This window comes from Corynebacterium sp. HMSC072A02 (genome assembly GCF_001810085.1).
In the GTDB taxonomy this organism is placed as follows: Bacteria; Actinomycetota; Actinomycetes; order Mycobacteriales; family Mycobacteriaceae; genus Corynebacterium; species Corynebacterium hesseae.
Window position 1 is genome coordinate 55,498 of record NZ_KV799832.1, and the last position, 57,671, is coordinate 113,168.

Annotated in this window: 41 protein-coding genes, 1 tRNA gene and 2 pseudogenes (2 of these 44 only partly in view); 28 read left to right on the forward strand and 16 right to left on the reverse strand. The window is 63.6% G+C overall.

Annotated features, from left to right (window positions below; genetic code table 11):
- Window positions 1-1,236 carry the 3' portion of an ABC transporter ATP-binding protein gene (locus tag HMPREF2698_RS03940; protein ID WP_070517736.1) on the forward strand. The gene continues 498 nt to the left of window position 1, outside the view, so the window shows 1,236 of its 1,734 coding nt (coding positions 499-1,734); the start codon falls outside the window, past its left edge; its stop codon occupies window positions 1,234-1,236.
- Window positions 1,237-1,253: 17 nt separating this feature from the next.
- On the opposite strand, the gene HMPREF2698_RS13415 is transcribed toward HMPREF2698_RS03940, so the two are convergent.
- A complete protein-coding gene (locus HMPREF2698_RS13415; protein ID WP_154762579.1) occupies window positions 1,254-1,421 on the reverse strand; it encodes a hypothetical protein in 168 nt (55 codons plus the stop codon).
- A 12-nt stretch (window positions 1,422-1,433) separates the two neighbouring features.
- Between HMPREF2698_RS13415 and HMPREF2698_RS13180 the strand changes: the two genes are divergently transcribed.
- The 13 genes and pseudogenes from HMPREF2698_RS13180 to HMPREF2698_RS04000 all read left to right on the forward strand — a co-directional run bounded on the left by HMPREF2698_RS13180 (window position 1,434) and on the right by HMPREF2698_RS04000 (window position 21,304).
- Complete coding sequence (locus HMPREF2698_RS13180; RefSeq protein ID WP_141748922.1) at window positions 1,434-1,808, forward strand: hypothetical protein; 375 nt, start codon at window positions 1,434-1,436, stop codon at window positions 1,806-1,808.
- A gap of 541 nt (window positions 1,809-2,349) precedes the next feature.
- Window positions 2,350-2,508: pseudogene (locus tag HMPREF2698_RS03945) on the forward strand (protein tyrosine phosphatase); the annotation flags it as partial.
- 94 nt (window positions 2,509-2,602) lie between these two features.
- The gene (locus HMPREF2698_RS03950) at window positions 2,603-4,555 is read left to right on the forward strand and encodes a glycosyltransferase (protein ID WP_070523817.1); all 1,953 of its coding nucleotides are present in this window, start codon (window positions 2,603-2,605) and stop codon (window positions 4,553-4,555) included.
- Window positions 4,545-5,072 carry a phosphatase PAP2 family protein gene (locus HMPREF2698_RS03955; protein WP_070517733.1) on the forward strand — a complete coding sequence of 176 codons (528 nt, stop codon included), beginning with the start codon at window positions 4,545-4,547 and terminating at the stop codon, window positions 5,070-5,072. Before HMPREF2698_RS03950 ends, HMPREF2698_RS03955 begins: the two co-directional genes overlap by 11 nt.
- Window positions 5,069-6,076, forward strand: a complete 1,008-nt coding sequence (locus tag HMPREF2698_RS03960) for a decaprenyl-phosphate phosphoribosyltransferase (protein WP_070517732.1) — start codon at window positions 5,069-5,071, stop codon at window positions 6,074-6,076. The genes HMPREF2698_RS03955 and HMPREF2698_RS03960 overlap by 4 nt, the downstream gene beginning before the upstream one ends.
- A 48-nt stretch (window positions 6,077-6,124) precedes the next feature.
- On the forward strand, window positions 6,125-7,870 hold the full coding sequence (locus HMPREF2698_RS03965; protein ID WP_070562241.1) for an arabinofuranosyltransferase AftB family protein: 1,746 nt from the start codon (window positions 6,125-6,127) through the stop codon (window positions 7,868-7,870).
- A 144-nt stretch (window positions 7,871-8,014) separates the two neighbouring features.
- Entirely contained in the window at window positions 8,015-9,046 is a 1,032-nt protein-coding gene (locus HMPREF2698_RS03970; RefSeq protein ID WP_070562243.1) for an alpha/beta hydrolase, read from the forward strand.
- Window positions 9,047-9,348: 302 nt separating this feature from the next.
- Window positions 9,349-11,262, forward strand: coding sequence for an alpha/beta hydrolase-fold protein (locus tag HMPREF2698_RS03975; RefSeq protein WP_371325929.1), 1,914 nt, complete (start codon window positions 9,349-9,351; stop codon window positions 11,260-11,262).
- A gap of 10 nt (window positions 11,263-11,272) precedes the next feature.
- The gene (locus HMPREF2698_RS03980; protein WP_070562248.1) at window positions 11,273-11,797 is read left to right on the forward strand and encodes a DUF732 domain-containing protein; all 525 of its coding nucleotides are present in this window, start codon (window positions 11,273-11,275) and stop codon (window positions 11,795-11,797) included.
- Window positions 11,798-11,851: 54 nt separating this feature from the next.
- The gene (locus tag HMPREF2698_RS03985) at window positions 11,852-12,790 is read left to right on the forward strand and encodes a cutinase family protein (protein ID WP_070562251.1); all 939 of its coding nucleotides are present in this window, start codon (window positions 11,852-11,854) and stop codon (window positions 12,788-12,790) included.
- A gap of 125 nt (window positions 12,791-12,915) precedes the next feature.
- Window positions 12,916-14,775: a FadD32-like long-chain-fatty-acid--AMP ligase gene (locus tag HMPREF2698_RS03990; protein WP_070562253.1), complete on the forward strand. Its 1,860-nt coding sequence runs from the start codon at window positions 12,916-12,918 to the stop codon at window positions 14,773-14,775.
- Window positions 14,776-14,984: 209 nt separating this feature from the next.
- Window positions 14,985-19,760, forward strand: a complete 4,776-nt coding sequence (locus HMPREF2698_RS03995) for a type I polyketide synthase (protein WP_070562256.1) — start codon at window positions 14,985-14,987, stop codon at window positions 19,758-19,760.
- Window positions 19,733-21,304 carry an acyl-CoA carboxylase subunit beta gene (locus HMPREF2698_RS04000; protein WP_049156936.1) on the forward strand — a complete coding sequence of 524 codons (1,572 nt, stop codon included), beginning with the start codon at window positions 19,733-19,735 and terminating at the stop codon, window positions 21,302-21,304. Before HMPREF2698_RS03995 ends, HMPREF2698_RS04000 begins: the two co-directional genes overlap by 28 nt.
- Before the next feature lie 269 nt (window positions 21,305-21,573).
- Here the strand turns inward: HMPREF2698_RS04000 and HMPREF2698_RS04005 are convergent, their stop codons facing one another.
- The 6 genes from HMPREF2698_RS04005 to trmB form a co-directional block, all read right to left on the reverse strand.
- On the reverse strand, window positions 21,574-22,587 hold the full coding sequence (locus HMPREF2698_RS04005) for an HNH endonuclease signature motif containing protein (RefSeq protein WP_070562258.1): 1,014 nt from the start codon (window positions 22,585-22,587) through the stop codon (window positions 21,574-21,576).
- Between the two features lie 127 nt (window positions 22,588-22,714).
- The gene (locus HMPREF2698_RS04010; RefSeq protein WP_070562261.1) at window positions 22,715-23,062 is read right to left on the reverse strand and encodes a DUF3054 domain-containing protein; all 348 of its coding nucleotides are present in this window, start codon (window positions 23,060-23,062) and stop codon (window positions 22,715-22,717) included.
- Window positions 23,063-24,073 carry a lysylphosphatidylglycerol synthase transmembrane domain-containing protein gene (locus HMPREF2698_RS04015; RefSeq protein ID WP_070562264.1) on the reverse strand — a complete coding sequence of 337 codons (1,011 nt, stop codon included), beginning with the start codon at window positions 24,071-24,073 and terminating at the stop codon, window positions 23,063-23,065.
- The gene (locus HMPREF2698_RS04020) at window positions 24,070-26,418 is read right to left on the reverse strand and encodes an MMPL family transporter (protein WP_070562267.1); all 2,349 of its coding nucleotides are present in this window, start codon (window positions 26,416-26,418) and stop codon (window positions 24,070-24,072) included. The genes HMPREF2698_RS04015 and HMPREF2698_RS04020 overlap by 4 nt, the downstream gene beginning before the upstream one ends.
- Before the next feature lie 7 nt (window positions 26,419-26,425).
- Entirely contained in the window at window positions 26,426-27,037 is a 612-nt protein-coding gene (locus tag HMPREF2698_RS04025) for an NYN domain-containing protein (protein WP_070523775.1), read from the reverse strand.
- On the reverse strand, window positions 27,037-27,810 hold the full coding sequence (trmB, locus tag HMPREF2698_RS04030; protein ID WP_070545160.1) for a tRNA (guanosine(46)-N7)-methyltransferase TrmB: 774 nt from the start codon (window positions 27,808-27,810) through the stop codon (window positions 27,037-27,039). The genes HMPREF2698_RS04025 and trmB overlap by 1 nt, the downstream gene beginning before the upstream one ends.
- A gap of 357 nt (window positions 27,811-28,167) precedes the next feature.
- Here trmB and HMPREF2698_RS04035 point away from each other — a divergent pair, with 357 nt between their 5' ends.
- Window positions 28,168-29,988: a phosphoenolpyruvate carboxykinase (GTP) gene (locus HMPREF2698_RS04035; RefSeq protein ID WP_070562269.1), complete on the forward strand. Its 1,821-nt coding sequence runs from the start codon at window positions 28,168-28,170 to the stop codon at window positions 29,986-29,988.
- Window positions 29,989-30,042: 54 nt separating this feature from the next.
- Here the strand turns inward: HMPREF2698_RS04035 and HMPREF2698_RS04040 are convergent, their stop codons facing one another.
- A complete protein-coding gene (locus tag HMPREF2698_RS04040) occupies window positions 30,043-30,807 on the reverse strand; it encodes a class I SAM-dependent methyltransferase (RefSeq protein WP_070562272.1) in 765 nt (254 codons plus the stop codon).
- 24 nt (window positions 30,808-30,831) lie between these two features.
- Between HMPREF2698_RS04040 and HMPREF2698_RS04045 the strand changes: the two genes are divergently transcribed.
- Entirely contained in the window at window positions 30,832-31,914 is a 1,083-nt protein-coding gene (locus tag HMPREF2698_RS04045; protein WP_070562274.1) for a glycosyltransferase family 4 protein, read from the forward strand.
- On the opposite strand, the gene HMPREF2698_RS04050 is transcribed toward HMPREF2698_RS04045, so the two are convergent.
- On the reverse strand, window positions 31,838-33,316 hold the full coding sequence (locus HMPREF2698_RS04050) for an MmpA family trehalose lipid delivery protein (RefSeq protein WP_083303783.1): 1,479 nt from the start codon (window positions 33,314-33,316) through the stop codon (window positions 31,838-31,840). The genes HMPREF2698_RS04045 and HMPREF2698_RS04050 overlap by 77 nt on opposite strands.
- 12 nt (window positions 33,317-33,328) lie before the next feature.
- Complete coding sequence (locus tag HMPREF2698_RS04055) at window positions 33,329-34,303, reverse strand: PorA family protein (RefSeq protein ID WP_070562281.1); 975 nt, start codon at window positions 34,301-34,303, stop codon at window positions 33,329-33,331.
- A 53-nt stretch (window positions 34,304-34,356) separates the two neighbouring features.
- On the opposite strand from HMPREF2698_RS04055, the gene HMPREF2698_RS04060 reads away from it, so the two are divergent.
- On the forward strand, window positions 34,357-35,523 hold the full coding sequence (locus tag HMPREF2698_RS04060) for an acyltransferase family protein (protein WP_070562284.1): 1,167 nt from the start codon (window positions 34,357-34,359) through the stop codon (window positions 35,521-35,523).
- A 159-nt stretch (window positions 35,524-35,682) separates the two neighbouring features.
- On the opposite strand, the gene HMPREF2698_RS04065 is transcribed toward HMPREF2698_RS04060, so the two are convergent.
- The 3 genes from HMPREF2698_RS04065 to HMPREF2698_RS04075 are packed head-to-tail and all read right to left on the reverse strand — an operon-like array spanning window position 35,683 to window position 39,661.
- Entirely contained in the window at window positions 35,683-38,922 is a 3,240-nt protein-coding gene (locus HMPREF2698_RS04065) for an alpha-(1->3)-arabinofuranosyltransferase domain-containing protein (protein ID WP_070562287.1), read from the reverse strand.
- Window positions 38,923-38,924: 2 nt separating this feature from the next.
- A complete protein-coding gene (locus tag HMPREF2698_RS04070) occupies window positions 38,925-39,122 on the reverse strand; it encodes a DUF2613 domain-containing protein (protein ID WP_010188604.1) in 198 nt (65 codons plus the stop codon).
- A 32-nt stretch (window positions 39,123-39,154) separates the two neighbouring features.
- A complete protein-coding gene (locus tag HMPREF2698_RS04075) occupies window positions 39,155-39,661 on the reverse strand; it encodes a universal stress protein (RefSeq protein WP_070562290.1) in 507 nt (168 codons plus the stop codon).
- 58 nt (window positions 39,662-39,719) lie between these two features.
- Here HMPREF2698_RS04075 and HMPREF2698_RS04080 point away from each other — a divergent pair, with 58 nt between their 5' ends.
- Genes HMPREF2698_RS04080 through HMPREF2698_RS04090 form a run of 3 tightly spaced genes read left to right on the forward strand, consistent with a single transcriptional unit; the run spans window position 39,720 to window position 44,283 of the window.
- On the forward strand, window positions 39,720-40,781 hold the full coding sequence (locus tag HMPREF2698_RS04080; RefSeq protein ID WP_070562293.1) for a glycoside hydrolase family 3 N-terminal domain-containing protein: 1,062 nt from the start codon (window positions 39,720-39,722) through the stop codon (window positions 40,779-40,781).
- A gap of 34 nt (window positions 40,782-40,815) precedes the next feature.
- On the forward strand, window positions 40,816-42,507 hold the full coding sequence (locus HMPREF2698_RS04085) for a VanW family protein (RefSeq protein ID WP_070562296.1): 1,692 nt from the start codon (window positions 40,816-40,818) through the stop codon (window positions 42,505-42,507).
- A 3-nt stretch (window positions 42,508-42,510) separates the two neighbouring features.
- Window positions 42,511-44,283 (forward strand): ABC transporter ATP-binding protein, encoded by a 1,773-nt coding sequence (locus HMPREF2698_RS04090; RefSeq protein WP_070562300.1) that lies wholly within the window; start codon window positions 42,511-42,513, stop codon window positions 44,281-44,283.
- 31 nt (window positions 44,284-44,314) lie between these two features.
- Here the strand turns inward: HMPREF2698_RS04090 and HMPREF2698_RS04095 are convergent.
- Window positions 44,315-44,388 (reverse strand) — tRNA-Gly (locus HMPREF2698_RS04095).
- Between the two features lie 87 nt (window positions 44,389-44,475).
- Here HMPREF2698_RS04095 and dcd point away from each other — a divergent pair.
- From dcd to HMPREF2698_RS04130, 7 genes and pseudogenes are all read left to right on the forward strand, one after another.
- Window positions 44,476-45,048: a dCTP deaminase gene (gene dcd, locus HMPREF2698_RS04100; protein ID WP_070523734.1), complete on the forward strand. Its 573-nt coding sequence runs from the start codon at window positions 44,476-44,478 to the stop codon at window positions 45,046-45,048.
- A 53-nt stretch (window positions 45,049-45,101) separates the two neighbouring features.
- Window positions 45,102-46,433, forward strand: a complete 1,332-nt coding sequence (locus tag HMPREF2698_RS04105) for a UDP-glucose dehydrogenase family protein (protein ID WP_198530969.1) — start codon at window positions 45,102-45,104, stop codon at window positions 46,431-46,433.
- 644 nt (window positions 46,434-47,077) lie between these two features.
- Window positions 47,078-48,604: a SpaH/EbpB family LPXTG-anchored major pilin gene (locus HMPREF2698_RS04110; RefSeq protein ID WP_070523729.1), complete on the forward strand. Its 1,527-nt coding sequence runs from the start codon at window positions 47,078-47,080 to the stop codon at window positions 48,602-48,604.
- Between the two features lie 120 nt (window positions 48,605-48,724).
- Window positions 48,725-49,642: a class C sortase gene (locus HMPREF2698_RS04115; RefSeq protein ID WP_070523726.1), complete on the forward strand. Its 918-nt coding sequence runs from the start codon at window positions 48,725-48,727 to the stop codon at window positions 49,640-49,642.
- Window positions 49,635-50,462: a pilin N-terminal domain-containing protein gene (locus tag HMPREF2698_RS13185; protein ID WP_141746423.1), complete on the forward strand. Its 828-nt coding sequence runs from the start codon at window positions 49,635-49,637 to the stop codon at window positions 50,460-50,462. Before HMPREF2698_RS04115 ends, HMPREF2698_RS13185 begins: the two co-directional genes overlap by 8 nt.
- Window positions 50,463-50,563: 101 nt before the next feature.
- On the forward strand, window positions 50,564-54,145 hold the full coding sequence (locus HMPREF2698_RS04125) for a DUF6923 family protein (protein ID WP_070562303.1): 3,582 nt from the start codon (window positions 50,564-50,566) through the stop codon (window positions 54,143-54,145).
- Between the two features lie 94 nt (window positions 54,146-54,239).
- Window positions 54,240-54,485, forward strand: a pseudogene (locus HMPREF2698_RS04130) (UDP binding domain-containing protein); the annotation flags it as partial.
- On the opposite strand, the gene HMPREF2698_RS04135 reads toward HMPREF2698_RS04130, so the two are convergent.
- Entirely contained in the window at window positions 54,415-55,641 is a 1,227-nt protein-coding gene (locus HMPREF2698_RS04135) for a YibE/F family protein (protein WP_070562306.1), read from the reverse strand. The pseudogene HMPREF2698_RS04130 and the gene HMPREF2698_RS04135 sit on opposite strands and share 71 nt — an antisense overlap.
- Before the next feature lie 121 nt (window positions 55,642-55,762).
- Here HMPREF2698_RS04135 and HMPREF2698_RS04140 point away from each other — a divergent pair, with 121 nt between their 5' ends.
- Window positions 55,763-57,016 carry an HNH endonuclease signature motif containing protein gene (locus HMPREF2698_RS04140; RefSeq protein WP_070562309.1) on the forward strand — a complete coding sequence of 418 codons (1,254 nt, stop codon included), beginning with the start codon at window positions 55,763-55,765 and terminating at the stop codon, window positions 57,014-57,016.
- Window positions 57,017-57,111: 95 nt separating this feature from the next.
- Here the strand turns inward: HMPREF2698_RS04140 and HMPREF2698_RS04145 are convergent, their stop codons facing one another.
- Window positions 57,112-57,671, reverse strand: partial view of a pyridoxal phosphate-dependent aminotransferase gene (locus tag HMPREF2698_RS04145; protein WP_070562312.1) — the 3' end only. The gene runs 664 nt beyond the window's last position; the window shows 560 of its 1,224 coding nt (coding positions 665-1,224); the start codon falls outside the window, past its right edge; it ends in the stop codon at window positions 57,112-57,114.

Genomic DNA, 57,671 nt, shown 5'->3' on the forward strand with positions numbered 1-57,671 from the left:
CTCTTCTTCGCCTACCGGGCCATTGGCCGGGTTGGCGGGGAGTCGGACGAAGCGCATGCTGACGCCGTAGCTGCCGTCTCCGGCAGGCTGATCGAGTTCACCCGCGGCCAGCAGGTGATTCGCGCCGCGGGCGACGGTTCGGCGGCGGACGCGATGGTGGATGAGGCGATCCAGGCCCAACACGATGCGTTCGCGAAGGCGACGTCGACGCAAGGCGCGGCCATCGGACGGTTGGGCTCGGTCGTCCATGCGGTGTTCACGGCGGCGGTGGTCGTCGCCGTGGCGGTCGCCGCGACGGGCGGGATGTCACCGGCGCATTTGGCGCCGATGCTCATTGTGGTCGTCCAGTTCACCGGACCTATCACCACGGCGGGAGCGTTGTCCGGCGGTTTCGGCGCGGGCCGCAACACGTTGGCTGCGCTGCGTGACCTGCGGGCGATCCCCGCCCTTCCCGAGCCTGCCGCACCGGAGCTGCCCGACGGGCATGACGTGGAGTTCCGCGGCGTGAGCTTCGGGTACGGGGATAAGAAGGTTCTCGACGGCGTCAGCTTCCGTGCACCTCAGGGAGCACTGGTTGCCGTAGTGGGACCGTCGGGGGCGGGCAAGACGACGGTCATGCGGCTGCTGTCGCGTTTTCATGATCCGGACTCGGGGGAGATCCTCATTGGCGGGGTGCCCTTGCCTCGGATCGGCACCGACGGCGTAAACTCGCTGGTGACCCCGGTGTTCCAGGAGACGTTCCTCTTCGACGCGTCCGTGCGGGACAACGTGGTCTTCGCCGACCCCGGATTCGGTTCCAAGCCCGGCGACGGAGACCGCTTGCGCGAGGCCGCCCGGCGATCCGGGGTGGACCGCATCGTGGAGCTGCTGCCTTCCGGGTGGGATAACCCGGTGGGGGAGGAGGGGACGCTGCTGTCGGGAGGCGAGCGGCAGCGCGTCGCCATCGCCCGGGCGCTTCTGAAGGATTCCCCGGTGGTGCTTTTCGACGAGCCAACGTCCTCGCTGGATGCGGCCACTGAGCAGGCGATTGTCGGCACGATGGAAGCGTTGCGCGGCGATCACACCGTGATCGTCGTCGCCCATCGCCTGCACACCGTCCGCGATGCCGACCTCATCGTCGTGCTTTCGGAGGACGGGACGGTCGCAGAACGGGGCACGCACGATGAATTGCTGGCGAAGGGCGGCCGCTACGCCGAGTCGTGGACGTGCCGGACGGGAGGCTCCCCGGGCGCCTGATCCTCGTCCGTCGAGGACTATCGCTCCGGTCCGGTACCGGTGCAGTGGTCCCGCCACGCCGTCCCGGTCAGCGGGTCCTCGACGATGCCCTGGGCGACAGGGTCGTAATTGAAGCCGTAGTGCTCGGTGCGGTGGGCGGGGCACACGTCTTGGACGGTGATGTTGGTGACGCCGGGTTCCCGCACGAAGGAGTTTTAGTGGGGGAGCACGGCATTGTCGTGCCGCGTGCCCAGGAAGGTGTACCGCACGCCCGGTCGAGTGATGTCGCCGATGGTCAGCTCATTCAGCAGCATGGAACCGGAGATCTGCTGTTCCCAGGCAAGCGCGTTTGTTTTGCCGGCGTTTCGGGAGTATCCGTGGCGCATCTCGGGGTGGACGTCAAAGCGATCGGCTGCGCTGTGCGCCCGGGGCCCGTGGTTCGAGGCACCGGTACCGATGAGCTGTTCGACGACCCGGTCCCGGGAATGAGGATGACGGGCAATTCACCGTCCCGGGGTGGCACCGGAAGTCGTTGGCGCCGGGGGCACCAGACTGGGCTTGGCCATGGACAGGGCCCGGGCGGCCGCGGGTGAGGTTTGCCGGCGGCCGGGCCACCGGTCGGGAAACCGCCGTCCGACAGCGACGAGGGGATTCTCGTCACCTCGTCGGGGCGTGTTCCTATATAGGTTGTGAACTCCACGGGTGGGCTTGGGGCCTGACCCCCGGAGAGTAGACACGTCGGGGGTCAGGCCCATCCTTGGTTCCTCATTGGGGCATGTGATGGCGGGGATTTCTCTGAAGGTTTCGTTTTCCCTTGCTGGCGTTCTTTTTGCAGCATTTCTTGTTTGTACCGGCGTTTATCTCACTTGGGGAGCAGTTGGGAAGAGGTTCGCTAAAGTCGACTCTTTGAGCTGACTTAAATAGGAAGAAAGACACTCTGATCATGTGTTGCTATGAGGAGTATCCTTCTTATTGCACAGAGTTAATAGTTGTCAGTTAGCGAAAAATTAGTCAGTATTGTTCTCTACTTTCTCAATCTCCCTCCGATTCGACACTCTCTTGAGCCTCTGACAATTGCGGCCACGAGTTCGTGACCATCGAGGTCGATTTCCTTTTGGCGCCGCAATCATAGGCGACGAAGTCGGCAAGGACATCAAGATTTGGGATATCGCTACGGCAGAAACCGTAGAGGAGACCCGCGAGCTGGCTGACGACCTCGGCGCCCGCGTGCTTTACATGCTCAACCGTCTGGGCATCGAACCCATCTCGGAGGATGCACCCCTCTCGGCTTAGCTTTCAGCCGCGTGGGAACTCAGCTGAAGAGTGCGAAACCACTAATCTTGGTTCCTGAATACTGTCGAAACCTGTGTGGAGAACCGAAAATATCGTGACTGCCAACAAATCTGCTGCGTACGAACCCGTACAGCGCATCCTGCTGCCCAAGCGTGGCGAGCCGGTCGACGTCCGCATGCTCTACCTCATCGAGTCCGAGCAAAACCGCGAGCGCCTCAGCTGGAGCGGCCGCACCTCCGTGACCATCCCGGCCGGCGAGGAAGCCTCCTTCGAGACCTACTTCAACGCCTTCCCGGCCGCCTACTGGCGCCGCTGGTCTCAGCTGAAGTCCATCGTGCTGGTGATGGACGTCGAGGGCGAGGCCAACATTTCCCTCTACCGTTCCAAGCAGGATGGCCAGCGCATCGCCGTGGCCAACCACGTGGTGACCACCGGCCACCACGAGTTTGAGCTGCCCCTGAAGAACTTCGAGGACGGCGGCCTGCTGTGGTTCGATGCCTCTGCCGTTGAGGACACCGTGCTTGCCGACGCCTCCTGGTGCGCCCCCCACGCCCCGAACCCGCAGCTCCTACCGGACGGCAGTGAGTACCCGGCGCAGGACAAGCGCGTCGCCGTGGGCATCCCGACTTTCAACCGCCCCACCGATGCCGTCGCGGCGCTGCAGGCGCTGGCAGAGGACCCGGTGGTGGACGGCATCATCGACTACGTCCTTATGCCGGATCAGGGCAACCAGCACCCGGCGGACGAGCCGGGCTACGACGACGCGGTGGCGCACTTCGGTGAGCGCTTCCGCGAGTTCCGCCAGGGAAACCTGGGCGGCTCGGGTGGGTACTCCCGCATCATGTTCGAGGCGCTGGAGAATACCGACTCGCCCTACATCCTCTACATGGACGATGACATCGCCATCGAGCCGGATTCCATCCTTCGTGCGGTCCAAGCAGCGCGCTACGCCGCCAAGCCCTTCATCGTGGGCGGCCAGATGCTCAACCTGCAGGAGCGCTCCCAGCTGCGCACCACCGGCGAGCGCGTCAACCGCGCCGACTTCATGTGGGGCGCGGCCGAGCACGCCGTTTACGACCACGACTTTGCCAAGTACCCGCTGCGCGCCATCGGTGACGCCCAGTCCCACCTCGACCCGAAGAAGTACGACTCCCGCGCGCTGCACCGCCGCGTCGACGTGGAATACAACGGCTGGTGGATGTGCCTCTTCCCGCGCGTCGTCGCGGAGAGCATCGGGCAGCCGCTGCCGCTGTTCATCAAGTGGGATGACACCGAATATTCCCTGCGCGCCGCCGCCCACGGTTTCCCCACGGTGACCTGGCCGGGCGCTGCCATCTGGCACATGGCGTGGGCGGATAAGGACGATGCCATCGACTGGCAGGCCTACTTCCACCTGCGCAACCGCCTCATCGTGGCGGCCCTTTACCACGAGGGCGATGCGCGCGGGATTACCAAGTCCATCTTCAAGTCCACCCTCAAGCACACCATGTGCATGGAGTACTCCACCATGGCCATCCAGCTGGAGGCCATGAAGGACTTCCTGGCCGGCCCGGATCAGCTCTTCGACATCCTGGAGTCCTCGCTGCCGCGCATCGCCGCGATCCGCAAGGAATTCCCGGACGCCGTCATCATCGAGTCGGCGGATCAGCTGCCCGCGCCCACCGGCGCGCCGGGCGTGCCCACCCGCAACATCGGCGGCCGCCTGGGCAAGATCAAGAAGATTCCGTGGCTCATCAAGTCTGCCAAGCACCTGGTTACCAAGGAAGACCCGGCCCATCACGAGGCGCCGCAGCTCAACCTCACCCCGGAGGAGGCCCGCTGGTTCACGCTCTCCCGCGTCGATTCCGCCACCGTCTCCACCGCGGGCGGCACCGGCGTGGCCTTCCGCAAGCGCGACCGAGAGCTGGCCCTCGAGCTGGTGAAATCCACCCGCGAGCTGCTCAAGGAAATCGAGGAGAACTTCGATGACCTGCGCGCCGAGTACCGCGCGGCCCTGCCGGAGCTGACCTCCCGCGAGTCCTGGCGGAAGGTCTTCGATGCCCAATAAGCTTTCTGTCGCCGAATCCCACGTCCTCGAGAAGATTCAGGACGTGGCCTTCGAGGCCCCCGGCGTTCTGCCCACCGCGCGGGGCTTAAGCCACTTCGGCGAGCACGCCCTGGGCTGGCTGGCTCTCTCTGGTCTGGGTGCTGCCGTGAATTACCAGAAGCCGGCGCGCCGCCGCCAGTGGGTAGCTGTTGGCGTGGGCGCTTTCACGGCGCACGCGGCCAGCGTTGTGATCAAGCGCATTGTGCGCCGCAAGCGCCCGGACTATGACTACGTCAAGGTGGGCGTGAAAACCCCGTCTAAGCTGTCGTTTCCTTCTTCTCACGCGACGTCCACAACGGCGTTCCTCGTGGGTGCCGCGCACGTTCTGGGAACCCCGGCACCGCTCGTCGGTGTGCCGGTCATGATGGCCTCGCGTATGGTGCTCGGGGTACATTACCCATCCGATACGGCGTTCGGCGCCCTGCTGGGGGCCGCCACCGCGGAAGCATGTCACCGCTATGAAAGGAAGACCGCATGAGCGAACGACCAAACCGCGTCGACGACGGTGAGCAGAGAGTCTTCCACTCTGAGCCGCACACCTCCGGCATCGATACCGGCCGCAAGCGCAAGCCCCCGAAGAACCTTGCCGACGGCATGGTCAAGGCCCTGCGCCCCAAGCAGTGGGTCAAGAACGTCCTGGTCTTGGCCGCCCCTGCGGCCGCGGGTGCGGACTCGCTGTTCCATTCGCGCGTGCTTCTCGACGTCCTCCTTGCCTTCATCGTCTTCTGCATGGGCGCGTCCTCCATTTACCTCATCAACGATGCCCGCGATGTGGAGGCTGACCGCGAGCACCCGACGAAACGCTTCCGCCCGATCGCGGCGGGCGTGCTTCCGGTGGGCCTGGCCTATGTCATGGCGGCCGTGCTCATCATCGGCTCGATTGGCCTGTCCTTCCTGGCCACGGCCGGTCTGCAGCTCGCCATCGTCATGGCTATCTATATCGGCCTGCAGCTGGGCTATTGCTTCGGCTGGAAGCACATGCCGGTGATTGACATCGCCCTGGTGTCCTCCGGCTTCATGCTGCGCACCATGGCCGGCGGCGTGGCGGCGGGCATCGAGCTGTCCCAGTGGTTCCTGCTGGTGGCTGCGTTCGGCTCCTTGTTCATGGCCTCGGGTAAGCGCTACTCGGAGATCCTTTTAGCCCAGCGCACGGGCGCCAAGATCCGCAAATCCCTGGAGGGCTACACGCCCACCTACCTGCGCTTCGTATGGACGCTGGCGGCTACTGCCGTGGTCATGTCCTACTCCCTGTGGGGCTTCCAGCTCTCCAACGAGTCTGATGGCCCGGCCAGCGTGTGGTACCAAATCTCCATGGTGCCGTTCACCATCGCCATTCTGCGCTATGCCGCCGATGTGGACCGCGGCAATGGCGGTGCACCGGACGAGATCGCCCTGGAGGACCGCGTCCTTCAAATTCTGGCCCTGGTGTGGCTGGCATGCATCGCCATGGCGGTCTACATCATGCCGGTAATGGTGGGCTAGCCAGCGGCGATCGGGAACAGGGCAAGGCAAGTGCTAAACTCTCTCCTCATGCGAAAATCCGATACACGTACCGCGGCCGCGCTCAGCGCGCTGGCCTCGGTCATCGTGATCGGAGTTTTCTCGTTTTGGGGTGGATTCGCCCGCCGCTGGATCTCCGACGACGGCCTGATCGTCCTGCGCACTGTACGCAACCTCGAGGAAGGAAACGGACCCGTCTTCAACGCGGGCGAGCGCGTCGAGGCCAATACCTCGACGCTGTGGCAATACCTCATCCTGCTCGTGCGCTGGGTAACCAACGCCCCGCTGGAATCCATCGCCGTCAACCTGGGCCTCGTGCTGGCGGTAGCGGCGATGGTGCTGGGGGCGTGGGCCACGGCACGCGCCTTCTTCCGCTCGGGCCAGTTTGCCGCACCGCTGGTGGCTCCCGCGGGCGCGCTGGTCTACCTCGCGCTGCCCCCGGCTCGTGACTTCTTTACCTCCGGGCTCGAATGGGGCCTGTCCATCTTCTACCTCGCGGCCCTGTGGGCGCTGCTGCAGCACTGGGCGCAGTCCCGCGATAGCGCCAGCGCCTATTGGCTAGCGCTGTGGGCCGGGCTGTCCTGGCTCGTGCGCCCGGAGTTTGCGCTCTACGGCGGACTGGCCGGCCTGCTGCTCTTGGCGGCACACCGTAATTGGAAGGCGTGGCTAGGCATCCTCGGCGCGGCCCTTCCCATCCCCGCGGGCTACCAATTCTTCCGCATGGGCTACTACGGCCTGGTGACTCCGCACACGGCGGTGGCCAAGTCGGCGTCGTCAAGCGCGTGGGGCAGCGGCCTGAACTACCTGAAGGATTTCGTGGGGCCTTATGCCCTGTACCTGCCCGTTCTCGTGCTGGCGGGTGCGGCGTTGTGGACCTTCCGCGCCCAGCTGCGCCCGGCAGCGCTGCGCAGCGCCACGACCGTGACCTACCTGATGGTCGGGGCGGCGGCGGTGCACGTGCTGTACGTGCTGCGCGTCGGCGGTGACTTCATGCACGGACGTATGCTGCTGCTGCCGCTCTTCGCCGCCCTTCTCCCCGTTTTCGTGCTGCCGCTCAAGGGCCTTGTGTCTTCGCTCGCGGTGGCCTTCTGCGCGGTGTGGGCATTCATCATCGTGCTGCGCGGGCATCCGACGGATTGGGATGCCTATGAAAAGCCGCTGTCCATCGTGGATGAGCGTGATTTCTGGACCTATGCCACCCACCGCGAGGCGGGCCACCCGCCGCGCTCGGCGCGGGATTACCTGGGGATGAAGTTCATGCGCGGCTACGAAGAAGCCGGCGAGAAACTCGTTGGCGGAGATGCCCTGGCCACCATCTATGTGGAGGATAAAGAAAAGGACCTGCTCAACTGGCTCACCGTTCCGCGCGAGCCGGGAATGAACGAGCCACCGACGGTGTACTTGGTGAACTTGGGCATGACGTCGATGAACGCGCCGCTCAATGTCCGGGTTCTTGACACGATCGGTCTGGCCACGCCGATGGCCGCGCGCATGCCCCGCGAGGAAGGCGGGCGCGTGGGCCACGACAAATCCCTCGAGCTGGAATGGCAAGCAGCACTCACGGGCGCGGACATCGAGTATCTCCCGCCGTGGTATGACAAGGACAAGACCCGCCAGGCGCGCGCCGCGCTGGACAGCCCAGAAGTGCAGGAGCTCATCGCTTCCTATAGCGCGCCCCTGACGTGGGAGCGCTTCCGCGCGAATCTAGCTTTCTCGCTGACCTCGGGGCGCACGCTCATGTTGCCGTCTGACCCGAGCGATTATCCTGTCCATTAGCTTGGTGTGAGCTGGGGAGCACCCCCATGGGTAGGCGAAAATTGCCAGGGTGCGTTACGCTAAACAAGATTCTTGTTATTGATCTGTAACTATCGCTGGCGTGTTGGCGATGTAGTAGTGGCAGTAAAAACGTTAAGGAGAAACATGAGTTCACTAAGCTCTGGCCTGCGGACTCGGGTCCTCTCAGTGGTGGCAGCCATCGCTGTGGCTTTGGGCCTGGTAGTGACCGCGGGTACGCAAGAAGCATCCGCCGCCAACCGGGACTGGCTGCGTGGCGACGCCACCGGTGCCTGCGAGTGGGACCGCGTCGGCTACTGGGTACAGCGCTGCGACGTGTGGTCCCAGGCAATGGGCCGCAACATCCCAGTGCAGATCCAGCCGGCTAAGAACGGCGGCAACGCAGGTCTGTACCTGCTCGATGGCCTGCGCGCTACCGATTCCACCAATGCCTGGATCAATGACGTCAACGCCGCGCGCACCTATGTAGACCACAACATCACCCTGGTGATGCCGGTGGGTGGCGCAGCGTCCTTCTACGCGGACTGGAACGGTCCGGCCACCTACGACTTGGTCAAGCCGGTCAACTACCAGTGGGAGACCTTCCTGACCCAGGAGCTGCCGGCCTACCTGGAGGGCAACTTCGGCGTGGCCCGCAACAACAACTCAGTTGCCGGCCTGTCCATGGGCGCTACCGCTGCCATCACCCTCGCTGGCAAGCACCCGGAGCAGTTCCGCCAGGCGCTGTCCTACTCCGGCTACCTCACCACGACCTTGCCGGGCGCTCAGACGTTCATGCGCCTGGCGCTTCTCGACGCTGGCGGCTTCAACATCAACGCCATGTACGGGTCCATCATCAACCCGAAGCGCTTCAGCAATGACCCCTTCAATCTGATCCCGGAACTGGCTGCGAACGGAACGGATGTTTATGTCTCCGCCGCGTCCGGCATCCCGGGGCCGGTGGATCAGCAGCGCTACCGTCCGGAGCACATCGCGGCCGGCGTGGCCCTGGAAGGCTTTGCCAACGGCACCACCCGCCTGTGGGAGCTGAAGGCCCGCGCAATGGGCGTACGCCTGCAGACGAATTACCCGGCACAGGGCCTGCACAACTGGGAGCAGTTCGGATACCAACTCGAACGCTCCAAGCCACAGGTGCTTAACGTAATGAACGCTTGGTAATCATCTCCTGCGTGGCCGCCGTGCTCTTGAGCACGGCGGCTTTTTCATAGCCATGGTGGGCGTGTCCCCCTTCCCAAAGTCTCAAGTTAAACTTAAACTTGAGAACACATTAGACCGCTCACTACGCGTACGGTGGCGAGTTCCGCAGGAGGGGAACCTGCGGAGCCCGCTCGCGGTAGCGCGTGCCCTCATCTCGATTTACCCCTAACAAGGACTCTTCAATGCCGAACACTGCGTCAACTCAGCCCCGCCGGTCCGCCAAGGCTTCCGGCCTGCGTTCCCCGTCCGCAGCCCGCAAGGGCCTGACCATCGCTGCACTGCCCACCGCCGTGGCCGTGGGCTTTGCGCTGCTGCCTATTGCAAACGCGCAGTCTTCCGGCTCTTCCAGCGACGGAATTACTGATCTTCTGGGCAGCTCCAACCTCTCCGATTCCTTCGCCCCGTCCAATCCGCCGCAGCGTACCCCGGTGGAGACGGAATACCCGAAGATCGAGGGCTTGCCGGAGGGCGTGTCCGTGTCCCGCGTTGAGTACCTGACCAACCGCCACCTCAAGGTCTACATCAAGTCCGCCGCCATGCCGGACAAGGAACAGGTTGTGCAGATCCAGCTCGCCCGCGACTGGTACTCCCAGCCGGATAAGAAGTTCCCGGAGGTCTGGGCGCTCGACGGCCTGCGTGCCCGCGACGACGAGTCCGGCTGGACCATCGAGACCAATATCTTGTCCCAGTACGCCGACCGCAACGTCAACCTCATCATGCCGGTGGGCGGCGAGTCCTCCTTCTACTCCGACTGGCAGAAGGAAGACAACGGCAGGCACTACATGTGGGAGACCTTCCTGATGAAGGAACTCATCCCGATCCTGGAGAAGGGCTACCGCTCCAACGGCAAGCGCGCCGTCACCGGCATCTCCATGGGCGGTACCGCCGCTGTCAACCTTGCTGAGCGCAACCCCTGGGCCTTCAAGTATGTTGGCTCCTTCTCGGGCTACCTCGATACCACCACCACCGGCATGCCGGAGGCCATTACCGCCGCGCAGGCCGATGCCGGCGGATTCACCTCTACCAACATGTGGGGTGACCTGTACTCCCAGGATTGGATCGACCACGATCCGAAGCTGGGCATCGAGAACCTCAAGGACATGAAGGTCTATGTCTCCGCCGGTAACGGCAAGGATGACTACGGCCAGATCGGCTCGGTGGCCAAGGGCCAGGCCAACATGGCCGGCGTGGGCCTGGAGGCCATCTCCCGCATGTCCACTCAGACCTTCGTTGATTACGCTAAGCGCGCTGGCGTCGAGCCGGTGGTCAAGTTCCGTCCGACCGGCGTTCACAGCTGGGAATACTGGCAGTTTGAGATGACCGAGGCATGGCCCTACATCGCTGATTCCCTCGGCCTGGACAAGAGCGACCGCGGCGCGGACTGCACCCCGGTCGGCGCTATCGCTGAGGCCACCAAGTCCGGCATCATCGGTAACTGCGTGAACAATGAGTATGACGTCGCCGAGCGCGGCAAGGCCCAGGACTTCCAGGCTGGTACCGCTTACTGGTCCCCGGAGACCGGCGCCCACGCCGTCATTGGCCGCATCGGTGCTCGTTACTCCGAGCTCGGTGGCCCGACCTCCTGGCTGGGCTTCCCGACGACCGGCGAGGAAAAGACCCCCGACGGCCGCGGCCGCTACGTCCACTTCGAGCACGGCTCCATCTACTGGACCCCGGAGACCGGCGCTTGGCCGATCCCGAAGGACTTCTTCGATGCATGGGGCAAGAACGGCTTCGAGGGCGGCGACCTCAAGTACCCGGTTGCCGAGGCGCGCAAGGTCGGCGACGGCCAGGTCCAGGATTTCGAGGATGGCGTGCTGACCCGCAACCCGGACGGTTCCTTCCACATCGTCCACGGCGCCATCGGCGCGAAGTACAAGGAGCTGAAGGCTGCTGAGTCCGAGCTGGGCTTCCCGGTTGGTGAGGAAAAGGCCGTCAACGGCGGCTTCTTCCAGGAATTCGAGCACGGCAACATCTACTGGTCCATGGACTCCGGCGCGCACTACATCCTCAAGGGCAAGATCTTCGACGAGTGGGGCAAGCACGGCTGGGAGCAGGGCGAGTTTGGCTGGCCGACGGAGGACTACACCTCCATTCCGGCCGGTGGGCTGACCCAGTCCTTCCAGCATGGCGTCATCCGTGAGGTCATGGGCCAGGTCCAGGCGGATAAGAAGTAGGAGAACCGCCATGCGTCTTTTCCCCGCGCGTCCCGCCGCGGCAGCCGGCGCGGCCGTGCTGCTCGCCGCCGGTGCCCTGCTGAGCGGTTGCGGTTCCGCCACCGTCGAGGAGGGCGAGGCCACCGACACCTCCGTGGCGCCGTTGGAGCGTTCCTCCGCGGCGAGCGGCGGGGCGTCGGCAAGCTCGGCGTCAGCAAGTGGGGCGTCGGAAAGCTCTTCGTCGGCGTCGCGCACCGAAGAGGAACAGGACGGGGAACCGGAAGACCGCGGCGCACACGAGATCTCCGAGATCCCCGCCCCCGCTCCCGCGCAAGGTCCAGACCAGGACTTCCTGGCTGCGGTGGCGAAGGCCGGCGTCAACGTCGACGGCGTGGAAGACCAAGTGGTGGGTGCCGCGCAGGCCTCCTGCCAGGGCGATGCCGTCACCGCACCGGCAGTGGCCGGACAGCTCATCGAGCAGGGCCGCACCGAGCTTAGCCACGAGGAACTAGTCCGGCTCATCACCGAGCAGGGCCGCAAGCTCTGCGCTCAGTAACGTGGCAGGGATTTTCCAGACAATCCCGTGCCTTCTCGAGGTAGAAAGTTCTTCATGCGTAAAACACTTACCGTCCTTGCCGTTATTGTTCTCCTTGCCGTAATTGGCGGGGGAGCGGTCCACTTCCTCAACACCCGCGAGGAAGGAGAGCAAGGAAACCTTGCGGAGCCCGCCCCCTCCCAGGGGGAGGGCGAAGAAAACGCAACCCCCGAGCAACCGGATTGGTGCCCGCGCGTGGAGTTCATCTCCGCGCCGGGAACGTGGGAATCCGCCGCGGACGATGATCCGATCAACCCGGGGGCGAATCCGAACTCCTTCATGCTGTCGATTACGAATCCGCTGAAGGAGGCCTACGTTCCCGAGGACGTTAAGGTGTGGACGCTGCCGTACACCGCGCAGTTCAAGAACATTAACGCGCAGCATGAGATGAGCTATGACGATTCCCGCAACGAGGGCACCTCGCGCCTGGAGGGCGAGCTGACCTACATGCACGAGACCTGCCCGAACACGAAGTTCATCCTGAGCGGCTTTTCGCAGGGCGCGGTCATCGCGGGTGATGTGGCGGACCGAATCGGCGGCGGCAACGGGCCCGTGCCCGCGGAGAGCGTGGCGGGTGTCGCACTCATCGCGGACGGGCGGCGCCAGGACGGCGTGGGCATTAACCCGGGCGCGCACGTCGGCGGCGTGGGCGCGGAGATTGCCCTGCAGCCGGTCTCGACGTTGATTCAGGGCATCGTCCCGGGCGCCACGATGCGCGGTGAGCGCGCCAACGGTTTCGGAACGCTAGCGGACCGCACCTTCCAAATCTGCGCGCCGAATGACTCCATCTGTGATGCACCACTGGACGTCAGCAACGGCCTCGAGCGCGCCCGCGATCTTATCGACGCCAACGGCGTCCACGCACTGTATGCCTCTAATCCGGACACTATCGAAGGCACCACGGCCAACCAATGGGTGACGCAGTGGGCCAAGGACACCATCGACGCACAATAGCGCTTGGCGACGTCCCGCCTGCGCGCCATGTAACGGTCGGCGTGGTCCTTCTGATATTTTTAATGTCAAAAGTACGTGATGCAGGGGTGCGTGCCCCGCTCTACCCTACGAAGGAGCTTTCCCACATGGACCTGAAAGCCTTGATCGGCCAGTTCTTCGACGAGAAGGGCAACATCGCCCTGCCGCCCCACCTCACGTTGGCGGGCCTTGCCGAACACGTCTATGCCGCGGAGCAGCAGGCGGGAATCCCGGACCGCCCGGTCATGCGCCAATGGGTCTATAGCGATAACCCGGAGGGAACGCCGCGTGATGTCACCCGTTCCCAGGTCAATACCCGCATCAAGGCAGTGGCTGCGCGCCTGCAGCAGGTGGGCAAGATGGGGGACCGCGTGGCGATCTTGGCGGGCAACTCCCCCGAGTACATCTTTGGCTTCCTTGGTGCGATGTACGCGGGCATGACCCCGATCCCGCTCTATGATCCGAACGAGCCCGGGCACACCGACCACCTGCGGGCGGTTTTTGGTGACGCTAACCCGTCGATCGTGCTGACCAATAACATCTCGGCTGCGGCGAACCGCGCATACTTCTCGGACCGCCCGGCGGCCGAGCGCCCGCGCATCATCTCCATCGACTCCCTGCCGGATTCCCTGGCGCAGAGCTGGGTGAACCCACTGGAGACGGAGGAGGGCAAGGCGGCCCTGGCCGCGCTGCAGACCGCGCCGGTGGACCACCCGGCCTTCCTGCAGTACACCTCCGGCTCCACCCGGACACCTGCGGGCGTGCTGCTGACCAACCGCAACATCATGACCAACGTTCTGCAGATCTTCACCGCGGTGCAGATCAAGCTGCCGGCGCGCGTGGTGTCCTGGCTGCCGATGCACCACGATATGGGCATCATCCTGGCGGTCTTCGTGACGATTCTGGGCCTCAACCTGGAAATCATGACGCCGCGTGACTTCGTGCAGCAGCCCAAGCGCTGGATTGATCAGCTCAAGCGCCAGCCCATCGATGAGCAGCTGCAAGGTACCTATGCCGTGGTTCCGAACTTCGCTCTCGAGCTCGCCGCGCGCTACGGCGCCCCAGCAGAGGGGGAGAAGCTGGACTTCAGCAACGTCGATGGCATCGTGATCGGCTCGGAGCCGGTCACGGAGTCCGCGGTGAATTCCTTCTGGGAGACCTTTGGCAAGGAAGAATACGGCCTGCGCCGCGATACCCTGCGCCCCTCCTACGGCATGGCGGAGGCCTCGCTGATTGTGACTACACCGCAGACCCCGGAGCGCCCAATCATTTCCCACTTCGACCGCGAGCGTCTGGCCGAGGGTGAGGCGGTCATCGTGGAGAAGTCCGTGGACTCCGTGGCCTATGCCTCCTGTGGCCAGAGCGTCGTGGCCCAGCACTTGACCATCGTGGACCCGGAGACCAAGACCGAGCTGCCGGATGGCCGTGTGGGCGAGATTTGGCTGCACGGCGAGAACCGTGCCGCCGGCTACCTGGACCGTGCGGAGGAAACCGCCTCGACCTTCCACAACACGCTGGGGGAGCGCCTGGTGGAGGGCTCCCGCGTGCCGAACGCGCCGGAGGATAACAACTGGTTGGCCACTGGTGACCTTGCGGCAATTGTGGATAACCAGCTCTACATCACCGGTCGCCTCAAGGACCTCATCGTGGTGGCTGGCCGCAACCACTACCCGCAGGACATCGAGGGCACCGTGCAGGAGGCCTCGGGCCACGTGCGTGCGGACTCTATCGCGGCCTTCTCTGTGGAGGGTGGCAGCACCGAGGAGCTCGTGCTGCTCATTGAGCGCGCCGACGGTGCCAACCCAGCCGATGATGCCGCCGCCGCGGAGACGATCCGTTCCGCGGTCTCCGCGCACCACGGCGTGACCCCGGCCGTCATCCAGTGGTTCAACGCCAACGAAATCAAGCGCACCTCCTCGGGCAAGATTGCCCGCCGCGTGGCGAAGAAGAGCTACCTCGCCTCCTAAAGTTCGCGCCTTTCAACCCCCGTTTCCGCGCTACTGCGGAGCGGGGGTTGCCGCTGCCTGTGGGCATGTCGGTTATGAAACCCAAGTTAACAAAGTGGGATAATCGTCCGATAGCCCCTATATACGCATCGATGTGCGCGCTTTTGTGCTGCGCAAAATCGAATGCAGAGTTAGATATTTTTTAGTCCGCGTAAGAAAGCTAGAGATTTATGACCGTTGAAGAGCTTCGTGGCTGGTTGCGCACCTGGGTTGCGCAGACCACCGGCCTGTCGGCAGAGGAAATCACGGACACCAAGCCGCTGGAGAATTTCGGGCTGTCCTCGCGTGACGCAGTGGTCCTTTCCGGCGAGTTAGAGAACCTCCTCGGCATTAAGCTTGAGCCCACCGTGGCCTATGAGTATCCCACCATTGCGCAGCTGGCTGAGCGCCTGGTCAACGGCGCAGCCGGTGCTGCGGTAGAAGGCGCGCCGGGTGGGGCCTCGCCGCGTTCGACCGCCATCGCGGGCGGCGACATCGCCGTGATCGGTTATGCCGGCCGTTTCCCGGGAGCCAAGAACGTCGACGAGTTTTGGAACATGCTCGTCGAGGGCCGCGCTGGTACCGGCCCGTTGCCCGTCGGACGCTGGTCGGAGTACTCCTCCGACCCAATTACCAGCGAGAAGATGGAGCAGCAAAACACCGACGGCGGCTACATTGAGGACATCGCCTCCTTCGACGCCGAGTTCTTCGGCCTCTCCCCGCTGGAGGCGGCCAACATGGACCCGCAGCAGCGCATTCTTCTAGAAGTGGCGTGGGAGGCTCTCGAGGATGCCGGGGTGCCCGCCAACCAGCTGCGCGGTACCGCCACCGGTGTCTACATGGGCTCCACCAACAATGACTACGGCATGCTGATTACCGCCGACCCGGCCGAGATGCATCCCTATGCCATGACGGGTACGTCCTCGGCGATCATCGCCAACCGTCTCTCCTACGCCTTCGATCTGCGCGGGCCTTCCCTCAACGTGGATACCGCGTGCTCCGCCTCCCTCGTGGCGGTCAACCAGGCAGTCAAGGACCTGCGCGTGGGTGCGGCCGATACGGCTCTTGCCGGCGGCGTCAACATCCTGGCTTCGCCGCATGCCTCCATTGGCTTCAGTGAGCTGGGTGTCACCTCGCCCACCAGCGCCATCCACGCCTTCTCCGATGATGCTGATGGCATCGTCCGCGCGGATGCCGCGGGCGTGCTCGTGCTCAAGCGCCTCGAGGACGCGGAGCGCGATGGCGACACCATCCACGCCGTCATCAAGGGCACCGCGGTCAACTCCGACGGCCACTCCAACGGCCTGACCGCCCCCAACCCGGAGGCACAGGTCGACGTCCTCGAGCGCGCCTATGCCGACGCCGGCATCCGCCCGCAGGACGTGGACTACGTCGAGGCCCACGGCACCGGCACCATCCTCGGTGACCCCATCGAGGCCACCGCGCTCGGTCGCGTGTTGGGCCCGGGCCGCCAGGCCGCGAACCCGACCCTGCTGGGTTCTGCCAAGACCAACATCGGCCACTCCGAGTCTGCCGCCGGCGTGGTGGGCCTCATCAAGGTCATCGAAGGAATGCGCCACGGCGTCATCCCGCCGAATATCAACTACGCGGGCCCCAACCGCTATATCGATTTCGACGCCGAGCACCTCGAAGTGGTCGAGGACCCGCGCGAATGGCCCGAGTACTCCGGCCAGAAGGTCGCGGGTGTCTCCGGCTTCGGCTTCGGCGGCACCAATGCGCACGTGGTGTTGACTGACTACCGCGGGCTGACCCACCAGGACGCCCCGCAGGTCGCCATCGGCGAGGGCCAGCCAGTAGCCCTGCCGGTCTCCGGCCTGCTGCCCTCCCGCCGTGCCGCAGCGGCTTCTGACTTGGCGGACTATATCGAGGCAGAGAACCCGAACCTGCTCTCCCTAGCCCGCACCCTTGCGCGCCGCAACCATGGGCGTTCGCGTGCGGTAGTGGTGGCGTCGTCAAGCGAGGAAGCTGTCAAGCGTCTGCGCCAGGTCGCCGAGGGAACCGTCTCCGTGGGCATCGCCGCGGCGGATTCTCCCTCCGTCCACGGCCCCGTCTTCATGTACTCCGGTTTCGGCTCCCAGCACCGCAAGATGGCCAAGGACATGATTGAGATCTCGCCGCTGTTCAAGGAGTGCCTGGAGGAGCTCGACGCCATCGTGCAGCGCGAATCCGGCTGGTCCATCCTGGAGCTGGTGCACGACGACGCCCAGACCTATAACACCGAAACCGCGCAGGTGGCCATCACCGCCATCCAAATCGCGCTGACGGATCTGCTCGCCACCTTCGGCGTGCGCCCGGCAGGCGTCATCGGCATGTCCATGGGTGAGATCGGCGCGGCCTATGCTGCGGGCGGCATCACGGCGGCCGACGCCATGCTCATCGCCTGCCACCGCGCGCGCCTGATGGGGGAGGGCGAGGCCTCGCTTCCCGACGATCAGCAGGGCGCCATGGCCGTCGTCGAGCTCTCCGCCGAGGAGATTGACGCCCTTCCGGGTTCCATCGAACCCGCCGTGTACACCGGCCCCGGCATGACTACCGTGGGTGGCCCGCGCGAAGAGGTCCTCGCGCTGGTGGAGCGCCTCGAAGGCGAGGGCAAGTTCGCCCGCGCGCTCAACGTCAAGGGCGCGGGCCACACCTCCGCCGTCGACCCGCTCCTGGGTGAGCTCTATGCGGAAATCGCCGGCATCGAGACCCGCCCTCTGCACACGACGCTCTTCTCCTCCGTGGACCGCGGCAAGGTCTACCGCCCCGGTACGGTGCTGCACGATGAGGACTACTGGATCCGCATGACCCGCAAGCCCGTCTACCTGCAGGACGCAGCGGAGGCAGCCTTTGCGGCGGGCCACATGCAGATCGTTGAGATTTCCCCGAACCCGATTGCGCTCATGGGCCTGATGTCCACGGCCTTTGCTGCGGGCAAGGCGGATGCGCAGCTGCTCTATAGCCTGAAGCGCAAGGTGGATCCCACCGAGTCGCTGTTGGATCTGCTGGGCAAGCTCTACGTCGCGGGAACTCCGGTGAACTACACTAAGGTCTTTGGCTCGGGCGCGCTTGTCGCCGCCCCGCATACCCGCTTCCGCCGCCAGCGTTTCTGGACCAACGCTCGTCCCTCGTCGGGTGTGTCCGGCCTGCCGGGCGCGCGCGTGACGCTGCCGGAGGGCGCGGTGGCGTTCTCCACGAACGCTGACCAGGCGCCGAGCGCGCTGGCCATCCTGGAGGCCGCCGCCGAGGCCGTCACCCCGGGCGCGCACATCGCGGCGAGCGAGGAGCACCTGGATCTGCCCGCGAAGGGCGAGGTCACCACCATTGTTCGCCGCACGCTGGGCGGGCTGTCGGTGGCGGTGCACTACGTGGATGGAGCGACCACCAAGCTTGTTGCGGAAGGTTTTGCCTCGACCCTTAACCTTGCAGAACCCACCCCGACGGCCGAGCCGAGCCTGCCGCAGGCCGTGACCGCGCCGCAGTTTGCTGACCCCGACGTAGGGGTCGACGCCGTGCGCTGGGACCCGGAGAAGGAGAGCGTGGAGGAGCGCTTGGCGCTCATCGTGTCGGAGTCCATGGGCTACGACGTCTCCGATCTCCCGCGCGAGCTGCCGCTCATTGATCTGGGCCTGGATTCGCTCATGGGCATGCGCATCAAGAACCGGGTGGAGAATGACTTCCAGATTCCGCCGCTGCAGGTGCAGGCGCTTCGCGACGCCTCCCTCGCCGACGTCATCACCATGGTCGAAGAGGCCGTGTCCGAGCAGCCCGATGCCGCAACCGCAAGCGCCGACGCGACCGCCGACGCACCCTCCGCGCTCACCGAGAGCGACGACACCACCCCAGACGCCTCCGCGGTGAGCGCGAAGGGCGGCGAAGGCGTGGGCGTTGCACCGCGCGATGCCTCCGAGCGCATGGTCTTCGGCACCTGGGCCACCTTCACAGGTACGGCCGCAGCCGGCGTGACCTCCGCGCTACCGCAGGTCAGCGATGAGGTGGCAGAAAAGATTGCCGAGCGCCTCACCGAGCGCGCCGGCATCGAGGTCACCGCGCAACAAGTCCACGAGGCCGAAGCGCTGGAGAACCTGGCGGACCTCGTCCGCGAGGGCCTGGAGACTGAGGTCGAGGGCAATATTCGTGTCCTGCGCGAGGCCGATGGTCCCGCCGTCTTCATGTTCCACCCGGCCGGCGGCACCACCGTGGTCTACCAGCCGCTGACCCGCCGCCTGCCTGCCGACGTCGCCGTCTACGGCGTGGAGCGCCTCGAGGGCAGCCTGGAGGATCGTGCCGCCGCCTACATCGAGGACATCCTGCACTACGCGCGCGGCCGCAAGGTCGTGCTCGGCGGCTGGTCCTTCGGTGGCGCGCTGGCCTATGAGGTGGCCTACCAGCTGCAGGAGCGCGCAGCCCGCGGTGAGGACACTGCGGAGGTTGCCTTCATCGCTCTGCTGGATACCACCCAACCGGCCCACCCGGCACCGAAGACGCTGGAGGAAACCAAGGCCCGCTGGGGTCGCTACGCCGCCTTTGCCAAGAAGACCTACGGCCTCGACTTCGAGCCGCCCTACGAAATGCTGGAGACCGTCGGCGAAGACGCACTCATGGCCATGCTCGCCGAATTCCTCAGCTCCACCGATGCCTCCGAGCACGGCCTGTCCGCCGGCGTGCTGGAGCACCAGCGCGCATCCTTCGTGGACAACCAGATTTTGGGCTCGCTGGATATGGGAAGGTGGGCGTCGGTAAGCGTGCCCGTCATCCTGTTCCGCTCCGAGCGCATGCACGACGGCGCCATCGAACTCGAGCCGGCGTATGCGGAGATTAACCCGGACGGCGGCTGGGGCGTTATCGTGAAGGATCTGGAGATTGTGCAGCTGCCGGGCGACCACCTGGCGGTTCCCGACGAGCCCGCAATCGGTATCGTGGGCAAGCACATGGAGGAATGGATCGAGGAGAAGATTCGGAAGTGACTAGCACCGCTGACAAGCTAGCGGACCTACGCGAGCGCCTCGAGCGTGCCCAGGACCCCGGCAGCGAGCGCTCCCGGGCACGCCGCGACGAAGCTGGGCGTTCGACTCCGCGCCAACGCATCGCCGCGCTTCTCGACGAAGGCTCCTTCGTCGAAACCGGCGCCCTGGGCAAGACCCCCGGCGACCCGGACGCGATTTATTCCGACGGCGTGGTCACCGGCCACGGCCGCATCAACGGCCGCCCTGTCTGCATCTATGCCCACGACAAGACGGTGTACGGCGGTTCCGTGGGCGTGACCTTTGGTAAGAAGGTCACCGACATCATGGATTTGGCCATCAAGATTGGCTGCCCGGTTATCGGTATCCAGGATTCCGGCGGCGCGCGCATCCAGGATGCGGTGACGTCTCTGGCCATGTACTCCGAGATTGCCCGCCGCCAGCTGCCGCTGTCCGGCCGCAGCCCGCAGATTTCCATCATGATGGGCAAGTCCGCCGGTGGCGCGGTGTATGCGCCGGTGACCACGGACTTCATCATCGCCGTCGATGGTGAGGCCGAGATGTACGTGACGGGCCCGAACGTGATCAAGGAGGTCACGGGCGAGGAGATTTCTTCCCACGACTTGGGTTCCGCGCGCCAGCAGGAGCTCAACGGCAACGTGTCTGTCGTGGTGCCCTCGGAGGATGAGGCCTTTGACCTGGTTCGCGACTTGCTGGATCATTTGCCTCTGACCTGCTTCGACGAGTCCCCGGTCTTCGATGCGCCTACTGATGACGAGGTGGCTGAAGACACCGAGCTGGATTCCTTCATGCCGGATGATACGAACGCCGGCTACGACATGATGGACCTGCTCACGCAGCTTGGCGACGATGACGATCTCATCGAAATCCAGGAAAACTACGCCCCCAACGTCATCACCGCCTTTGGGCGCATCGACGGCAAGGCCGTGGGCTTTGTGGCGAATAACCCGATGCATTCGGCGGGCTGTATCGACGCGGATGCCGCCGATAAGGGCGCGCGCTTTATCCGCATCTGCGATGCCTATAACATTCCGCTGGTCTTCGTGGTCGATACGCCGGGCTACCTGCCGGGCGTGGACCAGGAGAAGGCTGGTCTGATTCACCGCGGCGCGAAGTTCGCGTTTGCCGTGGTGGAGGCCACCGTGCCAAAGGTTTCGCTCATCGTGCGCAAGGCTTATGGCGGTGCATACGCCGTGATGGGTTCGAAGAACCTGACCGGTGATATCAACCTGGCGTGGCCGACAGCCCAGATCGCCGTGATGGGCTCGGCCGCCGCGGTGGTCATGATTGCCGGCAAGCAGCTCGAGGCTGCCGAGACCCCGGAGCAGCGCGCCATGACGAAGAAGATGTTCATGGACTTCTACGACGAGACCATGACCGCGCCTTATGTCGCCGCGGAGCGTGGCTACCTCGACGGCATGATTAAGCCCTCCGAGTCGCGCTTGGCTCTGCGCCGCGCGCTGCGCCAGCTTGCCGATAAGCAGGAGAAGGACCTGCCCAAGAAGCACACCATCTCCCCGCTCTAGCGTCGTTTAAGCCTGGCGGCGGGCGAAGAAGGCCTGCGGATCGCGCTGAATTTTGTGTCTCGGCGTAACATGTGAGCCTGTTTTATCCGATAGGCCTAAAGACTAGGAATTCAATCAAAGGAGAAACCCAATGCTCTCTAGCGTTCTTGACCTCAGCGGTGACATCATCAACCTCATCATTATGCTGCTCAACCAGGCCGGCGTGGACGTTTCCGCGCTGAGCTCGAAGTAAGCCAGCGCTTCTAGCCCCTCCTTGCGGAGGGGCTTTTTTAATCCCAGACCGGGCTGGGGATGGGGACTGGTGGTCCACCGTCGGGAGGCAGCCACGCCATGCGGCCTTCGATGCGGTCGATGCGCCCGCGGTACGTGGGGCGGGCGGGGTCATCGTCGTTGATGGCGTTGTGATACTTGCATAACGGCACGAGGTTGTCGAGGTTCGTCGGCCCGCCATCCTGCCACCGTCTGATGTGGTGCATCTGGCATTCCGCGGCAGGTCTTGTGCAGCCGAGCCAAGCGCACGTCGGATGCTCTGCGCTGAGCAGGATTCGTTGCTTATCGTTGGCGAAGCGGCTGCCGTAATACACATTGACCGGCCCCTCGACCGGGTGGAAGAGGGAGACGAAGCCACGCTCAGAAAACGTGGTGCGGAGGAACTCCGCGCCTGTCATCGTGCCGCCGTCGGTTGCCTGCAGAAGGATGTCATCGCCCTCGCCCCGCACAATCTTGTCCAGCTGTTCGAGGCGCACAATGACGTGAGCATGCAATGCCGGCTTCGGCGCGCCGCTTCCGGAAAAGACCTCGTGGACTGCCTTGAGCAGGTCCTCCGACGTGGCTTTGAGAGTGCCTACTAGATTGGCAATCGCGCGCGGGCGATCCGTGATGATGAGCTTGTGCATGCCGCCCGCACTGCGTCGCACGCGGACGCCAGGAGTGGGCTCGGGTGTGAGCTCCGCGAGCCTGCGCTTCGCCACACCCGCAATCTCGCCTTCTGGGGTCGCACACAATTCCACGCGCAAGTCCCATGCCTGGCGCGAGTTCTTGACGCGCGCCACATGCCGCTCAATCTGCAGCAGCGTATCCAGCGCATGGTTAGTCTCCCGGGCGCGGCGCTGCTTGGCGCTGAAAGCAGTTTGGCCAAAATAAACGCGGTGAAGTCCCTCGAGCTGCCGCGCCACGCGCGGCGTCGCGCCCAGCGCCAGCATGTCCTCGTGCGTGTGCCCCGCGCACAAGGAGACGACGTGCATGCCGCGAGCGAGTACCCCGAGTAAGTCCCCCAACTTCATGCCTCACACACTAAACCGCCCCTAACTATCCCGCAACCGGAACGCCAAACTCCCAGCTCAAACGTCCATTTGCAAGGGCGTAAAGGGGTGAAAGAAGGTCGACGGGTAACCGACTATGTCACAGATTCTAGGCGCGGGAGCGGGAAGCAAAGGCCGCGATGGCTCGCCAGCCAAAGAAGAACAGCGCCGACATTACGGTGGCCACGATGAGGAAGGACCAGTGCGGCAGGCGGCCGTTGACCAGCATCCACAGGGCCATACCGCCAATGATGGCGCTCAGCCACACGACGACGCCCTCCTTCCACAGGCCGCTCAACTTCGTCGCCATGATGATGACCCAGCCCACGAGCGCGCCCACGGTCCACGGCCAGAAGGCATCAACCCACGAGCTAAAGCTCAGACCACCGTGCGCCAGGCGGGCGAAGATGGCGAAGAGGGCGAGAGCGAGGACGTCGATAAGCGGGGCAACGCGCATTTAGGATTCCTTCCGATTCAACGCCGCGTAAGAGAAGCCATCGCGGGCGTAGTGGGCGAAGTAGATGACCCATCCAATGATAGTGATGAGTGCAAAGGAAATAAGCCGGTAGATGATGGCCGCGGAGGTGGCGTGCACCACGGTCAGGCCCGTGGCCACCAGCGGGGTGATGAGCGCGGCCTCCACCGTGCCCACACCGCCCGGGGTGACCTGCGCGGAGCCAGCCAGCTTCGCCGCGAGAAAGGCTAGGGCAACACCGGCCAGGGTGGTGTCATCGGCGCCGGCGCGCAGCCACGGAATCTCCCCGGTCACTGCCCACACGGAGGCCCACAGTGCGCCCATATCGGCCAGGCGGTGAACTAGCGACGCCCCAGCAACCACAGCAAAGGGGCCACGCGAAAGGTGGACCTCGCCCAGGTTGCGGACCTCTTGAATCGCGCGGTCCCGCTTCGGGCCGGGCCGCAGCTTACGCAGCCAGCGCTCAAGAGTCACCGGGTGCGAGGTCAACCAGAAGATGCCGCCGAGCGCCGCGAGCATGAGGACAACCGTGGTGATGAGCGATCGCAGAGCCATATCCGCGTTGAGGAAAAACACCCCGCCCAAGCCAATGAGCGCGAGGAACATCGAGCTAATGATCGAGGACAGAAACAGGAAGTAACTGCACAGCGCCACCGACGCACCCCAGCGGCGCTGCACCTGGAAGGTGAGCAAGGCCGAAAAGGCAGGGCCCGCCGGCAAGGTCGTGGACCAGGCATTGGAGGCGAGCGTAATGGCGTAGGTTTCGCGCAGTGGCACCTTGACGCCGCCCGCGCCGATGAGCCGCTTCATCACTTCCGCCATGCCCGCGATGGACAGCAGTGCGAAGAATACCACCAGCACCACAGGGAAAGGTTCGGCGTGGCGCAGGCGGCGCAATCCCTCGGAGATGAAGTCCAGCTGGTCGCGGAAGAACCACGCCAGCGCGGCCAGAATCAGCAGGGAGACTATCCAGGTCAGCCAGTTCTTCTTCATCGATCATCCGTGGAATTGAGGCGCTTGACCAGCTCGGAGAAGGGGATGAGCTCGGTGTCGGTGTCGGCGCTGCGGTCCCCGCGTACAGGAGCATCGCTTGGCGACGCCTCCTCAACCTGTTCTGCCGAAGTCACAGAGGAGTGGGGCGCGTCGTCCTGCGCAGCCGGTGCGACCTCTTCGTTGTTCAGCACTGGGGCGCTGGGCGCCGGTGCGGCAGCGGATGCGGTGGCTAGGGCCGGTTCGGCAATCGGAGCGTTGTCGCCGCCAAGGCGGTGGGTCAGGCGGGTGAGGAAGCGCGGTGCCCACCAGTTGTCCTCGCGCAGCAGGTGCATGACGGCGGGGACGAGGAGCATGCGGACGATGGTGGCGTCGATAAGCAGTGCAAAAATCATGCCGAAGGCGATGTACTTCATCATCACGATCTCGGAGAAGCCGAAGGCGCCTGCGACCACGATCATGATGAGCGCGGCCGCCGTGATGATGCCACCCGTGTGCGCGGTGCCCGCAGCGATGGCCTCGTCCGTGGACGCACCCCGGCGGCGGGCTTCCACCATGCGCGAGACCAGGAAGACCTCATAGTCCGTGGACAGGCCAAAGACGATGGCGATGATGAGCACCAGAATCGGGCTCATCAGCGGGCCGGCGGTGTAGTTGAGCAGGCCGGAGCCGAGGCCATCGACGAACATGAGCGTCAAGATGCCCAGCGTTGCACCCAGCGAGAGCAGCGTCATGATGATGGCCTTGAGCGGCAGGATGAAGCTGCCGAAGACCAGCGCCATGAGGATGAAGGTGGCCAGCACCACGTAGAGGGCCATCCAGGGTAGCGTGTCGAAGAGCGCGTCGAGGGACTCGACTTCCATGGCCGGGGTGCCGCCGACATAAAGCTCCACGCCGTCGGGTGCCTCAATGTTCTCGAGCTCGTGGACGATTCGTGCGTAGTCCTCGCGGTCCTGGATACCGGCGCCGAGGACGGTGGTGCCGTCGACGGTCGCGGTCTTCGGGCCCATTGGCTCGGTAAGGCCTTGGATGGAGCGGGCTTGCATGACGACGTCGACAAGCTGCTCATTCGTCGCGTTCTTCACCACCAGCTTGACCGGCTCGGTGCGGAAGGAGGGGAACTGCTCGTTGAACTGATCCTGCGCCACGCGCGCGTCTTGGTTGGGCGGCAGGTAGGTCTCGTTGATACCGCCGAATTTCACGCCCAGCACCGGCAGGGCCAGCGCGATGAGCAGGGCGCAGATGGCGGTGGTCATTAGACCCGCGCGGCCCATGGCCCAGCGTGGCATCCGGTACCACCACGTGTCCTCGATGCGGCGCCCGCGCCGCGAGGTCTTTCGCACAGTCCACTTATCGATATTGTGACCCAGCATGCCAAACAACGACGGCAGCACCATGACCGACAGGAGTGCGGCGAGGCCGACGGCGGAGATGGAGCCGTAGGCAACGGACTTGAGGAAGGCCTGCGGGAAGAGGAAGAGCCCGGAGAGGGACACGGCCACCATCGCGGCGGAAAAGACCACGGTCTGGCCGGCGGTGGCGGTGGTGATCGCCACGGCCTCCTTGGTATCGCGGCCCTTGTCCAGCTCCTCGCGGAAGCGCGAAACCATGAACAGGCCATAGTCGATGGCCAGGCCCAAGCCCAGCAGCGTGACGACGGCCTGCGCAAACACGTTGACCTGCTGGAAGCCAGCCAGGATCGAGAGGATGCCCAGGGAGCCCAGGATAGACAGCCCGCCCACGACGAGCGGCATGAAGGCCGCAACGACAGAGCCGAAGACGATCAGCAGCAGCAGCCCGACGAGCGGCAGGGCGGCCTTCTCCGCGCGGGAGATGTCCTTGGCCATGCCCTCATCCAGCGCGTCGGCCACGGCCGTGGCGCCCGCGACCTGCACGGGGACGTCGGCAGCGTGCAGCGAATCCTCGATGGCGCGGAAATCCTTGAGGGTCTGTTCGCCGTCGCCCTTCAGACCGATGGCGGCGAAGGCCGTGGAGTGATCCTGCGTGATGAGGTTCGGGTTGCGCTTATCAAAGTAGCTGGTGACGGAGTCGATCTGCTCCGGGTGCTGCGCCTTGAGCTCATCCAGGAAGGCCTTGGCCTCGGCGGCGTGGGCATCGGGGTCATCGAAAAGCAGGATGACGTCGCCGGAATTGTCCCGGCCGAAAGTCTCGAGCTCGATCTGTGCCGCGCTTGTCGACGCCGCCCCCGGGTCCTCCCAGCCCTCCTGGCTCATCCGGTCACCCAGGTGGGTGCCGAAGCCGAAGAAGAGGCCGAGGATGAGACCCACGATGATGAGCGGGATGACCTTGCGGTGGGCATAGGAAAAACGGCCCCAAGAATAAAACATGCGGCTCCTAATTGTGCTCGGGCGCGCGGTCCGGCAGCAGCGCGGACAGCGGGCGGAAAGGCTGCAGCCAGGCGCCGCCTGGAGGCAGGTTGTCCAGGTTCACGCGCGGCAGCGGTTCGCGGAAGACGCCCTCGATGTCTTCGAGGTCGACGAACTCGATATCGGGGTGGGTCAGCGCCCAGGAGGTGTGCTCGTGGAAGCCAAGCACGCAGGTGGGCAGGCCGGAAGCGGAGAGCTGCTCCAGCAGGTGCTGGAAGTTCTGGCCGTCGGCAGAAGCCACGATGACACCGGAGAGGTTCTCGCGGTTGGCCTTGATGTATTCGACCATGTCGGGGTCGACATCATCGTCCTCGTGGAGCTTCGGCTTGGCAAAGACGGCGAAGCCGACGTTGCGGATGGCCTCGACCCAGGGGCGGATGACGTCGGCGCCGCCGGGGCTGACGTTGGTGAAGACGGCGGCCTCGGGGGTGGCGTCGTTATCGAAGGCCAGGTCCACCAGCCAGCGGCCGATGGCGTCGAAGCGCGGGCGGTAGGCGGCGGTGGGGCGCCCGCCGAGGATGGCGCCGAGCCCCATGTCCATGTTGGGTGCGTCCCACACCAGAAGGTAGGTTCCGGCCATTACTTCTTCTCCCACAGGTACTCGGTGATGACGTGTTCCTTATCCAGGCCTTTGCCCTCAAACTTGGTGATGACCTGGCGGTCGGTGAGGATGGGGCACTCCGGCCAGGGCCAGCCCTTGTAGTCCAGGGAGGGCTCGACCTCAACGAGCTCGTTAATCCATTCGGCGTAGCCGGCGTGGTCGGTGGCCACGTGGAGCACGCCACCGGGTTTCAGGCGGGAAGCAAAGAGGTTGAGCGTGCCCGATTGGATGATGCGCCGCTTGTGGTGGCGGGCCTTGGGCCACGGATCCGGGAAGAAGATGCGGATACCGTCGAGGGACTCGGGCGCGAACATGCGCATGAGAACCTCGATGCCATCGCCGCGGACCATGCGGATGTTCTCAATATCGTTGCGCACGATGGAACCCAGCAGCTTGGCCAGGCCCGGCTTGTAGAGCTCGACGGCGATGATATTGGTGTCCTGCTCGAGTGGCGCCATGGCTGCGGTTGAGGTACCGGTGCCGGAGCCGATCTCGACGATGGTCTTCGCCCCCTCGCGGCCGAACCAAGCGGGGATGTCGAGGGGTTCGTCGGCAAGCAGGCGTCCCAACTGTGGCCAGTGCTCCTCGAAGAGGGCGTTCTGGTTGTCGGTGAGGGTGCCGCGACGGAAGGTCACGTTGCCGAGGCGTGGGTAGTCCAAATCATTGTTGAACTCGGCGTTGAAATCCGTCTGGAGGCCGCGGCCGTGAGGCATCTGCGCGGCGGGATTCTGGGAAGAGTCTGCGCTATTCATCAGTTGACATTGTTCCCTTAAGCAGGGGTGAGGGGCAACGTGCCGCGCCGTGGAGGGTGGAGGGGCGCCTCGGTGGAGGCCACACAGGACGCCGTGGGGGTAGCGGGACGGGCGTACGGGATGGGTGATCCACAGAAACGAAACCCCCGTATGGGGGCGATTGGGGGCGGTGGGTGCCATATTTCACACTCCGCTGTCCTCGGCATAGTCGGTATGAACTGGGTGGATATAACCGGGGTGGCGGGCATTACACATTCTGTTATCACCAGTGTCCGTACTCTGGTTGGTGAAACGTCGTTGGGGGAACCTTCGGCGAAATAAAGCACCCTGGCCACACCGACCACAGGAGAATGTGAGATGACCGCAACTATTAAGGGCCTTGTAGGTGAACTGCCCACGAAGAACGAGAAGCTTATTTCGTGGATCAGTGAGAGCGTCGAGCTCTTCCAGCCGGAAGAGGTCGTCTTCGTAGACGGCTCCCAGGAGGAGGCTGACCGCCTCGCCGCCGAGCTAGTGGAAAAGGGCACCCTGATTAAGCTCAACGAGGAGAAGCGCCCGAACTCCTACCTGGCTCGCTCGAATCCTTCGGATGTTGCCCGCGTGGAGTCCCGCACCTTCATCTGCACCGAGACTGCTGAGGACGCTGGCCCGACCAATAACTGGGCCCCGCCGGCAGCCATGAAGGAAGAGATGACCGAGGCCTTCCGCGGCTCCATGAAGGGCCGCACCATGTACGTCGTGCCGTTCTGCATGGGCCCGATTAGTGATCCGGACCCTAAGCTCGGCGTGCAGCTCACCGACTCGGCTTATGTTGTGCTCTCCATGCGCATTATGACCCGCATGGGCCAGCAGGCCCTAGACAAGATCGGGGACAACGGTGACTTTGTCCACGCTCTGCACTCCGTGGGTGCCCCGCTGGAGCCGGGCCAGGAGGACGTCGCTTGGCCGTGCAACGACAAGAAGTACATCACGCAGTTCCCGGAGACCAAGGAGATTTGGTCCTACGGTTCTGGCTACGGCGGAAACGCCATCCTGGCCAAGAAGTGCTACGCGCTGCGTATTGCTTCCGTCATGGCGAAGGAAGAGGGCTGGATGGCAGAGCACATGCTCATCCTGAAGCTCACGAACCCGGAGGGCAAGAAGTACCACATCGCTGCCGCCTTCCCGTCCGCTTGCGGTAAGACCAACCTGGCCATGATCACCCCGACCATCCCGGGCTGGTCGGCAGAGGTCGTGGGCGATGACATCGCGTGGATGAAGCTGCGCGAGGACGGCCTGTACGCCGTCAACCCGGAGAACGGCTTCTTCGGCGTGGCACCGGGCACCAACTACGATTCCAACCCGATTGCCATGAAGACGATGGAGCCGGGCAACACCCTGTTCACCAACGTCGCGCTGACCGACGACGGCGATGTCTGGTGGGAGGAAATGGGCGAGGCCCCGGAGCACCTCATCGACTGGCATGGCAACGACTGGACCCCGGCTTCGACCACCAAGGCGGCTCACCCGAACTCCCGCTACTGTGTGCCGATTACGCAGTGCCCGTCCGCTGCGCCGGAATTTGATGACTGGAAGGGCGTCAAGATTGACGCCATCCTCTTCGGCGGCCGCCGCGCCGATACCGTCCCGCTGGTGACCCAGGCCTTCGACTGGAACCACGGCACCATGATTGGCGCCCTGCTCTCCTCCGGCCAGACCGCTGCCGCCGAGGGAAAGGTCGGCGCCCTGCGCCACGACCCGATGGCCATGCTGCCGTTCATGGGCTACAACGCCGGTGACTACTTGCAGCACTGGGTAGATATGGGTGAAAAGGGCGGCGACCGTATGCCGGCCATCTTCCTGGTGAACTGGTTCCGCCGCGGTGAGGACCGTCGCTTCCTGTGGCCGGGCTTCGGCGAGAACTCCCGCGTTCTCAAGTGGATTGTGGACCGCATCGAGGGCAACGTCGACGCCGTCGAGACCGTCGTGGGCCACACCGCTCGCCCGGAGGATATCGACCTCACCGGCTTGGACTTCGACATCGAGGACGTCCGCGAGGCACTTGCCGTGAACCCGGCCGATTGGGCTGGCGACATGGAAGACAACAAGGAGTACCTGACCTTCCTGGGCTCCCGCGTTCCGTCTGAGGTGTGGGACCAGTTCTCCGCGCTCAAGCAGCGTGTTGAGTCTGCCAGCTAGTCTTCGCATCTAAAGAATGCTCCCCTGCGGGGGAGCTTTCGTCGTTTTAGGGGCTTAAGCGCGCAGGACGAGGACCAGGTTGGAGGTGAGGAACTCGCGCAGCACCGGCACCTTGAGCACCCACCAGGCCCAGGCAGGGTGGTAGCGCGGAAAGGCCGCGAGGAACTCTGCGCCCTGTGGGCTAGGCGGAGCCACGCTGCGCGCCCAGTCCAAGCCCTCGCGGGCGGAGAGCGCAAAGAGTGAGGTGCCGAAAACGTTTTTCGGCGGGTGGCCGTGGATGCGGGCGTAGCGGTCGCGGGCGAACTCGCCGCCCACGTAGTGCTCCCACAGGCCGGTCTCGTGCCCGCCGAAGGGTCCCAGCCACACCGTGTAGCTCAAGATCACCAGCCCGCCGGGCTTGGTTACGCGCAGCATCTCCTCACCCATGTCCCACGGGTTGGGGATGTGCTCGGCCACGTTGGAGGAATACGTGATGTCGAAGATGTCATCCGCGAAGGGCAAGCTAGTGCCGTCGCCGCGCACGGCCTGGGCCACCTCGATGCCGGCGGCGGCCATCTCGCCCACGTCCGGCTCCAGCCCGACATAGCTGGCCCCGCGCTGGGCAAAGGCCGAAGCGAAATAGCCGGGCCCGCCCCCGACGTCGAGCACGCGCGCGCCGGTGAGGGAGAGGGAATGGTCGCGGGAGAGGGCGTCGACAAGCGCGGCGGTGTCCTCAGCCAGACCGCCATAAAAGACCGCGGGCGCTGTCTGCTCAAAGCGGAAGGAGCGCAGCAGTCGCCAGGAGCGGCGCAGGGTGGCCAAGGCACGGGTGCGTTTCATAACCCACTAGGCTAGTTCCTCGACATGAAAATCCTTCTTTTGTGCTGGCGCGATTCCACCCACCCGCAAGGTGGCGGCTCCGAGCGCTACCTCGAGCGCGTCGGGGAATACCTCGCCGCCCAGGGCCACGAGGTGGTCTTCCGCACCGCGCGCCACATGAACGCCGCTAAGCGCGAACGCCGCAACGGCGTGCTCTATTCGCGCGCAGGTGCCAAGTTCAGCGTGTATCCGCGCGCGCTGTTGTGGATGCTGTTTGGCGCGCGCGACGTTGACGTTGTGGTGGATACCCACAACGGCATCCCCTTCTTCGCGCGCCTGGCCACTCGCGCGCCCGTGGTGATCCTGACGCATCACTGTCACCGCGAGCAGTGGCCGGTGGCCGGGCCCGTGCTGGCGCGGCTGGGGTGGTTCCTGGAATCCTGCGTGGTGCCAAGGATCTACCGTGAGAACACGTGGGTGACGGTCTCGGAGGCTTCGAAGCGCGACCTGGAGAAGCTGGGGATTCACGGCGCGCACATCATTGAGAACGGCGTGGACCCCCTGCCGTCACACGTGCCCACCTTGGAGCGCGAGGCCGATATCCACCTGGTGACGCTGTCGCGCCTCGTGCCGCACAAGCAGATTGAGCATGCCATGGACACCGTGGCGCGGATTCCGGGCGCGCTTCTCGACGTCATCGGTTCCGGCTGGTGGGAATCCCACCTGCGCGAGTATGCGCGCGCCCACGGGGTGGAAGACCGCGTGCGCTTCCGTGGTCAGGTGACGGAGGATTATAAGCATGCGTTGCTCGCGCGCGCTGATGTCCACCTCATGCCGTCTCGAAAAGAAGGCTGGGGTTTGGCAGTCATGGAGGCGGCCCAACATGGGGTGCCCACGGTAGGTTATGCGTTTGGCCTGCAAGACAGCGTTATCGACGGCAAGACCGGTGTGCTGGTGCAGCGCGAGGAGGAGTTCGCGCAGGCGGTGCGCATGCTTGTCGCCGACCCCTCCCTCCGCCACCGTTTAGGCGAGGCGGCACGTGAGTTGGCGGCTACTTTTTCGTGGGAGAAAACCGGTGCGCGCTTCGAAGAATTACTAGAAGCGGAAGTGCGCACCAAGCGGCGCTAAGCCCCCACGGGGCGGGTGCCGGTTGCGCGTTGGTGGTGGCGACGATGCGGCCGTCCTCGACGACCGCGCCCACACCAAGCTTCTCCAGCCGGTCGATGTCGCGGTTGATCCAGGCATCGGTGGCCGCTAGGTAGCGCGGCGCAGGCTCATCCACGTTTATGCCGTCGACGGTGAGCTCGCCGGAGTCGAGCTTGTTGGCGGCCTTGGAATAGGGGTCGAGGGCAATGCCGCCGTCAAGCGGCACCATGGCGGGGCGGTCGGCGAAGAAGGTCAGGCGCCCGTCGAGGTCTTCGACGAGCTGGCGGTCGATGCCCGCTTCGCGCGGGCGTAGCACGGCGAGCTCCCGCGGTGCATCGGGGGCTTGGAGCAAGCAGGTGCACAGGGCGAGCGCTGCGGGAAGCTGGCGCAGGGACGCGATACCCGCCACGGCCAGCGGTAGGGCGAGCAAGGTGAGCTTGGAGGAATCACGCACCAGGCCCGCGCCTGGGATGTGCTCCACGGCGAAGGCGATGAGACCGGGGGCGAGTGCGCCGAGGATGGCCAGGCCCATGCCGAGAACCGCCAGGGCCGCGAGCGGGCGCAGCTCGCGCCGGGGAAGGCAGGCAGCGCCCAGGACAGCGAGGGCGGCGACGGCAAGTCCCGCCAGGGCGAAGCCCTGCTCGCGGGAAGCCGGTACTGCTGCGGCATTCCAGATGCCACCGAAGCCGAGCAGCGAGCCGACCGCACCCACGTAGGCCTCCGCGCGCGGGGCAAAGGCCGCGGCCTGGACGGCGGGGTCGCCGTGGGTGGTAGGCGAACCGGCCACGAGGCTTGGAACTAGCCACGGCAACCACAACAAAACTGAGCCGCCAGCGAAGAGCCACCGCCTGCGCCCTTCGCGCTCACAGACAACCGCGATGAGTCCCCCGAAGAGCCCGCCGGTGGGCGTCAAGGACGCGGCCCACAGCGCCAACCACGCCACGCGCGGGCGCGCATGGAGGCAACCCCACGCGATCACGGGCGCTAACCAGGCGGCGACCGCCAACGACCACTGGCCCTGCAGGAGGCGCTCGATGATAAAAGGATTGGCCACCGCGCACGCCATCGCCGCGGCCGCCGCCCACGGGCTGGACTCGCGCGCCCACCGGCCCGCCACCCACGCCGAGGCGCTCGCGGCAGCAAGGATGAAGACCCTGGCCAGCCACGCCCCGCCGAGCAGGGCAAGCACCCCGTCCTGCGGTGCATTGCGGGCGGGAAGGTCACCGGCGCCGAAGGCGGCAGCGCTCAGGGCCGGGCGGTCAAGCAGCACCATGTCGCGCCACAGGAACTCGCCGGGCAGCACGAAGGGCCAACACACCGCGAGCACGAGTACCACGCCCCAGGCGCAGAGGGCAGTGTGCACCGCAAGGGATGCTCGGGACACAGCCACGGGCGCCTACGCGCTCTGCGCTGCATGGCGGCGCATGAACATCGCGGCCGCCACGGCCAACAACGCCACGCCGATGGCCTTGCCCAGCCAGCCGACGAGGCTCAAGATTTTGACCGTGTCGATCACCCGGCGAACCGAGTCGAGGCGTTCGGTGCGGGTGGAATCGGACCAGGAGAGGGGGACGTCGAGAAGCGCACGCTCGTGCGTGTCATCGGCATCGACCATCGCCTGGGCCTGGCGTGCGTCCGTAGCCCAGAAGATGCGCGGGTGCTCCTCCTCGTTGACGATGGTGCCGGTCGTGGGCTCCACCCACACCGTGCGGCTCACGGCGTAGAAAGGCTCGAGGATGACGTGTGATTTCGGCTTGAGGTTGTAGCGCTCCAGGGATTCCGCGGAGTAAAAATCGCCCGCGGGGCCGGAGCGGTGGGCTTCGAAGGCGAAGACCTCCCCGAGCGAGACTGGCGCGACATCCTGGTGGAAGACGTAGGTGGGGATGCTGTCGAGCTTTTCATCGCGCAGGAAATCGATGGGCTCCGTGTCCTGGGTCAGCGGATCGAAGAAGGGATAGGAGCGCTGCTCCGCGCCGGAGGGGAAGAAGTAGCTGATGCCGTCGCGCTCCACCCGGTCTTCCACCTGTACGTCGAAGGCGGGCAGCTCGATGTGCTGCGTCGTGTTCGGCCCCGCCACCGGGTAGGTGGATTCGCGGTTGAGCTGGGATTCCTCGGTGATGTGCGCGATGGTCTCGCCGTTGAAGGTGAGGTCCACGGTGGACTGCGCGCGGGCCACGGAATCCTTCTTCGCGGGGGCGGTGGTGGTGTGGCGGGTGAACGTGGCTCCGTCGTGCTCCGCGTGGATCTCTAGGTTGAGGTCCCTGGGCAGCGGGCGGGATTGGTTGTTGTACAGCGGCGGAAGGATGGACCCGAGTATGAGGAACACCGCGGCGGCAATCGTCACCTGCGCTAGGCGGGAGCGAAGGAACACGTCAGCTCCGATCGGTCGAGGGATTCACTGCAGAAATAGTATCGTAGTGGGCCATGCGCTTTCTCCCTGAGCTCGAAGGCGTGCGTGCGCTGGCAGCATTGGCAGTCGTGGTCACGCACGTGTCCTTTCAGACGGCCACTGGCTGGGCCTGGGCTGAGCGCCTGGATTACGGGGTGGCGGTCTTCTTCGTGCTCAGCGGTTTCTTGTTGTGGCGCCGGCGGCACGTGCACACGGCGGGGCAGTACGCGCTCTCCCGCGTGGCGCGCTTGGCGCCGTTGTATGTGGTGTGTGTGGTGGTCGTGCTCGCCTTGCTTCCCGACGCTTCCCCCTTAACCCTCCCGCAAGTCATCACCAACCTGACTGGCACGCAGCTCTATATTGCCGATGGCCTGGTTCCCGGGCTCACGCAATTGTGGTCGCTGTGTGTGGAGTTCGCCTTCTATGCGGTGTTGCCGCTGTTGGCGTGGTTGTTGGATAAGCTCTCGGCGCGCCCGCGGGTTGCGCTTATTGCTGGAGCTGGCGTGCTGAGTTTGTTCTGGGGCTTCCTGCCGTTTGTGGCCGGGTATGAATCCGGCGATGTCAATACGCAGATTTGGCCGCCCGCGTATTTCTCGTGGTTTGCGGTGGGAATGCTGGCCGCGGAGGCGGAGGCCGCGCAGGTGCGCCTGCGTGCTGGGCGGATTGTGCGTCCCGCCTGTTGGGCGGTGGCGGCGGGCTGCGTGTGGCTGGCCAGCCGCGAGTGGTTCGGCCCGCAGGGCTTGGTGCATCCAGAACCGGGTGAGTTTGCGCGGCGCATTGCGGCGGGGGCGGTGTGCGGGGCGTGCATCGTGGTGCCGGTGGCGCTGGCCCCGCGGGAAAGCTGGCTTTCTTCCGAGGTGATGCGAGCGCTGGGCCGCTGGTCTTATGGTGTTTTCATGTGGCACGTAGCGGTGCTGGCCATTGCCTTCCCGCTGTTGGGCGTGTCTGCTTTCTCCGGCTCTGCCGGGGATTTCGCGGTGGTGTTGGTCTTCACGGTGGTCGTTAGCTGTGTGCTTTCTGCTGCGACCTACGCGCTTGTCGAGGTCCCCGGCCGCGACCTCATCCGCTCCTTCGCCCGCGGCCGCATCACCATTCCGCGTTCGCTGCCGCGCCTCGCCGCCGATTCCGCGAGCTCTGGCGGTTCCGGATCCCTTGCCAACGCCGCCGGTTTTACTGATTCCGCCGGTTCGGCGGGGCCGTAGACGGCACTTCACACATGGCATTTTCCAGAAGGCATTAGTCAAACGGTTTACTTGACCCCAAACAAACCTTTTACATCGCCGCAGATGGTTTCCCTGCCCCCAAAGACACCTTTTGACTAGTACCTTTTGAGGGAAACCATCTGGGGCGGGGCCGGGTACTTAGGACGTGCGGCGGGATGGGAGGCAGGCACACGTGATGGCCGCGGCGCAGAGCAGTTGCACGAGCAGCGAGTCGCCGGCGTAGCCGTCCGTGGGCCAGGGTGCGCGGGCGAGCATCGCGCCCGCAGCCAGGGTCAGCGCGCCCGCCAAGTAGTCGGAGCGCAACGTGGTCCAGCGGGTGATGGCCCACGCCGCGGCCGCGGCGGCAACACCGGGCAGGCCCGCGACGAGCGCCATCGTTGCCGCGATGAGCAGGGCTAGAAGGACACGCGCCGAGGTAGACGAGTGGGTAGCAGGGCTGGACGAGGCGGTGTTGTGTGCCGTGTAAGCAGCGGAGGCGGCGGGGGAAGCGGAGTGAGGGCGGGGGCCGCGGGCCATGACGAGCAGGCACAGCGCGGTGGTCAGCGCGGCGAGCGCGCCGCCGAGGCCCAAGCCGACGCGATAGGCGCGGTCGGCAGCAAAAGACATGTGGAAGGTGCCGCCGGCACCGGCGGGAATGAGGAAGGCCTGCGTGTCGGCATCGATGGAGCGCGGTTCGAGGGGCAGTGGTTCCGAGCTGGAGGCAGGCGTTGAGTCCGGCGCTGAGTCTTGTGCTGAACCTGGCGTCGAGACCGCAGCTGTGCTGGGGGAGCGCAGCTCGCCGCGCAGGCCTTCGTTGAAGGCACGGCCGGTGATGAGGAGGCGGTCGTGGTCGGCGGGCTCGATGGTCTCACCGGCAGCGAGCGGGGTATAGCCGTGGTCAGCACCGGATGTGGCGGCTGAGCCGGCGGAAGACCCGGCTGCGGCTGAAGAGCGGTCAGAGGAAGCGGGAAGGGGCGCGGGCAGGGAGGATGCGGTATCGGTCAGCGCCGCCCAGTCGCCGGTGGTGCGCAGGAGGTGCTGACCGGCGGGCAGGTTGAGGGTGGAGTTGGGGGCGTGGGGGGAGCCGTCGATAAGCACTGTCTTCTCACCGGAGACCCGCACCGTCATGTCGCGCGGGGTAGTAAAGGAGCGGATGAGGATGTGCTCGTTGTCCTGCTGGAAGAGGAACTGCTCGGCATCGGGCGAGGTATCGGGCACGGTGACGATGCGCCGCGGGGTGGGCTGATCCACGATGGAGGCTTCCGCAATTCCGGTGCGGCGCTGCGGCTCGATGCGGATGGTGGAGGCTTTCGCGCCGGGCACGCGGATATCGCGGGCGCGGTAGGCCTCCATGGTGACCGTCACCTTGGAGTCGCCGTTGTGGATGGTGACCTCAGTCGTGCCGGTGGTCATCAGCCGCAGCGTGGGCGAGGTCCACGTGGAATCGGAGTGCAGCTCCAGCCAACCGGAATCGCCGGGCGCGGGCCACCACGCGGTGGAGTTCTCGTCGTCGACGGCCGCTGTAAGAGAACGCGCCGGGTTCGCCCCGCCGAAGGCAGAAGCATCCGCGGCAGAGGAGGACGCGGTGACGCGACCATCGTGCTCCACCACCTGGGTCAGCGGGCCGGCGGAAGGGTAATCGCGCAGTCGATTGCGCACGGTGGAGGGGTCATCAGGGGCCAGCGGCGCGGAGACCGGGCCGGAAAGCGTGCCGTAGTTGCGGTCGCGCAGCGCAGGCGTATCGGTGACGATATCGGCGTTGGAGGAGACGAGTTCGTGAGGACCGGAGAGGAGCGCGAGCGACTCCCCACCGCCCGCCACGCGCGGCGGATTCGCAGGCGCCAGGTTCATGGAGAGGTCGGGGTCGAAGACCACGACGTCGACCTCCCCGAAGGTGTGGACCTCGCCCGGGATGTGGTCCGAAGAACCAGACATGAGGTCGTGGCGCACCGCGACGGCCCCGATGCCTAGGCGTTGCAACACTAAGGGCGCGGTGGCAGGGTCGCGTTCGATCTGCGCCATCGCACCGTCCAGACCACGGATGGCCTCGGGCGGGATGAGGGGGACGGCGTCGCGGACGGCCCAGGGGACGTCGAGAAGCGGCTGCGCCGGCTCATCGCGCGTCCACCCCCAGTCCTGGCGGGCAAAGGACGCCGGTGGGTAGATGAGCACGCGCGTATCCAGGCTGTTCATGAAAGAAGCGGCCTCCTGCCAATAGCTGGGCACCTCCTCGTAGGCCCCCTTCGGCAGTAGCCTGCCCGCCCACGCCGGGGCGGTCGCGCCCATCACCACGAGGCACACCAGAAGGCCCGCTGCTTCACGACGCCCCAGTGCCAACGTCCGCGGCAACCTCACCCGGGCAGCAATCGCGGCCACGCCGAGTACCAGTGGGATGCGCACCAGCGGGTCGAATTTGTGCACATTCCGCAACGCGGCCAGCGGGCCATCGAGCGCGTCGAGGTACCACGCGGCATGCGTGCCTAATATGGCCACGCCCACGAGCAACATCGCAGGCCACAGGCGCGGCAGCCGGGCCAGGCCCATAAGACCCAGGGCGGCCACGGCCACGGTGACAAGCACGAAGACCGGCTCGGTGGCCAGCTCGTTGCCGGCAACGCGCTCGGTATCCACAAACGGCGCCCAACTGGTGGTGCCGCGCAGGATTTCCGCCAGGTTGAGCCACCGCGTGGTCACGCCGGCGGACTCGATGAATTCCGTGAAAGGCGGGGCATAGCGGCCCAGGATGAGCAGCGGGGTAATCCACCACGCGGATACCGCAGCGCACCCAGCCAACCACACCAGGCCGGTCTTGCCCGCGCGCCGCCACAGCAGGATCACACCCGCCGGCAGGCAAGCGGCGAGTGTGGCCGTGGCGTTAACCGCGCCCATGCACGCCACCGCCACCACCGAGGGTGCGGCATCCCGCCAGCACAGACGGCCCGGCCGCAGGAAGGGCAGCAGCACCCAGGGGGCCAGCATGACCGGCCAGGTCTCCGAGGAAATCGCGCCCAGCGTGGTCAGCGTGCGCGGGGAGAGCGCATAGAGGAGGCTGCCCATCAGCGCGGCATAGCGCGGCGCGGCGGGAAGCACTGTGCGGACCACGCGGAAGAAGCCCAGAAAGCCCACGGCCAGGACCAAGAACCACCAGGCGCGCTGCGCTATCCAATCCGGAAGTGGGTCCGCCAGCAAGAAGAACAAGCCCTGGGGGAAGAGGTAGCCATAGGCCTGGTTCTGGAGCTGGCCCAGCGTAAAAGTATCGGTATAGGCGTGCAGGGCGCCGGCCAAAAACCCAGCCGGGTTGGCCACCAGGTCGTGCTTAGTATCGGCGGCGGTCAGCCCCCATGGCTGCACCAGAACCACGAGGGCTAAAAAGAAAAGCCCCCCGATGCGTGCGCGCACGCTTACTCGCGGGAGCCGTACTCCGGCCCGCCCATCACGGCGTCGGAGGCCTTGACGGAATTATCGTTTGGAACGGCATCTGCCTGCGAGAACTGCGCGATGCCCAGGATGGTTACGACACCTAGCGCTACGCCAACGACCGCGCTGCCCAGGGCCGGGCCCAGGGTGCGCTTGTTGAGTGAATCGCTGTCGAATGCCATGGCGCCAGATTCTAGCAGCTCGATGCCGCCTTTTAGGAGTGGCTCTCCGCTGCGTCGTCGTCCTCCTCATCGTTCTCCGGCGGAACGATGAAGACCGGCAGGCCTGCGTTGCGCACGATGTACTCCGCGGTGGAGTTGTTCCACAGCGAGCGGAAGCCGGTTAGCGCGCGGGTGCCGGTGACGATGACATCGATGTCGAGTTCTTGGGCGGCGTCGACAATCGCGCTCTGAATCGTCGTCACGGATTCCACCAGGTGGGCATGGCCCCGCAGCCCCAAGGTCTCCGCCTTGGCGATGCCCTGGCGGCAGATGGCGAGGGCCTCCTCGTAGGCCGGATCATCTTCCACGCTGTCTGGTGAGACCGTGGATTGGTGCAGCCCGGTGCGGCTGACGGCGCGGGCGGCCTGGCGTGCGGACGGCTCCCACGCGGTGAGGATCTCGACGTCGGTGGGGCGCAGGAGCCGCGCGGCGTACTCGAGGGCGCGGTCGGCGCGGTCGGAGCCGTCATAGGCAATGAGCATGGTCTCTCCGTTATTCATGTGACCATCCTAACAACCGGTTGTTTCCCGCGCGGGTGCTTCAGGCACACTGGTGGGCATGAGAAAAGCAATGCCCGCCCTCCTGTTGAGTGCTACCTGTGCGCTGAGCGCGTGTAGTGAGGAGCCTGTGCTTTCCGACGCCCCGCCCAGCGAAACCAGCGCCGCGGCCTCGAGCGCCGCGTCGGGGGACGCGGCAGAACACGATGCCGCGCTTGAGGGCGTCCGCGCTCGCGCTGCCGTCAAGCTCATGCCGCCGGCGCTGAACTACGAGGATGCCCGCGCGAAACTCGAAGCCGGCGTGGGCGGGCTCTTTATCCCCAGCTGGGCCGACCCTGAGCTGCTCAGCGATGGCCCGCGGGGAGTGAACGCCCTGCGCGAGGAGATGGGCCGTGACTTTGAAGTCTCCATCGATTTCGAGGGCGGGCGCGTGCAGCGCTTCTCCGAAATCTTGGGTGACTACCCCTCCCCGCAGGCCATGGCGGAAGGCCATAGCCCGGAGGAGGTCGAGGCCCTGGCCACGGAGATTGGGCAGAGCCTGCGCGCCCACGGTGTGACGGTGGACTTCGCCCCCGTGCTCGACGTGGATGGGGGAGACCTGGAGGTCGTCGGCGATCGCGCCTTCTCCACCGACCCACAGGCCGCCGGCGAGTATGGCGCGGCCTTTGCCCGCGGGTTGCAGGCCGCCGGTGTGAAGGCCGTGTTCAAGCACTTCCCCGGCCACGGGCGCGCCTCCGGGGACACGCACCTGGGTGAGGCGGTGACCCCGCCGCTGGAGGAGCTCTCTGGTCACGAGTTCGTGCCTTTCCACACGGCAATCCCGCAAGCCCCGGACGCGGCCCTCATGATGGGGCACCTCGTGGTACCAGGCCTCGGCGACGAGCCCGCCTCCCTCAACCCGCGGGCCTACCAGTTAGCCCGCGAGGAGCTGGGCTTCGAGGGCACCATTTACACCGATGACCTGGGAGGTATGGCTTCCATCTCGGAGAATTTCAGCGTGCCGGAGGCCGTGGCCGCAGCACTCGCCGCCGGGGCCGATATGCCGCTGTGGTCCACTGACGATGACATCAACGCGGTCATCGACGCGGCCGCCGAAGTCGTGGCCCAGCAAGAGGGCGACTAGTAAAAACCAGCTGGCAGCCGTTAATCTCGTACACGTGAAAAAGGCAATCGGACATAGGCAGCAGCGGCGCAAGGGGCTTCATGTCACCCTTGGCGTGCTCGTCGGCCTGATACTCATCGCCGGCATCGCCTATGCGTGGGATGTGATGGCCAACCAGCACAAGGTTCCGCGCGCGACGTCGGTTGGCGGCGTGGACATCTCCCGCATGGAGCGCACTGCTGCGGTGGAGAAGCTGGAGCAGGAACTCGGGGACGTCGCGGCCCAGCCCGTGGATATCCGCGCCGGGGAGAAAAGCTCGCAGCTTATCCCCCAAGATTCCGGCCTGAGCCTGAACTATCAGAAGGCCGTCGATGGCATTCCCGACGCCTCCCTGAACCCCTTCTCGCGCTTGTACAGCTTTATCAAGCCCACCCAGGAAATCCCTGTCGCCGTGGACGTTGATGAAACGCAGCTCTCCGGAGAGCTCGAGCGCGTTGGCAACGATCTGAAGATCGAACCGGAAGATGGAAACTTGGAGCTTATCGATGGCTCCCTCAAAGAGACCAAACCCAAGCTCGGCCAGGCGGTGGGAGAGGGGGAGTTGCACGAGGGCGTCGTAAAGCACTGGCTCGACCCCGAGGGCGTAGACGTCGAGCCGATGGTGGTGGAGCCACAGATTAATGATGAGGCGATTGAGGCCATGCGCACCGGGGATACCGCCCGCGCGCTGGATAACCCGCTCACGCTCAAGGGCGAGAACAACACCGCCGGCACCCTGCGCAAGCCGGAGATTTCCCAGTTTGTCTCCATCGCTGCCGAAGACGGCGAGCTGCGCCTCAAGGTGGATAAGAACCGCGCGCGCGAGCTCTTCCAAGAGCGCATGCAAGGCTCCGAGGTCCCCGGCACCAACGCCAAGATTTCCTTCAGCGGAAATGACAAGCAGATCACGCCCTCGGTGGACGGCTCCATCATCGACTGGGAGAAGACCCTCGAGGGCTTCGAGGACCGTGTGAGCAGCGAGGACGACCGCGAATGGGACGCCGACTACAAGCCGGACCCCGCGGAATTCACCACGGAGATGGCGGAGAAGGCCACCTTCGATGAGACCGTATCGGAGTTTTCCACCGGTGGTTTCTCCGGGGCCTCCGGCACCAATATCCGCCTAGTGGCCCAGCAGGTCAATGGTGCCGTGGTTAACCCGGGTGAGACCTTCTCCCTTAACGGCTACACCGGGCCGCGCGGTACCGCGCAGGGTTACGTGGAATCCGGCATCATTATCGACGGCCACGCGGGCAAGGCCGTGGGCGGCGGCATCTCTCAGTTCGCCACTACGCTCTACAACGCCGCGTACTTCGCCGGCATGGAGGATACCGCGCACACCCCGCACTCCTATTACATTTCGCGCTACCCGGCAGGCCGCGAGGCCACCGTCTATGAAGGTGCTATTGACCTGCAGTTCAAGAACACCTCGAACCACCCAGTGCGCATCGAGACTGACTTCGGCAACGACATCACCGTGCGCTTCAAGGGCGTGAAGACTGTCGACGTCGAATCCATCAACAACGGCCGCTGGGCCAAGACCGAGCCGCAGCGCAAGTCGGTGAGTGAGGACTGCTCGCCGTCGTCTGGCGCGCCGGGCTTCACGACGTCCGATACCCGCGTGATCAAGGACCTCTCCGGCAAGGAGATCTCCCGGGAGACCACCACCACGGTCTATGACCCGCAGCCCATCGTTACCTGTGGTTAAGCCATGACCCGGCCGATGCACACCGCGGTGAAGGACCCGGCGGACGTCGATCAGCTGGCCCAGCACCCAGTGAAGTTTGGTCGCGTCGCCGGCCTTTTCGCAGCCCACCGCGGCACGCTGCTTGTGGTGGTAGCGCTCATCATCGCGACGTCTGGGCTGACGGTGGTGCAGCCTTTCTTGGTGCGCCGCACCGTGGACGAGGCCATTCCCAACCACGACACCGCACTGCTGTTGTGGCTGGTGGGCGGCATGCTGGCCATCACCGTGGTCTCTCAGGCCATCGGCGTTATCCAGTCCTTTTTATCCGCGCGGGTGGGGCACACCATCATGCACGAGCTGCGCACGCAGGTCTTTGCCAACCTGCAGCGCCAATCGCTGCAGTTCTTTACCAATAACCGGGGCGGCGAGATCCAATCCCGCCTGACCAATGACATCGCGGCGATGCGCGGCATGGTGACCACCACCGCGACCTCCGTGGCTAGCAACCTCACCATGACGGTGGCCACGTTGGTAGCGATGGTGGCGCTTTCGCCCACCCTCTCGCTGTTGTCCTTGCTGGTGCTGCCACCCGCCGTGTGGCTCACCCGCCGCGCCGCCGTGCTGCGCCGCAGCCTTATGGAGAAAAACAGCCGCGCGCAGGCGACGTTGCAGCAGACCATTTCGGAGAACCTGTCCGTGTCCGGCATGCGCCTGGCGGCCACGCTGGGCGCGCAGGAGAGGGTCTATAGCGCGTTTGAGAAAACCTCCCGCTCCCTCATCCGCTTGGAGCTGGAATCGCAGCTGGCCGGGCGCTGGCGCATGGCGCTGACCCAAATCATTTTCGGGGTCATGCCGGCGCTGATTTACCTGGTGGCCGGCTTGCGCCCGGGGATTACGATTGGCACCCTCATCGCGTTTAGCACCCTGCAAACCCAAATCTTCCGCCCGATTACCGGCCTGCTCAACGTCGGCGCGCAGTGGGTGGCGTCCATGGCGCTGTTCAGCCGCATCTTCGAGTACCTGGACCTGGAGCCCGAACTCAAGGAGGCCACCCGGCCCGCCCAGCTTGCCGACGCCTCCCTCACCCTCCACCACGTTTCCTACCGCTACCCCGGCACCAACACCGACGCGCTGAGCGATGTCTCCCTCACCATCCCCGCCCACACCACCACGGCCCTGGTGGGGCATACCGGTTCCGGTAAGTCCACCGTCGCCGCACTGTTGGCGCGCCTTGCCGATCCGACCGAAGGCACCGTGCACCTGGGCGGGGTAGACCTGCGTGACATTCCGCCGGCGCAGCGCGCGGCGGTCATCGGAGTGGTCTCCCAGGAGACCTACCTCATTCACGGCACGGTACGAGAGAACCTCCTCTTCGCGCAGCCCGATGCGAGCGAGGAGCAGATGTGGGCGGCCCTGCATGCCGCCCGCGTGGACGAGGTCATCGCCGCGCTTCCCGACGGGTTGGATACTCTCGTGGGATCGCGTGGCTACCGCTTCTCCGGCGGTGAGCAGCAGCGCCTCTCGCTGGCCCGCACGCTGCTGCGCCAACCCCAGGTGCTCATCCTGGATGAGGCCACCTCGGCCCTTGACAACGAAACGGAGCGCGCCATCCAGGACGCAGTGCTTGGAGCGGACGCCACCCGCCTGGTCATTGCGCACCGTCTGTCCACCATCCGTGACGCCGACCAAATCATCGTCCTCGACGCCGGCCGCGTAGTCGAGCGCGGCACCCACGCCGAGCTGCTTGCGTGCGGCGGTGCCTATGCGGCGCTCCTTCGCGCCGCCGACGAGACCTAAAGCAAAACCCAGCCTGAGCTGGGTAAATAAGTGGAGCCGACGACGGGAATCGAACCCGCGCCAGCAGCTTGGGAAGCTGCAGTTCTACCATTAAACTACGTCGGCGCAATGCAGAATCTGCATCGCAGTAAAGCTTAGCACCGCCGCCGCCCGAGGCCATAAAAGACCCAGTGGGGAGGTAGACTGTGTGCCGTGCTTCTTTCCGATCGTGATATTCGTGCCGCCATCGACTCAGAGGGGCCTGATGCCTTGGGCATTGAGCCTTATGACGCAGAGATGGTCCAGCCTTCCTCAATCGATGTGCGCCTAGACAAGTTCTTCCGCGTGTTTAATAACTCGCGCTACACGCATATCGACCCCAAGCAGGAGATGCCGGACCTCACCAGCGAGGTGGAGGTGGCTGAGGGGGATGCCTTCGTGCTGCATCCGGGTGAGTTTGTGCTCGGCGCAACGCTGGAGAAGTTCACCCTGCCCGCGAATTTGGCTGGACGCTTGGAGGGCAAGTCCTCCCTGGGGCGCTTGGGCCTGCTGACGCACTCCACGGCCGGATTCATTGATCCGGGTTTCTCCGGACACATCACGCTCGAGTTGTCTAACACCGCGAACCTGCCCATTACCTTGTGGCCGGGGATGAAAGTGGGCCAGCTGGCTATCTTCCAGATGTCCTCGCCGGCGCAGGCCCCGTATGGTTCCGGCGCACTGGGGTCGAAGTACCAGGGCCAGCGCGGGCCTACACCGTCGAAGTCCTATCTGAACTTCCGTTAAACTTTTCGTTCTCGCCGCGCGCTTCAGGTCAACCGCGCCTAAAATTCCCGGTTATGCGTATGACTGTGATTGGTACCGGCTACCTGGGTGCGACGCACGCCGCCTGCATGGCGGAACTCGGCCACGAGGTACTCGGTGTAGATGTTGATGAAAGCAAGATTGCAGCTCTCAAGAACGGCCGCGTGCCGTTCTACGAGCCCGGTCTTCCGGAGGTGCTCGAGCGCAACATCGAGTCTGGCCGCCTGGGCTTTTCCACCAGCTATGACGACGCCGCGGAATTCGCCAACCTGCACTTCCTCGGCGTAGGAACGCCGCAGGCCCACGGCTCCTATGCGGCGGACCTAACCTACGTGAAGTCCGTCATCACGGAGCTCGTGCCGCGCCTCAAGGGCGAGCACATCATCTTCGGCAAGTCCACCGTCCCCGTGGGCACCGCAGCGGAGCTGCAGAAAATGGCGGATGAACTCGCCCCGGAGGGCACCAGCGTGGAGATTGCCTGGAACCCGGAGTTCCTGCGCGAGGGCTATGCCGTCAAGGACACCATCACCCCGGACCGTATCGTCCTCGGCGTCGGCGAATTCGCCGAAAGTAGAGCCGAAGAGGTCGCCCGCGAGGTCTATGCCCAGCCGCTGGCACAGAACACCCCGTTCATCGTGACCGACCTGCAGACCGCCGAGCTAGTCAAGGTCTCCGCCAACGCCTTTTTGGCCACCAAGATTTCCTTCATCAACGCGGTCTCTGAAATCTGCGAGATTGCCGGTGCGGACGTGGTCAAGCTTGCCGACGCCATCGGCTACGACGAGCGCATCGGCCGCAAATTCCTCGGTGCTGGCCTCGGCTTCGGCGGCGGCTGCCTGCCCAAGGATATCCGCGCCTTCATGGCGCGCGCCGGCGAGCTGGGTGCGGATCAGGCGCTGACCTTCCTGCGCGAGGTCGACGCCATCAACATGCGCCGCCGCGATCGCGTCGTGGACCTGGCCAAGCAGGCTTTCGATGGATCCCTCCTCGGCCACCGCGTCACCGTTCTGGGCTGCGCCTTCAAGCCCAACTCCGATGACGTCCGCGATTCGCCGGCGCTCTCCGTGGCCGGTTCGCTCTCCCTGGCTGGTGCCGCCGTCACGGTCTATGACCCGGAGGGCATGGAGAACGCCAAGAAGGTATTCCCAACCCTCAATTACGCGCCGACTGCCGACGCCGCCCTCAAGGACACCGAGCTGGTCATCCTCGCCACCGAGTGGCAGGAATTCCGCGACCTCGACCCGGCGGAGGCCGGCGAGCTCGTGGCCCGCCGCCACATCATCGACGGCCGCAACGTGCTGGACGTCGACAAGTGGCGCAGCGCCGGCTGGACCCTCGATGCTCTGGGGCGCGTCCTGCCGGCCTAATGCCTACAATCGCCGAATGCGTTGTCTCATCGCCCTTGGGGGTGGGCGGTGATTCCTAATTGAGGATTCGGTGCAGAGCTTTGGTCGCCTTTGAATGAAAAGGGGGCGAGTCGTCTACTTCTGACAGCAGTTTTTCAGCTTCCGCAAAATCGAAGCTGAAAAATACTGTCAAGAGTATCGGCTATTTGAGAGTTAATGGGAAGTATTTCAAGGGTCAAAGGGGGTAAAGGCCTGAGTTATAGTTCCAGTACAGCACCTATTCGGCACCCCCGAAAAGGGTCCTGAATGTTACTGGTGTTCCGCAACTATGTGCGAGATTCAGGGTTGGGTGAATGTCTGCAAGTTTTAAGTGTATGTCGGTGTCCAGCCTATATTTATGCTGGTTATTGTTGCGGCCGTGGTGACGGATAGTCGTGGGTTATGGCTGGATGAAGTTTGAATCCATCAAAAAGATGTAGTATCGGGCTGTCGTGCAGGCAGTTGGGTGACAGGGGAAATCGACTTAATTTTAAGCAAGTGGTAAGGTTTCAAATGGAGCCCAAGCTGGGCCCAGAAAACTTGAGAAGTTCTTGAGCACTCAATTTTCTCTCATCGCTGACCGCAACGGGCCCAGCGAATACTGAATCTCCGAAAGGAATCTCACCATGGCACTTGTCATTAAGAAGACTGCCGCAATCGCCATCGCAGCGGGTCTCACTTTTGCTGGCTCCGCAGGATTGGCTATTGAGAATGCAGCCCCGGCCGCTGCACAGGCGGAGCAGCCGGGCAACGAGGCTGGCTACTCCTTGACCATCACGAAGCGTGACCTCAATGGAGACAACTACGGGACGTCTAATGGTTCGAAGCTGGATGAGGCTAAGATCCCGGGTAAGACCCCAGATACTCCTGCAGGCTTCAAGTTCTCGATCATTCGCGTAACTCCAGCTACGGGTGCTGACAAGAATGATGCTTCGAAGGCCACTCCTGTTGAAGGTGCAACTGCTCAGGAAGGCACCACTAACGACCAGGGTGTCATCGAGTTCACCGGCCTTGAGGAAGGCGTCTACCGCGTCTCCGAGCTTGAGGTTCCAGCAAATTCTGGCTTCGTTCCCGGGCCTGACTTCTTGGTTTCCGTACCCGTTACCAATGAGAACGGCACTGGCCTGATCAATAACGTTCACGTTTACCCGAAGAACACCCGTGCTGGCATTGAAAAGACCGTTCAGGATAAAGACAAGCACGGTGGTCAGGACTACACCTACACCATCAGCTCTGACATTCCGAAGGCAGTTTCGAGCTTGGACAAGCTTGTAAGCTACCGAGTTGTAGATGCTCTCGATGGTCGTCTCGAAGCTCCGACTGCTGACAAAATTGAAGTTCGCCTGGGCACCAGCTGGGATAGCGCAACCAAGGTGGATTCGAAAAACTACGATGCTGTCATCACTCCCGCACCGTCGGCAGACGGGAAGCACAACATCAACCTTCAGTTCAATGACGAAGGCCGTGCCCTCTTGGCTGGACAGAAGGCGGGCACCAAGGTTCTGACCCGCATCACTACGAAGGCGCCTAAAGACGTTGAGGTCATCCCTAACAAGGCCCAGCTGTATTTCAACACCGGTAATGGTGAAGGTGAGTACAAGCGTGAGTCCGAAGAAGTAAAGACCTACTGGGGTACCCTCAACATCAACAAGGTTGGTGAGGACGGGACGACCCCGCTTCAGGGTGCAGAGTTCCGCCTGGTGAAGTGCCAGGCCGGTGACGGCGGCTACACCCAGGTTCAGGGCACCAAGGAACTGACCGTCAACGATCAGTCTTCCTGGACCACTGGCAAGGACGGCAAGATCTCCATCACTGGAATTCACGCCACCGACTTTGCCAACAATGCCGATGACAACACTCTGCTGTGTGCACAGGAGACCAAGGCTCCGACCGGCTTCCAGCTTGATGAGCGTTTGGTTCCGTTCGTAATTAAGCGCACGGACGAAGGCACCCAGACTGCTCCGAACGTTACCGGCATGAACGGCATCGAGAACGTGAAGGTCGAGAACCTTGCGTACTCCTTCGACCTGAAGAATAAGCCGAGCGACCGTTTCCTCCCGAACACCGGTGGTATGGGTATCACCGCTCTGGTTCTCGCTGGTCTCGCCATTGTGGGCGCCGGCGTATTCGTTGCCCGTCGTAACGCTGCTTAAGCGTGCTGTGCATTGCTGGTCTAGCGGCCACTGAACGCTAAACCAGCATGCGGCGTACCCACGCGGGGAGGCGCCTTTCAAAAGTATCCCCGCCCCTTTTAAACAAAGATTGGACACAGCATGAGCATCGCAACGCGCACACCTGCGCACAAGCACAGGCAGCAGCGCTCGCTAATGCAGCGTGTCGTTCTGCCCGTCGTTATCATTCTCGCCGGTCTATGCGTGCTCATGTACCCAGTCTTGGCTACGCAGTGGAACAACCACCTCCAGCAGCAAGTCACTGAGGAGTACGAGCAGGAGTTCCGGGATGCTTACCATGCTCAAGAGGCCAGTGAGCAGGTTGAGGCGGCGCGCAGCTACAACGCCGCGCACACCAACGGCCCGATTTTGGACCCGTGGCTTACTCGCATCAGCGAAGACAATATTGAATACCAGGAGTACCTCGACCAGCTCAGCGGTGCACCGGCGATGTCCCAAGTTGTCATCCCCGCTATCGACGTAAAGCTGCCGCTTTACCACGGCACTAAGGACTCCACCCTGCAGCGCGGATTAGGCCACCTCTATGGGACGTCTCTTCCCGTCGGAGGCGAGGGAACTCACGCGGTTATCACCGGTCACTCGGGTCTGACTAATGCAACCATGTTTGATGACCTTGAAGAGCTTAAAGCGGGCGATGCGGTTTATATTTCTACGTTTGGCGAGCGAATGAAATACCAAGTCTATGAGACCGAGGTTGTTTTGCCGGACCAAGTAGACAACCTGCGTGCAGATGGTGATCGTGACTTGCTGACCCTTATCACCTGTACTCCCTACGGCATCAACACCCACCGTTTGCTTGTTCATGCGGAACGCGTGCCGATGGACCCGGACGAAGAGCAGCTTATCGACGAATCCGCCTCCATCTTCCAATGGTGGATGTGGTTGTTGTTGGGTATCTCCCTCCTGGTCCTCATAGGACTCATCTGGTGGGTCTACCGGGAAAGCAGAAAAGCACTCACGCCGAGGAAGCTCAAGAGGAAAAGGAATCATAATGCGTAGGACCAAATACGTAGCGGCGATTGCTGCAGCAACAGTACTATCCTCGGGGCTCTTCCTACCCGCAGCAGATGCCCGCGTGATTAGTGGAAATGATCGAGGAATTGTTGCAGAAAGCGTCGATTCGCAGCGCTCAATCTCACTGGTAGTAGAGAAGGTCGCCACGAATCCTTTCGATCCTGTTCCCGCCGGTGAGAAGCCTCCTGCAATTTCTGGTGCAACCTTTACCTTGTCGGAAGTTAAAGGCATCGATGTCACCACATCTGCTGGCCGAGCAGCGGCCAAGAACATGGAGCTCGATGATGCTCGTGCTCAGGGCCTCGTGCGTGTCGCATCCCAAACAACTGGGGATGACGGACGTGCTCACTTCGAACGCCTTAAACCAGGGCTCTATCTTCTCGAAGAAGACGAACCGGACAGCGCGTTCGATTATCATGTCTCATCCCCCAAGTTGATTATTCTGCCTCTGGCCAATCTTGAAGGAACATCGTTCACTTATGAGAACGTCGTGGTGACTAAGTGGGATAAGGACAAAGATGTTCCTCCTCCGTCGACAACTCCGGTAACAACGCCCCGAGATACTCCGCCACCAGAAGACACTCCGCCGCACAATCCTGGCACCCCTTCGAAAGAAACGACACCCCGAGTTCCAACCGGGCCGCATGAAGAACCCCCCACGAGCGAGCCGCCAGTCTCAAGCAACGGCGACTCCCCACTGGCGTCGACAGGTGCGAACGTTCTCTGGGCCGTAGGCCTCGGCAGCATGCTCGTACTACTCGGTGCCGTACTCGCACGGCGCAACGGAAACAAGCAAACACAGTAAACCGCGGACTCTAGGAAAGAACGATTATGCGAAACTTTAAAAAGCCTGCAGCACGTACTGCGAGCTCGCGTACCCGCAACGCGATACGAGGAGTCTCCGCTGTGGTTGCTTCCTTCGCCCTTGCCGTGGGCCTAGGAACCTATCCGGTTGAGGTATCGGCGCAAGAATCCGTTTCCCCTTTAGAAACAGAGCCTGCCGAAACTGAACAGGTGGTTACGGTAAAGCGGGAGAAAAATGTAGACCGCATCACCGTCGAGGACCCCCAGGGGTACGCATGGGATTTTGGGTTCAAAGCTTCCTTGGAGGATGTGTTTGCCATCAAGCGTGTTGGCAAGGGTGAGATCAAGGAGATCCGCAAGGTAACTATTGACGGGCATGAGATTGAACCTGAGTTCTACGGATTCGTGAACGCCGATAAGAACAATGACAAGGACGCTGACGATCAGGAAAGCTACTTGGCCTTTGATATCCAGGCGTTGTACTCGGCTCCTCCGCGCATGGTTGAGTTTGAGGTTGAGACCACGGATGAGGCTGAGTACTCCGTAGCTGAAGCCGACGAAGTACCGTCCAAGGAGGAACTCAAGGAATCTGGTTTCGGTATGAAGGCCTCCGAGACCATTGCAGAAGAATCAACGGAATCCGAGGCCGATACTAATGCACCTGAAGAAGCCGATGCTTTAGAGCTGTCCCCAGAGTCGACCAACGGTGGACGTCTTCGTGCAGCGCAACCGGGTCCTGTTTATGGTCAGCCGGGCGTATACGACCAAGAGCTGTCGCTGTCCAATCCCCAGCCGAAATTCCTCAACGGCAATCCAGAGTTGGGCATGACCGTGAACGAAACCGGTGAATGGCGGATGACAAGGTTCGCTATTAAGAAGGACCGAAATGATTCCAATACCAAGTCGATCACGGGCCCCGTTCGCATCCGCGTTGTGCGCAATGGCACGACTGTTGTAGACCGTACCTTTGAGGATCTCTATGAGAAGGAATGGAATTGGAATTCTCTTAATAAGTCTTATGACACGGAATTCCAGCTCATTCCGAAGGTGACTGATCTATATTTCCAAGGTGGCGACATCATCATCTTTAACCCAGTCGCACCTCCGAATGGCACGTATGCAGTGCAAATCTGGGGCCAGGACATGGACAATGAGTCCCAAGGCCACCGGGTCAATGTCACCGGCAACGGGGTTGAGTTGTCGGAACAGAAGACCGAGGGTGAGGACCCGTATAAGACTACGTTTACGGTGAAGGAGAACTCTCTCTTCGAGAATGCTCACCTCACCCTGAGTCCTTCCGCGCGACTCGAAGACGTTTACTTTGAACTGCCCATTGAGGGTTTGGGAGATGGTGTCACGCTTGAACACGAGGTAAAAACGTATTCGGATCGCGTCGAAATCACATGGTTCCCAACCAAGGATGGACAGCGGCTCAGCTCGGTCAAAGTTGCGAAGGATTCCCAGGTTGTTCTCCGCACCTCGTACCGTTCGGAGCCTACCCGCTCGGAAGATCTCGTCATTAACGGCTCGCGTGACAAGGACTGGGTGATTGAGCCTGAGCCAGGGCTTCCGATTGCCCCGATTGAAGAGAAGGATGTTCCCCCAGTAACTCCTTCAGGCGAGAAGTGTACCCAGCGCGATACAAAACCCGACAGCCGTCAGCCTGCTCGTAGCCTTACTGCTAGTGAGGCTCTGTACGGCACGAGGCGGTTTGTGGTGGCCAGCCCGAACAGTAGTAAAGACCGTATTTCTTCGCAGCTCTACCTGCAAGTACAAGATGAGACGGGAAACTATAAGACCCACGAAGTCGGGCCGAAAAGCGGATGGGTTTACAACGCAATCGCTTACAACGATAAAGATAACTACATCTATGCGATTAGTGAGCCTAGGACTGTAGATTCTGTCGGCCACATCGAGGACCCGTGTTTCCCTGCTGGGCATTTGCTTCAGATTAACCCCTACACTGGTGAGGTTTTCGACCTCGGACGCGTGCAAGGATTCCTTGGCGAATTACCTGAGCACGCTAGCAAAGTCGGTGAATACTCCAATGATCTAGGCAGCGGCATCAACGCGGGTACCTTCGACTCGAATGGAAAGTACTGGGTAGCTGCGTCATCAAGCTGGGGAGCCGGACGGCTCTACGAGGTTGACCTCGATCGGCTCACAGCAACTTCTAAGAATAAATTCCCCGCAAAACAAGCGGCTGCTACGCCATGGTCCATCGGACAAAATTACCGTACCGTATCTGAGGACATCGTAGCTCTTTCGGATGCCCCCAACTATGCGTGGGGAATTCAAAGCGGGTGGGCAAACCCAAGCACTCCGCAAAAGATCTGGCTTGAACGAATCAATCTCTCCACTGGCAAAGTTGATCGCATCGATATCACTAACCTGACTATGCCGTCCGGCCAGACCCTGTTTGGTTTTCTCGGGAACCCGAATAAAGCGCCGGTATGGGGACAAGGATGGGCAGAATCTGGCGATACCTTGGCCTTTGGCTTGGGCGGTAGCTCTTCCAAAGGGGGCGTAAGCCAAATTGTGGAAATCAAGGTCGGTAATGCTGCGGCCAGCATCGGAAGTGTGAAGCCGAGAATTGTTGGGACGAGAACTGCGCCCAGTTCTTATAACACTGACGGTACATCGGCAATTGCCCCTGATACCGTGCCTGAGCCGGTTGATCCTTTGGTGGAAAAGGATGCTGTTGAGGATCACGCAATTGCTAACGGCGATGGCACCTACAACCTGAAGTACACAATTACCGTGACCAACCCAGATAAAAATATGGGCGCAATCTATGACGAGGTTGTTGATAAGCCGGAGTTTCCGAACTCAGTGAAAATTCTGAAGACCTCGTGGACCAAGACTGATGAATTTGGTCGCAAGGCGGGATCCGGAATTCAGCAAGGAGCCGGCCCGTTCAAGCTGGCTGGATACGCTGAAATCCAACCTGCGGGTACCAAACAGTTTGGTCAAACCAGTAACGGTAAGCACGTCTTCGAAGTCGAGATGCAGGTGGCGATCGACGCAAATGCTGCAGCACCTAAAACTGGTGAATGCAAACCTGGACAAGGTTTCTTCAACACTGCCATTGTTGGAAATAAAGAAGATGATGGCTGTGTTCCTTATCCGGAAGAAGGAACCGATACGGTTCGTCTGCACCTAGCCAAGATTTCAAGCGATGATCTCAACAAGGAGAACGTCCTTGCTGAGGCAGAGAAGCTCAAGACCGCGGAGTTCGAGCTGCGTACGCTCGACAATGAGGGCAACGAGACGGGTGTTGCTACGAAGCTAACTTTGAATCAGGAAACCGGCACTTTTAGCTCGGAGGAACTCAAGCCGGGGCATTACCGCCTCGTTGAGACTAAGGCTCCGGAGTCCTACAGCCTGCTTACAAAGCCAATTGACTTCAGGGTGTCTGTGAGCGGTCAGGGCAAGGACGTGAAGGCGGATATTACCTTCGACGACCCAGAGGGCATTGAACTCATTGCTCAAGAGGTGGATTACAGCAAGGCTCCGAGCCAATGGAACCTTTCTTCAAAGGACGTGGTGATGACAGTCGCCAACGTATTCCAAGGCGATCTTCCCAAGACAGGCGGCGTTGGTTTGTGGGTACCAACGTTGGTTGGTCTGACCATCATCGGTCTCGGCGTGCTTCTCGCGACGCGACGCCGCCAGCTGAGCTAGAACCCACCCCTCAGGGGATGAGCACCCGAAAACACTAGAGGTGTTGTGAGAGGAAACCTCACAGCGCCTGTTGTGTTTTGCTACGAGGCTGAGGGAGAACGCTAAGAAGGTGTTCCCGACGTTGAATTACGTGGCGTCGGCAAGCGAGGCACTCAAGGACACCGAGCTGGTCATCCTCGCTACTGAGTGGCAGGAATTCCGCGACCTCGACCCGGCTGAGGCCGGCGAGCTCGTGGCCCGCCGCCACATCATCGATGGGCGCAACGTGCTCAGCGTCGATGCTTGGCGCGAGGCCGGCTGGACCGTCGAGGCGCTTGGTCGCGTCCTTCCGGCACAGTAAACGCCGCAATCGCGGTGGTCAGCGGTACCGCAAGTGTCAAGGCCATCGCGCCCAGCAGGGAGCGCAGAACCTCCGTGGCGACGAGGTCACTGGAGAGGATCTGCAGGGCTGGGCGCTGCGCCGCCGTGATGAGCATCAGCAGGGGAAGGGCCGCGCCGGTATAGGTCAGCACGATGGTGTACACCATGGAGGCGATATGGTCGCGGCCCACTTTCATCGCTGAGGTAAAGAGCGTGCCGGGCCGCGCGGCCGGATCGGCTGCGTGCAGCTCGCGCACGGTGGAGGCCTGCGCCACCGCGATGTCGTTGAGGCTGCCCAGCGCGCCCACAATGAACCCGCACAGCAGCACGCCCACAACGGGCACCCCGGGCATGTAGAGCAGCAGCTTGAGATTATCCTCCGAGCTGGAACCCGTCAGTGCCGTGCTGCTTATCGACGCCCACCCCAACGCCCCCGACAACCCCAGCGCCACCAATGCTCCTCCTAAGGCGGAGGCTGATTTCCAGTTCACGCCGTGCACGAGAGGAACGGCGAGGAAAAGGATGGCCGCGCAGGTAACGAGCGCCAGCGGCAGCGCCGAATGGCCCTCGATGAGGGAGGGGATGAGGTAGAAGAAGACGATGGCCAAACTGATACCTAGGCCCAGCAGTGCTCGCAGCCCATGCCAGGCGGCGAAGCCGACGATAACAAGGGCCGCGATAATAGCCCATAACGCAAGGTTTCCACTGCGCTGAAAATCAGCGAAGGCATAGGTGCCATCCGCGGAATAGGAAAGCACTATCTCATCGCCCTGGTTTAGGGTCGGGTCACTGGCCAAGCCGTGGAAGATGAGTTGGGTTTTGCGCCCCGTGTCCTCGCCGGAGGTCAGATCTATCAGTGCGCGGGTGCAGCCGGTGTCCTCGCTCGCGGCGGGAATCAGCGGGGCTTCGTCGAAAGCCCGGCCGGCATGGGGATCGCTGCAAAGATGATGATCGATGCGGTCGACGGTTCCGGTCACCTGTGGCTGATTGAGCGCATAGGTAGCGAAGAAATCGGCGCTGGTGTGCTCGGATGGCGGGGTGGTGGGGCGTAGTAGAAACAAACCCGCAAGCGTTATCAGGGCGGAGAGGCTAAGAAAACTGATGAGCCCAGTACGCCACGGATTCAGGTTAGTCATGCCTATCATTGTGAATGAGTTTCATTAAAAAGAAAACTAATGATGACGCGATCAACAAGTTATCCACAGGCTGGCGGCGGCGCCGTTGTGCGGTGCGGGTGGGGCGTTTAGCGTTGCTGGCATGAACCTTGTGGAAGCGCATCTTCGCAGCCAGGCGGCGGGCATCGAGCTCGTCGCCGGCGTTGCGGGGCTCAGCTTTGAGCAGCTGCGGGCATGGGGTCCGGAGTCTGCGGCACGCTCTCTGCTGGCGCTTTTCGACGTCTACTTTGCCTCCACCTCCTTCACCCGTAAACAGGCGCGTGCCGTTGCGGCCGCCCGTGCCAATGGGCACGACCTTCCCACGTTGCTTCTCATTGAACGCTTCGCGGGAAGGCTGAAGAAGCAGCGCCAGGCGTGGGATCTGCGCATTGAGCTGTGCAGAATCGCTGGCGATGAGAAGGCCGTGGCCCGCTATGCGCGCAAGCGCATTCGCGAGCTCAGCCCGCCGCCCGCGCCGAAGCCGGGCGTGACAATTCGCCGGGGAAAGGAGCTATCCAAGCTCACGCTCACGGCCCCGGCGGCGCTCATCGAGGACCTGCGCCCCAACATCGATGAGGACGATCCAGTCGGCTCATTCACGGCTGCGTTTCGCGAGGGCCGCCTTGCCCGCCCCGTTGCCCAGACCCTCGCCGTTATGGAGCTTCCCGAGTACGCCACAATCCTGGGTCGCCTCGGTGATCCCTCCACTCCGCGCCCCGATTCCGCGGCTCCAATACCCCCAATTTCTACTTCGGACCAGCCCTGCGCCGACGAGTCTCGGGACAACGCAGCCCCAGACCTCGGGGATATCGTGATTCAGCTATCCAACGGCGCCAAGATCACGGGCAAAGAGCTCATCGAGCGCGAGCTCGCCGAAGAAGGCCTCGTCATGATTGTTGACCGCGTCAAAGGCCCCGTGGAACTCCACCGCACCCAGCGCGTCGCCTCGGAGAAGCAGCGCATCATGGCCTGCGGTGAGCAACCCACCTGCGCCTGGGATCGCTGCCTGTGCGGCGCCGATTATTCCCAGATACACCACATCACAGAATGGAGACACGGCGGCGAAACGAACCCCGAGAACCTCACTCCGCTGTGCAAATACCACAACGCCATCAATGGCCTCCCGGGTCGCGGCCGCATTGTGCGCGAAAACGGCAAGATAAAATGGGTACCGGCTGGGCCCCGCGATCCGCGTGAACCGGCCCACCCGCATCGCGCGCCGCGCGCTCAGCGCATCCGGGAGCATCGTGACGGCACCGCAAGCCAAAGCTGTACTGAGCCAAGCGCCCGCACACCCGCCGCGCCGCCGGCATCCACACCTTCCGAGCCGGGAAGCCCCGCTCCGCCCGACCGCTAGTGCTCGAGGCAAGGGGCCTCGCACGCTTTTGCGCTGAGCGCGCCCCTTTACGCCTGCCCGATCGTGGGAAGCCTGGCCGTCAGTAGCGTGCAGGGCTACTGGCGGTAGCTCACCAGGAAGTTGCCGAGCCGCTCGATCGCGTTCTCCAGCTGCGAAGCCCACGGCAGCGTGACCACGCGGAAGTGATCCGGCGTAGGCCAGTTGAAGCCGGTGCCCTGCACCATGAGGATCTTCTCTGCGCGCAGGATGTCGAGCATGAGCTTCGCGTCATCGTGAATCTCATACACCTCCGGGTCGAGGCGCGGGAAGCAATACAGCGCGCCCATCGGCTTCGTCACGGACACGCCCGGAATCTCGTTGAGCTTCTCGTAGGCAATGTTGCGCTGCTTGAGCAAGCGCCCGCCCTCACCGGTGAGCTCATAAATCGACTGCCGCCCACCAAGTGCGACCTGAATCGCGTGCTGCGCCGGTACATTCGGGCACAGGCGCGTGCCCGCCAGCAAATCCAGGCCCTCAATGAAACCGCGGGCATGGGACTTCGGGCCCGTCAGCACCATCCAGCCCGCGCGGTAGCCGGCCACGCGGTAGGCCTTCGACAGGCCATTAAACGTGATCGTCAGCAAGTCCGGCGCCAGGGAGGCAATCGAAATGTGCT

What these genes read in the sequence shown, in the direction of transcription:
- HMPREF2698_RS03980 (WP_070562248.1), top strand. Translation starts at nt 11,273, where the DNA reads ATGCGTCTTTTCCCCGCGCGTCCCGCCGCGGCAGCCGGCGCGGCCGTG.
- HMPREF2698_RS04080 (WP_070562293.1), top strand. Translation starts at nt 39,720, where the DNA reads ATGAGAAAAGCAATGCCCGCCCTCCTGTTGAGTGCTACCTGTGCGCTG.
- HMPREF2698_RS03960 (WP_070517732.1), top strand. Translation starts at nt 5,069, where the DNA reads ATGAGCGAACGACCAAACCGCGTCGACGACGGTGAGCAGAGAGTCTTC.
- HMPREF2698_RS04140 (WP_070562309.1), top strand. Translation starts at nt 55,763, where the DNA reads ATGAACCTTGTGGAAGCGCATCTTCGCAGCCAGGCGGCGGGCATCGAG.
- HMPREF2698_RS03995 (WP_070562256.1), top strand. Translation starts at nt 14,985, where the DNA reads ATGACCGTTGAAGAGCTTCGTGGCTGGTTGCGCACCTGGGTTGCGCAG.
- HMPREF2698_RS04035 (WP_070562269.1), top strand. Translation starts at nt 28,168, where the DNA reads ATGACCGCAACTATTAAGGGCCTTGTAGGTGAACTGCCCACGAAGAAC.
- HMPREF2698_RS03955 (WP_070517733.1), top strand. Translation starts at nt 4,545, where the DNA reads ATGCCCAATAAGCTTTCTGTCGCCGAATCCCACGTCCTCGAGAAGATT.
- HMPREF2698_RS04075 (WP_070562290.1), bottom strand. Translation starts at nt 39,661, where the DNA reads ATGAATAACGGAGAGACCATGCTCATTGCCTATGACGGCTCCGACCGC.
- HMPREF2698_RS03970 (WP_070562243.1), top strand. Translation starts at nt 8,015, where the DNA reads ATGAGTTCACTAAGCTCTGGCCTGCGGACTCGGGTCCTCTCAGTGGTG.
- HMPREF2698_RS03965 (WP_070562241.1), top strand. Translation starts at nt 6,125, where the DNA reads ATGCGAAAATCCGATACACGTACCGCGGCCGCGCTCAGCGCGCTGGCC.
- HMPREF2698_RS04000 (WP_049156936.1), top strand. Translation starts at nt 19,733, where the DNA reads ATGGATCGAGGAGAAGATTCGGAAGTGACTAGCACCGCTGACAAGCTA.
- HMPREF2698_RS03990 (WP_070562253.1), top strand. Translation starts at nt 12,916, where the DNA reads ATGGACCTGAAAGCCTTGATCGGCCAGTTCTTCGACGAGAAGGGCAAC.
- HMPREF2698_RS04005 (WP_070562258.1), bottom strand. Translation starts at nt 22,587, where the DNA reads ATGAAGTTGGGGGACTTACTCGGGGTACTCGCTCGCGGCATGCACGTC.
- trmB (WP_070545160.1), bottom strand. Translation starts at nt 27,810, where the DNA reads ATGAATAGCGCAGACTCTTCCCAGAATCCCGCCGCGCAGATGCCTCAC.
- HMPREF2698_RS04110 (WP_070523729.1), top strand. Translation starts at nt 47,078, where the DNA reads ATGGCACTTGTCATTAAGAAGACTGCCGCAATCGCCATCGCAGCGGGT.
- HMPREF2698_RS03985 (WP_070562251.1), top strand. Translation starts at nt 11,852, where the DNA reads ATGCGTAAAACACTTACCGTCCTTGCCGTTATTGTTCTCCTTGCCGTA.
- HMPREF2698_RS04060 (WP_070562284.1), top strand. Translation starts at nt 34,357, where the DNA reads ATGCGCTTTCTCCCTGAGCTCGAAGGCGTGCGTGCGCTGGCAGCATTG.
- HMPREF2698_RS04090 (WP_070562300.1), top strand. Translation starts at nt 42,511, where the DNA reads ATGACCCGGCCGATGCACACCGCGGTGAAGGACCCGGCGGACGTCGAT.
- HMPREF2698_RS04010 (WP_070562261.1), bottom strand. Translation starts at nt 23,062, where the DNA reads ATGCGCGTTGCCCCGCTTATCGACGTCCTCGCTCTCGCCCTCTTCGCC.
- HMPREF2698_RS04135 (WP_070562306.1), bottom strand. Translation starts at nt 55,641, where the DNA reads ATGACTAACCTGAATCCGTGGCGTACTGGGCTCATCAGTTTTCTTAGC.
- HMPREF2698_RS04040 (WP_070562272.1), bottom strand. Translation starts at nt 30,807, where the DNA reads ATGAAACGCACCCGTGCCTTGGCCACCCTGCGCCGCTCCTGGCGACTG.
- HMPREF2698_RS04015 (WP_070562264.1), bottom strand. Translation starts at nt 24,073, where the DNA reads ATGAAGAAGAACTGGCTGACCTGGATAGTCTCCCTGCTGATTCTGGCC.
- HMPREF2698_RS04025 (WP_070523775.1), bottom strand. Translation starts at nt 27,037, where the DNA reads ATGGCCGGAACCTACCTTCTGGTGTGGGACGCACCCAACATGGACATG.
- HMPREF2698_RS04115 (WP_070523726.1), top strand. Translation starts at nt 48,725, where the DNA reads ATGAGCATCGCAACGCGCACACCTGCGCACAAGCACAGGCAGCAGCGC.
- HMPREF2698_RS13185 (WP_141746423.1), top strand. Translation starts at nt 49,635, where the DNA reads ATGCGTAGGACCAAATACGTAGCGGCGATTGCTGCAGCAACAGTACTA.
- HMPREF2698_RS04045 (WP_070562274.1), top strand. Translation starts at nt 30,832, where the DNA reads ATGAAAATCCTTCTTTTGTGCTGGCGCGATTCCACCCACCCGCAAGGT.
- HMPREF2698_RS04020 (WP_070562267.1), bottom strand. Translation starts at nt 26,418, where the DNA reads ATGTTTTATTCTTGGGGCCGTTTTTCCTATGCCCACCGCAAGGTCATC.
- HMPREF2698_RS04070 (WP_010188604.1), bottom strand. Translation starts at nt 39,122, where the DNA reads ATGGCATTCGACAGCGATTCACTCAACAAGCGCACCCTGGGCCCGGCC.
- HMPREF2698_RS04105 (WP_198530969.1), top strand. Translation starts at nt 45,102, where the DNA reads ATGCGTATGACTGTGATTGGTACCGGCTACCTGGGTGCGACGCACGCC.